Annotated in this window: 52 protein-coding genes (2 of these 52 running past the window's edge); 20 read left to right on the top strand and 32 right to left on the bottom strand. The window is 60.2% G+C overall.

The features are described 5' to 3' along the window. The 4 genes in view from QN370_RS07380 to QN370_RS07365 are tightly spaced (at most 22 nt apart) and all read right to left on the bottom strand, a layout consistent with a single transcriptional unit that may run on beyond the window. Nucleotides 1-260 carry the start of a branched-chain amino acid ABC transporter permease gene (locus QN370_RS07380; RefSeq protein WP_322129020.1) on the bottom strand. It extends 721 nt beyond the left edge of the window, so the window shows 260 of its 981 coding nt (coding positions 1-260); the start codon lies at nt 258-260; its stop codon lies off the left edge, out of view. Then, entirely contained in the window at nt 257-1000 is a 744-nt protein-coding gene (locus tag QN370_RS07375) for an ABC transporter ATP-binding protein (protein ID WP_322129021.1), read from the bottom strand. Before QN370_RS07375 ends, QN370_RS07380 begins: the two co-directional genes overlap by 4 nt. Continuing rightward, on the bottom strand, nt 997-1761 hold the full coding sequence (locus QN370_RS07370) for an ABC transporter ATP-binding protein (RefSeq protein WP_322129022.1): 765 nt from the start codon (nt 1759-1761) through the stop codon (nt 997-999). Before QN370_RS07370 ends, QN370_RS07375 begins: the two co-directional genes overlap by 4 nt. 22 nt (nt 1762-1783) lie before the next feature. Further along, a complete protein-coding gene (locus QN370_RS07365; protein WP_322129023.1) occupies nt 1784-2971 on the bottom strand; it encodes a substrate-binding domain-containing protein in 1188 nt (395 codons plus the stop codon). Nucleotides 2972-3162: 191 nt separating this feature from the next. Here QN370_RS07365 and QN370_RS07360 point away from each other — a divergent pair, with 191 nt between their 5' ends. From QN370_RS07360 to lipA, 9 genes are all read left to right on the top strand, one after another. Beyond that, nucleotides 3163-4008 carry a D-amino acid aminotransferase gene (locus QN370_RS07360; RefSeq protein WP_322129024.1) on the top strand — a complete coding sequence of 282 codons (846 nt, stop codon included), beginning with the start codon at nt 3163-3165 and terminating at the stop codon, nt 4006-4008. A 22-nt stretch (nt 4009-4030) separates the two neighbouring features. Then, the gene (locus QN370_RS07355; protein ID WP_322129025.1) at nt 4031-4309 is read left to right on the top strand and encodes a DUF493 family protein; all 279 of its coding nucleotides are present in this window, start codon (nt 4031-4033) and stop codon (nt 4307-4309) included. 371 nt (nt 4310-4680) lie between these two features. After that, nucleotides 4681-5076, top strand: a complete 396-nt coding sequence (locus tag QN370_RS07350) for a response regulator (RefSeq protein WP_322129026.1) — start codon at nt 4681-4683, stop codon at nt 5074-5076. Between the two features lie 13 nt (nt 5077-5089). Further along, complete coding sequence (locus QN370_RS07345; protein WP_322129027.1) at nt 5090-5785, top strand: sensor histidine kinase; 696 nt, start codon at nt 5090-5092, stop codon at nt 5783-5785. A gap of 178 nt (nt 5786-5963) precedes the next feature. Beyond that, on the top strand, nt 5964-6503 hold the full coding sequence (locus QN370_RS07340) for a hypothetical protein (RefSeq protein WP_322129028.1): 540 nt from the start codon (nt 5964-5966) through the stop codon (nt 6501-6503). A gap of 203 nt (nt 6504-6706) precedes the next feature. Continuing rightward, nucleotides 6707-6910, top strand: a complete 204-nt coding sequence (locus QN370_RS07335) for a hypothetical protein (RefSeq protein WP_322129029.1) — start codon at nt 6707-6709, stop codon at nt 6908-6910. A 50-nt stretch (nt 6911-6960) separates the two neighbouring features. Then, nucleotides 6961-7314 (top strand): hypothetical protein, encoded by a 354-nt coding sequence (locus QN370_RS07330; protein WP_322129030.1) that lies wholly within the window; start codon nt 6961-6963, stop codon nt 7312-7314. A 67-nt stretch (nt 7315-7381) separates the two neighbouring features. After that, entirely contained in the window at nt 7382-8041 is a 660-nt protein-coding gene (gene lipB / locus QN370_RS07325; RefSeq protein WP_322129031.1) for a lipoyl(octanoyl) transferase LipB, read from the top strand. 17 nt (nt 8042-8058) lie between these two features. Then, the gene (gene lipA, locus QN370_RS07320; protein ID WP_322129032.1) at nt 8059-9051 is read left to right on the top strand and encodes a lipoyl synthase; all 993 of its coding nucleotides are present in this window, start codon (nt 8059-8061) and stop codon (nt 9049-9051) included. Nucleotides 9052-9527: 476 nt separating this feature from the next. On the opposite strand, the gene QN370_RS07315 is transcribed toward lipA, so the two are convergent. After that, on the bottom strand, nt 9528-10055 hold the full coding sequence (locus tag QN370_RS07315; protein WP_322129033.1) for a TlpA disulfide reductase family protein: 528 nt from the start codon (nt 10053-10055) through the stop codon (nt 9528-9530). Nucleotides 10056-10310: 255 nt separating this feature from the next. Here QN370_RS07315 and QN370_RS07310 point away from each other — a divergent pair, with 255 nt between their 5' ends. The 3 genes from QN370_RS07310 to QN370_RS07300 are packed head-to-tail and all read left to right on the top strand — an operon-like array spanning nt 10311 to nt 15929. Beyond that, a complete protein-coding gene (locus QN370_RS07310) occupies nt 10311-11405 on the top strand; it encodes an efflux RND transporter periplasmic adaptor subunit (protein WP_322129034.1) in 1095 nt (364 codons plus the stop codon). Further along, on the top strand, nt 11398-14493 hold the full coding sequence (locus QN370_RS07305) for a CusA/CzcA family heavy metal efflux RND transporter (RefSeq protein ID WP_322129035.1): 3096 nt from the start codon (nt 11398-11400) through the stop codon (nt 14491-14493). The genes QN370_RS07310 and QN370_RS07305 overlap by 8 nt, the downstream gene beginning before the upstream one ends. Further along, a complete protein-coding gene (locus QN370_RS07300) occupies nt 14490-15929 on the top strand; it encodes an efflux transporter outer membrane subunit (RefSeq protein ID WP_322129036.1) in 1440 nt (479 codons plus the stop codon). Before QN370_RS07305 ends, QN370_RS07300 begins: the two co-directional genes overlap by 4 nt. Before the next feature lie 2 nt (nt 15930-15931). Here QN370_RS07300 and QN370_RS07295 read toward each other — a convergent pair whose 3' ends face one another. From QN370_RS07295 to QN370_RS07265, 7 genes are all read right to left on the bottom strand, one after another. After that, nucleotides 15932-16366: a DsrE family protein gene (locus QN370_RS07295; RefSeq protein WP_322129037.1), complete on the bottom strand. Its 435-nt coding sequence runs from the start codon at nt 16364-16366 to the stop codon at nt 15932-15934. Between the two features lie 17 nt (nt 16367-16383). Continuing rightward, on the bottom strand, nt 16384-18336 hold the full coding sequence (locus QN370_RS07290) for a M48 family metallopeptidase (RefSeq protein WP_323581699.1): 1953 nt from the start codon (nt 18334-18336) through the stop codon (nt 16384-16386). A gap of 25 nt (nt 18337-18361) precedes the next feature. After that, complete coding sequence (locus tag QN370_RS07285) at nt 18362-18952, bottom strand: LemA family protein (RefSeq protein WP_322129040.1); 591 nt, start codon at nt 18950-18952, stop codon at nt 18362-18364. Between the two features lie 82 nt (nt 18953-19034). Further along, nucleotides 19035-19691, bottom strand: a complete 657-nt coding sequence (locus tag QN370_RS07280; RefSeq protein ID WP_322129041.1) for a BON domain-containing protein — start codon at nt 19689-19691, stop codon at nt 19035-19037. Then, on the bottom strand, nt 19684-20280 hold the full coding sequence (locus tag QN370_RS07275) for a phosphoheptose isomerase (protein WP_322129042.1): 597 nt from the start codon (nt 20278-20280) through the stop codon (nt 19684-19686). Before QN370_RS07275 ends, QN370_RS07280 begins: the two co-directional genes overlap by 8 nt. Before the next feature lie 66 nt (nt 20281-20346). After that, complete coding sequence (locus QN370_RS07270) at nt 20347-20715, bottom strand: YraN family protein (protein WP_322129043.1); 369 nt, start codon at nt 20713-20715, stop codon at nt 20347-20349. A gap of 1 nt (nt 20716) precedes the next feature. Further along, a complete protein-coding gene (locus tag QN370_RS07265; RefSeq protein ID WP_322129044.1) occupies nt 20717-21967 on the bottom strand; it encodes a penicillin-binding protein activator in 1251 nt (416 codons plus the stop codon). A gap of 42 nt (nt 21968-22009) precedes the next feature. On the opposite strand from QN370_RS07265, the gene rsmI reads away from it, so the two are divergent. Continuing rightward, a complete protein-coding gene (gene rsmI / locus QN370_RS07260) occupies nt 22010-22903 on the top strand; it encodes a 16S rRNA (cytidine(1402)-2'-O)-methyltransferase (protein ID WP_322129045.1) in 894 nt (297 codons plus the stop codon). Between the two features lie 205 nt (nt 22904-23108). Then, nucleotides 23109-25988 (top strand): insulinase family protein, encoded by a 2880-nt coding sequence (locus tag QN370_RS07255; RefSeq protein WP_322129046.1) that lies wholly within the window; start codon nt 23109-23111, stop codon nt 25986-25988. 77 nt (nt 25989-26065) lie between these two features. On the opposite strand, the gene QN370_RS07250 is transcribed toward QN370_RS07255, so the two are convergent. The 5 genes from QN370_RS07250 to QN370_RS07230 form a co-directional block, all read right to left on the bottom strand. Next, nucleotides 26066-26968, bottom strand: a complete 903-nt coding sequence (locus QN370_RS07250) for an amino acid ABC transporter substrate-binding protein (RefSeq protein WP_322129047.1) — start codon at nt 26966-26968, stop codon at nt 26066-26068. Nucleotides 26969-27229: 261 nt separating this feature from the next. Next, entirely contained in the window at nt 27230-27595 is a 366-nt protein-coding gene (locus tag QN370_RS07245) for a response regulator (protein ID WP_322129048.1), read from the bottom strand. Nucleotides 27596-27619: 24 nt separating this feature from the next. Next, nucleotides 27620-28147: a hypothetical protein gene (locus tag QN370_RS07240; RefSeq protein ID WP_322129049.1), complete on the bottom strand. Its 528-nt coding sequence runs from the start codon at nt 28145-28147 to the stop codon at nt 27620-27622. Next, nucleotides 28144-28878, bottom strand: coding sequence for a methyl-accepting chemotaxis protein (locus QN370_RS07235; RefSeq protein WP_322129050.1), 735 nt, complete (start codon nt 28876-28878; stop codon nt 28144-28146). Before QN370_RS07235 ends, QN370_RS07240 begins: the two co-directional genes overlap by 4 nt. Before the next feature lie 19 nt (nt 28879-28897). Continuing rightward, nucleotides 28898-31327, bottom strand: a complete 2430-nt coding sequence (locus QN370_RS07230) for a HAMP domain-containing protein (protein ID WP_322129051.1) — start codon at nt 31325-31327, stop codon at nt 28898-28900. Nucleotides 31328-31671: 344 nt separating this feature from the next. Between QN370_RS07230 and QN370_RS07225 the strand changes: the two genes are divergently transcribed. After that, nucleotides 31672-32691: a catalase family peroxidase gene (locus QN370_RS07225; RefSeq protein ID WP_322129052.1), complete on the top strand. Its 1020-nt coding sequence runs from the start codon at nt 31672-31674 to the stop codon at nt 32689-32691. A 10-nt stretch (nt 32692-32701) separates the two neighbouring features. Here QN370_RS07225 and kdpE read toward each other — a convergent pair whose 3' ends face one another. From kdpE to QN370_RS07160, 13 genes are all read right to left on the bottom strand, one after another. Beyond that, on the bottom strand, nt 32702-33391 hold the full coding sequence (gene kdpE / locus QN370_RS07220; RefSeq protein ID WP_322129053.1) for a two-component system response regulator KdpE: 690 nt from the start codon (nt 33389-33391) through the stop codon (nt 32702-32704). Beyond that, nucleotides 33388-36084 carry a two-component system sensor histidine kinase KdpD gene (kdpD, locus tag QN370_RS07215; RefSeq protein ID WP_322129054.1) on the bottom strand — a complete coding sequence of 899 codons (2697 nt, stop codon included), beginning with the start codon at nt 36082-36084 and terminating at the stop codon, nt 33388-33390. Before kdpD ends, kdpE begins: the two co-directional genes overlap by 4 nt. Nucleotides 36085-36093: 9 nt before the next feature. Continuing rightward, nucleotides 36094-36666: a potassium-transporting ATPase subunit KdpC gene (gene kdpC / locus QN370_RS07210; protein WP_322129055.1), complete on the bottom strand. Its 573-nt coding sequence runs from the start codon at nt 36664-36666 to the stop codon at nt 36094-36096. A gap of 8 nt (nt 36667-36674) precedes the next feature. Next, nucleotides 36675-38741: a potassium-transporting ATPase subunit KdpB gene (gene kdpB, locus QN370_RS07205; protein ID WP_322129056.1), complete on the bottom strand. Its 2067-nt coding sequence runs from the start codon at nt 38739-38741 to the stop codon at nt 36675-36677. Nucleotides 38742-38795: 54 nt separating this feature from the next. Further along, nucleotides 38796-40583 carry a potassium-transporting ATPase subunit KdpA gene (gene kdpA, locus QN370_RS07200; protein WP_322129057.1) on the bottom strand — a complete coding sequence of 596 codons (1788 nt, stop codon included), beginning with the start codon at nt 40581-40583 and terminating at the stop codon, nt 38796-38798. Then, nucleotides 40584-40673 carry a potassium-transporting ATPase subunit F gene (locus tag QN370_RS07195; protein ID WP_322129058.1) on the bottom strand — a complete coding sequence of 30 codons (90 nt, stop codon included), beginning with the start codon at nt 40671-40673 and terminating at the stop codon, nt 40584-40586. Nucleotides 40674-41116: 443 nt separating this feature from the next. Next, the gene (locus tag QN370_RS07190) at nt 41117-42595 is read right to left on the bottom strand and encodes a vanadium-dependent haloperoxidase (protein ID WP_323581698.1); all 1479 of its coding nucleotides are present in this window, start codon (nt 42593-42595) and stop codon (nt 41117-41119) included. A 796-nt stretch (nt 42596-43391) separates the two neighbouring features. Next, complete coding sequence (locus QN370_RS07185; RefSeq protein ID WP_322129059.1) at nt 43392-44555, bottom strand: septal ring lytic transglycosylase RlpA family protein; 1164 nt, start codon at nt 44553-44555, stop codon at nt 43392-43394. A 9-nt stretch (nt 44556-44564) separates the two neighbouring features. Beyond that, nucleotides 44565-45671, bottom strand: coding sequence for a rod shape-determining protein RodA (gene rodA, locus QN370_RS07180; RefSeq protein WP_322129060.1), 1107 nt, complete (start codon nt 45669-45671; stop codon nt 44565-44567). After that, nucleotides 45668-47668, bottom strand: coding sequence for a penicillin-binding protein 2 (gene mrdA, locus QN370_RS07175; RefSeq protein WP_322129061.1), 2001 nt, complete (start codon nt 47666-47668; stop codon nt 45668-45670). Before mrdA ends, rodA begins: the two co-directional genes overlap by 4 nt. Nucleotides 47669-47717: 49 nt before the next feature. Beyond that, on the bottom strand, nt 47718-48230 hold the full coding sequence (gene mreD, locus QN370_RS07170; protein WP_322129062.1) for a rod shape-determining protein MreD: 513 nt from the start codon (nt 48228-48230) through the stop codon (nt 47718-47720). After that, nucleotides 48227-49201, bottom strand: a complete 975-nt coding sequence (mreC, locus tag QN370_RS07165) for a rod shape-determining protein MreC (RefSeq protein ID WP_322129063.1) — start codon at nt 49199-49201, stop codon at nt 48227-48229. Before mreC ends, mreD begins: the two co-directional genes overlap by 4 nt. Nucleotides 49202-49318: 117 nt before the next feature. Continuing rightward, nucleotides 49319-50362 carry a rod shape-determining protein gene (locus QN370_RS07160; RefSeq protein WP_322124036.1) on the bottom strand — a complete coding sequence of 348 codons (1044 nt, stop codon included), beginning with the start codon at nt 50360-50362 and terminating at the stop codon, nt 49319-49321. 263 nt (nt 50363-50625) lie between these two features. On the opposite strand from QN370_RS07160, the gene gatC reads away from it, so the two are divergent. The 4 genes from gatC to gatB are packed head-to-tail and all read left to right on the top strand — an operon-like array spanning nt 50626 to nt 54412. Beyond that, nucleotides 50626-50940 (top strand): Asp-tRNA(Asn)/Glu-tRNA(Gln) amidotransferase subunit GatC, encoded by a 315-nt coding sequence (gene gatC, locus QN370_RS07155; RefSeq protein ID WP_322129064.1) that lies wholly within the window; start codon nt 50626-50628, stop codon nt 50938-50940. A 9-nt stretch (nt 50941-50949) separates the two neighbouring features. Beyond that, nucleotides 50950-52407, top strand: coding sequence for an Asp-tRNA(Asn)/Glu-tRNA(Gln) amidotransferase subunit GatA (gene gatA, locus QN370_RS07150; RefSeq protein ID WP_322129065.1), 1458 nt, complete (start codon nt 50950-50952; stop codon nt 52405-52407). Between the two features lie 8 nt (nt 52408-52415). Further along, complete coding sequence (locus tag QN370_RS07145) at nt 52416-52922, top strand: hypothetical protein (protein ID WP_322129066.1); 507 nt, start codon at nt 52416-52418, stop codon at nt 52920-52922. A 29-nt stretch (nt 52923-52951) separates the two neighbouring features. After that, entirely contained in the window at nt 52952-54412 is a 1461-nt protein-coding gene (gene gatB / locus QN370_RS07140) for an Asp-tRNA(Asn)/Glu-tRNA(Gln) amidotransferase subunit GatB (RefSeq protein ID WP_322129067.1), read from the top strand. Nucleotides 54413-54421: 9 nt separating this feature from the next. On the opposite strand, the gene QN370_RS07135 is transcribed toward gatB, so the two are convergent. Together QN370_RS07135 and pyrE are read right to left on the bottom strand one after the other, a co-directional pair. Next, the gene (locus tag QN370_RS07135; RefSeq protein WP_322129068.1) at nt 54422-55042 is read right to left on the bottom strand and encodes a DUF4124 domain-containing protein; all 621 of its coding nucleotides are present in this window, start codon (nt 55040-55042) and stop codon (nt 54422-54424) included. A 21-nt stretch (nt 55043-55063) separates the two neighbouring features. After that, complete coding sequence (pyrE, locus tag QN370_RS07130; protein ID WP_322129069.1) at nt 55064-55729, bottom strand: orotate phosphoribosyltransferase; 666 nt, start codon at nt 55727-55729, stop codon at nt 55064-55066. 307 nt (nt 55730-56036) lie between these two features. Between pyrE and QN370_RS07125 the strand changes: the two genes are divergently transcribed. Next, a protein-coding gene (locus QN370_RS07125) for a response regulator (protein WP_322129070.1) crosses the window boundary here: on the top strand, nt 56037-57671 show its start. 1890 nt of this gene lie beyond the right edge of the window; only the first 1635 of its 3525 coding nucleotides appear in the window; it begins with the start codon at nt 56037-56039; its stop codon lies off the right edge, out of view.

The raw sequence follows: 57671 nt of genomic DNA, 5'->3' as shown, positions 1-57671 counted from the left end.
ACCCATTGCGGCATCGCTCCCAGTACCGACACGGCGACAAATGCACCGAGTGCAATGAAGACACCATGGCCAAAATTAAGCACATCCATCAAGCCGAAAATGAGCGTCAGGCCAGACGCGATGATGAAGATGATCATGCCCATCGCCAGGCCAGCGGCGGTCAGCGTGATCCAGGTCGAGGGCGAACCGACTAGCGGCAACGCCACCAGTGCCGGCACTGGCACGAGCAAGAGTGGAATCAGGTTGGGTCGGTCGATCATCGTGGTTCTCCGGTGCCGGGTGCGAGCGACAAGCCCAACAAGCGCGCCTGCAATGGGGCATCATCCGCCAGCTCCGCCATGGTCCCGCGATGGACGATGCGACCGTTGTCCATCACGGCGACGGTGTCGCCGAGTTGCTTCGCAAAGTTAAAATTCTGCTCGACCAGCAGGATGGTGGTGTCGGTCTGCTTAAGCTCGCGAAACGCCGTGATCATGTTGGCCACCATCGCCGGTGCCAGGCCTTTGCTGGGTTCGTCGATCAGGATCAGGCGACGCGGTTCGATCATCGCGCGCGCCACCGCCAGCATCTGTTTTTGCCCGCCCGACAATTTGCCGGCAGGATGCAGCCAGAAGGTTTTGATGGCCGGGAACAAATCGAAAATCCAGTCCAGCCGCGGGCGGTCGATGGCCTCGACGGTGCGGGCCGTGCGCGCCGCCAGCAGCAGGTTGTCGCGCACGCTGAGGTCGGCAAAGATGCCCATGTTTTCTGGCACGTAGGCGATGCCGAGACGGGCGATGTCGGGCGTGGCCAGCGCCGTGATCGGCTGGCCGTCAAAAGTGATGCTGCCTTGCGAGGCCTGCCACAAGCCCATGATGGTTCGCAGCGTGGTGCTCTTGCCGGCACCATTGCGACCGAGCAGCATGGTCAACCCGCCACGCGGGATGTCGAGGTCGACGCCATGCAGGATGTGGTACGCGCCGATGTGGGTATGGACGTCGGTTAGTGTCAGCAGGTTCATGCGTCCTCCCCGACCGGTGCCAGCCCGAGATACGCCTGCTGCACCACCGGCGACGCGATCACTGCATCCGGTTCGCCATCGGCTACCAGCGCGCCGTTATGCAGCACGATGATGCGGTCCGCCAGTTCGCGTACCACGTCCATCTTGTGCTCGACCAACAGGATGGTCTTGCCGGTCTGCTCCTTGAGCCGGCGGATCAGGTCGAGGATCACCGGCACTTCATCGACACTCATGCCGGCGGTCGGCTCATCGAACAGGTACACCGCCGGATCGAGCGCCATCAGCATGCCGACTTCGAGCTTGCGCTGGTCTCCATGTGGTAATGCAGCGGCGGGCTGATCGCGTCGTGCAGTCAGCGCGACGCTTTCGAGCACCTGTTCGGCGCGCTCGATGAGCGCCGTGTGATGCGACCAGACATGCCACAGGTCGAGCCCGAGACGCTGGCGCGATTGCAGCGCCAGCCGGATATTTTCAAGCACGCTGAGCGTCGGGAACAGGCTGGTCAGCTGGAACGCCCGACCGAGTCCGGCATGCGTGCGTGCCGGTGCCGACAAGGTCGACAGGTCGCGTCCGTACAGCAGCACTTGTCCGGACGAGGCTTTCAGCTGGCCGGAAATCAGGTTGAAGTAGGTGGTCTTGCCAGCGCCGTTCGGCCCGACGATGGCCGTCAGCGTACCGGGCACGAACGCGCAGGAGACGGCATTGACCGCGACGTGGCCGCCGAAGCGGATCGTCAGGTCGCGGGTTTCCAGAGAAATCATCGGGTCGGATTGAGCGTTGCTTTTAACGTTTGTTGCGGATCGGCAGCTTCATCTCGTCGATGCCGATCTCGCGCACCAGTTCCGGCACGCCCCACGGGAAGGCCGGGTCGACCTTGATCCTGAAGTGGTACATCGATTGCAACGCCTGGTGATCCTCTGCACGGAAAATCATCAGGCCTTTTGGCGTCTCGAAGCGCATGCCTTCCATGGCTGTGATGAGCTTTTCGGTGCTGGCATCACCCTTGGTTTTTTTCAGTGCTTCAACCAGTGCGATCCCCGCCGACATCCCGCCTGCCGTGAAGAAATCCGGTGGTGTCTTGTAGCGCTTGTAATGCTCGGACACCAGCCAGTTATTGACCGGATTTTTCGGAATCCCGAAGTAGTAATAGGTCGCGCCTTCCATGCCGGGGAAGTTCTTGTAGGCCGCCATCGCCGGCAGGATATTGCCACCGGTGGCGATTTCGATGCCGTAGCGTTTCGGGTCGAGATCGGCAATCTTGAACGGGTTGCCGGCACCGGCCCAGATGATGAAGATGATCTTGCGGCCGGGCTTGTCTTTCAGGGAATCAAACAGACGCTGGGCACCGGCAGTGAAGTCGGTGGTGCTGGTGGGCAGGTATTCTTCATGGGTGATTTTTGCGTTCTTCAGTGTCTCGCGAAACGCCTTGACGCCATCACGGCCAAACGCGTAATCCTGTGCCAGCGTGGCAATCGTCACACCCGGTTTGTCGAGCGCGACCGCGTTCGAGATCGCATCCTGCGACGAGTTGCGGCCCGTGCGGAAAATATAGCGATTCCATTTGTCACCGGTGATGGCGTCGGCCACGGCCGGCTCGACCAGCAGGATTTTTTTGTATTCTTCGGCGACCGGCAGCATCGCCAGCGCGACACCGGAACCGGTCGGTCCGACCGCGATATCAGCATTGTCGTCGGCATAGGCCGCCGCGAGCTGGGACTTGGCGACATCGGGTTTGCCCTGCGTGTCTTTTTCGATTAGCACCAGCTTGTTGCCGTTGACGGTCATGGTGCCGCCGGTGGCGTAATCGAGCCCCATCTGCAAGCCGATCTGGGTCTGTTTGGCGTAGGCTTCGAGCGCGCCGGTTTTGTCGTAGACGTGAGCGATGCGGATGTCTTTGGCGCAGACCGCGGTGGCGGATAAAGCGAAGACAGTGGACAACAGGGTGGCAATGGCAAGCAGATGGGGTCTCATGTTTTCAATCCTCTGATGGGTGAATGCCTTGAAGACTAACCGATGTCTGCACTTTGTCAAACTGGTAAAAATACCATCGCTCGTCCTGCTGCAACGCATCATGGTTGCCCTGACCCGATGCTGATTTTGCATGGAGAGAAGGCGCTCATCGTGCCAGAATGTCGGCTCACCGTTTCAACCGAAAGTCTGCAATGCACGATCCTCTGGTTTATCTGAATGGCGTCATGACGCCGCTGTCCGAAGCAAAAATTCCGGTCCTCGACCGTGGCTTCATTTTTGGTGATGGCATCTACGAAGTGATCCCGATTTACCAGCGCAAGCTGTTCCGCGCCGAACACCATATGGCACGGCTGTTCCGCAGTCTGGCGGCGATCGGCATCACCAATCCGCATACCAGGGACGAATGGATGGTGCTGATCGACCAGGTCGTCAGCGCCCATCCGGCCGATGACCAGATGGTCTACCTGCACATCACGCGCGGTGTCGCCAAGCGTGCGCATGCCTTCCCGAAAGACATCACGCCGACGGTGTTCATCATGACCAATCCGATCGTCTTGCCGTCTGCGGCAGTGCGGCAAACCGGCGTGGCGTGCGTGTCGATGGAAGACAAGCGCTGGCTGCGTTGCGAGATCAAATCGATTTCGCTGCTGGGTAATGTGCTGGCCGCACAGCATGCCGCCGAGCAGGATGCGGTCGAATCAATTCAGTTCCGGGATGGCTTTCTGACGGAAGCCTCGTCGTCGAACGTCTGGATCGTCAAGGATGGCGAAGTCATGGGCCCACCGAAAGACAATCTGATTCTCGAAGGCATTCGCTACGGGTTGATCGAAGAACTGTGCGCCGCCGCCGGCATCACGCTCAGTGCGCGCCGCATCACGCGCGACGAAGTCTTTGCCGCTGACGAAGTGCTGCTGACGTCGGCCACCAAGGAAGTACTGCCCGTCAGTCACATCGACGGTCTGCCGGTTGGAAAAGGCGTGCCCGGCCCCATTTATGCGAAACTGTACGCCGCCTACCAGATCGCCAAGGCGGCCTGACCTTTTTATCGAGAGCCACACCATGAGTACAACGCCGGAAACCCCCGCCAGCCTGATCGAGTATCCGAGTGATTTCCCGATCAAGGTGATGGGCCCGATGCATGACACCTTTGCCGCGACCATCGTCGAGGTGGTCATGCAGTTCGATCCGGAGTTCGGTCATCACAAGCTGGAACAGCGGCCGTCATCGAAGGGCAATTACCTCGGTCTGACGGTGACGGTACGCGCCACCAGCCGCGAGCAACTTGATGACCTGTACCGGGCACTGAGTTCGCATCCGATGGTCAAGATGGTGCTTTGAGGCAGAAGCTGCGCGCGCTTCTGACCGGCACTCGGCAGTATTGCCATGGCCATTCTGCCAGGCCCGCCGCTGTTTTTTTTCATGTTTTCCTACACCGGTTTCAGTCGCTGTCTTATAGGTCGCGCGGGTGACGACTGCTACGCTTCCTGACATTATTCAATGGATGGACGCATCGGATGCATCATGGGCAAATACTTACTCGGCTGGCTACTCGGCGTTCCCGCCATCGTATTGCTGGTGATTTATCTGTTCATGCGTTAATTGCATAGCCAGGGTGCGACGTCGATCGCTTTGTTGTCATTAGCTCCCCCGATGCCGGACGACGGTATCATCCTTGCCGGTTGCCAGATTCAACAATAAAGGACCCAACGATGATATCAAGCACTCCTCCTCGACAGAGCTTTCGGATCCTGCTGATCGACGATAACGACGACGCCAACGAATCGATGGCAGCGCTGCTGGAGTTAATGGGCTACGACGTGCGCACCGCCACCAATAGCGCGACGGCACTCACCCTCACCGCACAATTCGAGCCGCAACTCATCCTTTCCGATATTGGCTTGCCCGACATGAATGGCTACGAGCTGGCCCCGGCGTTACGTCAGATCACCGGTGCGCGCAAAGTGATCCTGGTCGCCGCAACCGGCTACGGCAATGCCGATGACAAGCAGCGTTCGCACGTCGCCGGCTTCGACCATCATCTGGTCAAACCACTCGATGCCGACATGCTGCTCGAATTTGTGGCCACTCAGGCCGCCGCGTATTGATGCACAGGCTGGCATGACATCCTCCGATCCCGTCGCCGACCTGCAGCGCCAATTGGCCGACCTGCAGGAACTGCTCGCCTGGCTCGACACCCAACAGCAACAACAGCACGATGTGCTGGCAGCCGAAGTGCACGATCAGCTCGGCTCTTCGCTGACGGCGCTGGCCATGCGGCTGGCACTGATCGAACGGCAAACCTTAGCCGGCAACGATGCGCGACTGGCCGGACAGTGGCTCAAGAGTAACGCTGTGCTGAGGGGAATCACCCAAACGTCGCGCCGTATCCAGCACCAGCTGCATCCGGTCACGCTGACGTCGCTCGGCCTGCACGCCATCCTGACCGATTTCCTCGATGCATTCAGTTCGCGTACCGGGACGCCGTGCACACTCGCCCTCAGCGGGCCAGAACCGGAGTTGTCACCCGAGGCGGTGCAGGGCTTGTTCCATCTGCTGCAAGAAAGCTTCACCAATATTGAACGCCATGCGGGACCTTGCCAGGTACGGGTTACGTTGAGCAACGACAATCAGCAATGTCATCTCGCCATCGAAGACACCGGCCGCGGCTTCGATCTGGCCGGGTTGGACTGGCAATGCAGTCATGGCTTGCGTCTCATGCGTGAACGCGCCGCCCGGCTGCCGGCAAGGCTCGATCTGCACAGCCAGGTGCAGTCAGGTTGCCGCGTCAACGTCGCGCTGACCTTACCGGCATAAGACCTCCGCCACGATTCCGGCGGCTTGCCTTGCTTCTGCCAGCGGCGCCTCCGATGGTAAAACGGCACATCGGTGTCTATACTGGGGTGACGGCCTTCCTCGGCACCGGGAATTTTTTCCCCTCATCCGCTTTACTATTGGGTGTGCTACCTGTAGCCCCCGACGAAAGGAATCCCCCATGACTCTGAACAACGACAAGCAATCCTCGCGCATCGTCACCGGCCTGTTCCATGACCGTGACAGCGCAGAACACGCCTACACGACGGTAGCCGAACGCGGTTACCACCGCGACGACGTCAATGTGGTGATGTCGGACGATACCCGCCTGCGCCACTTCCCGGACGACAGCACACTGGTTACCGAACTAGGCAGCAAGGCCGCCGAAGGGGCCGGCATCGGCGGTGCCATCGGTGGAACGCTAGGCGCGATTGCCGCTGCCATCGCCGCCATCGGCACCACGCTGGTACTGCCCGGACTGGGACTGGTCGTCGCAGGTCCGATCGCGGCCGCCATCGCCGGCGCCGGTGCCGGCAGCGTCACCGGTGGGCTGGTCGGCGCGCTGATCGGCTGGGGCCTCCCCGAAGAACGGGTCAAGCATTACGAAGCCGGTATCCGCGACGGCGGCATCCTGATGGGAGTCACTGCTCGCAACGAAGAAGACGCACGGCATTTCGAGCAGGAATGGAAGGCCAAAAATGGCGAGCACGTGTATTTGTAAAGACCGACGGGACGGCAAAAAGAGTGACTCTTCTTCGCCTCTTCCTACAGCCCGATCAGTCACTGTCCTATAGTTTGATGTTTATCAAAATGCTACGATGATGCTTCAGTTCTGCTTGAGCACTTCGATCCTATCGACAGTTCCGCAATGGTCATCGATACACCCGCGTGGTGAAAGCAGACGGGCCAACCGGAGCACACATCATGTCACACCGAACACTCGCGATCACATTGGGACTAATCGGCTGGGGCCTCACCTATCTGATCGCCAAATCCCGCAAGGACGCGGTGCGGCGCGAGGCCCGGCTAAGCAGAAAACAGCTGACTACATGGGAAGGCGAAGGTGGTAACTTGACACCCCCGCCCTCCCCCGCCGTTACGTCAGCAACCCGAGCCGATCTGCACTGAGTCCGGCTTTCATTGCACGGGTTTAATTTTATTTACTCAAGGATAAAAACATGAATTCCAACGACAACATCAAAACCACCATCGCCAACAATGGCGCGACTGCCGACAGCAGCATCGACAAGGCCAGCAACGCCGCGCAAGAAGCGATCACCAAGGCCGCCGAAATTGCCCATCCTGCCGTCGAGCGGTTCACTGCCGGTGCCCATCAGGCAGTCGAAAAGATGATGAGCGTCGCCAGCTCGACAGCCGAAACCGTCGCGCATCGCAGCGAACAGCTGATGGATGCGCAAGAGCGCCTGGTCGAAGATTGCCGCACCTATGTGCGCCAAAAACCGGTCACCGCCCTGGCCATCGCCGCCGGCGTCGGCTACCTGCTGAGCCATCTGCTAAGCAAACGCAACTGACCATACCGCTCTGAGGAAAGCACCCCCGGCGAAATCCGGCGGTGCTTTTTTTCGTTACACTGATGCGATGCCAACCCCTCTTATCATCCAGCGTGGTCACGAAGACTACAACACCACCTTGCAGGCAATGCGTGCCTACACCGATAGCCGCACCGCCGACAGTGCCGACCAGCTCTGGCTGGTCACGCACGATCCGGTCTACACGCTGGGACTGGGTGCCGATCCCTCCCATGTGCTCGATGCGCACGGCATCGCCGTGGTGCAAACCGATCGCGGCGGCGAAGTCACCTATCACGCGCCGGGGCAGGTCATCGTCTACCTGCTGATCGACCTGCGCCGCCAGCGCAGCGACCGCCGCTTGCTGGCGCGCGAATTCGTGCATGGCATCGAGCAAGCGGTCATCGACACGCTGGCCGCGTATAATCTGCACGGCCAACGCCAGACCGGCGCACCCGGCATTTACCTTGCTGACGGCCCGTTTGAAGGGGCAAAAATTGCAGCGCTAGGCTTGAAAGTCCGGGTCAATGGCTGCACTTATCATGGCGTGTCGCTGAACGTGGCCATGGATCTGACGCCGTTTTCGTGGATCAACCCGTGCGGATATGCAGGACTGCAAACCATCGACATGCGCAGCCTCGGCAGTGACGCGACGGTCGAACAACTCCAGGTGACGCTGACTGGACAACTGATACAACAACTGAAAGGACACGCTCCTGCAGCGGCTTGACGCAGGAGTCAGACACCATGGCAAACGATCCGACCGAACTGGCGACACCGCTTTACTACAATCCGCTCGACAAGCAAAAAGGTGCCGGCAAGACGGCGCGTATCCCGATCAAGATCGTGCAGGCCGAGCGCTTGCCGAAACCCGACTGGATTCGCGTCAAGTCGGCGCTGCCATCGAGCCGTTTCTTTGAGATCAAGGACATCCTGCGCGCCAACAAGCTCGTCACGGTTTGCGAAGAAGCCAGCTGCCCGAACATCGGTGAGTGTTTCGGCAAGGGCACCGCGACCTTCATGATCATGGGCGACAAATGCACCCGGCGCTGCCCGTTCTGCGATGTCGGCCACGGTCGTCCCGACCCGCTCGACCCGGACGAGCCAGAAAACCTGGCCAAGACCATCGCCGCATTGCGCCTCAATTACGTCGTCATCACCTCGGTCGACCGCGACGACTTGCGCGATGGCGGTGCCGGCCATTTCGCCGAATGCATCCGTCGCATCCGCGAACTGTCCCCATCGACCCGCATCGAAATCCTGGTACCGGACTTCCGTGGTCGCATGGACCGGGCCCTGGAAATTCTCAATCTGGCACCGCCGGACGTGATGAACCACAATCTCGAAACCGCGCCACGCCTGTACAAGGAAGCCCGTCCGGGTTCCGACTATGCGTACTCGCTGAACCTGCTCAAGCGCTTCAAGGCGTTGCACCCGGCGACGCCCACCAAGTCCGGCATCATGGTTGGCCTCGGTGAAACCGACGAAGAAATCCTGCAGGTCATGCGTGACCTGCGCGAGCACAACGTCGACATGCTCACCATCGGCCAGTACCTGTCACCGAGCGGCGACCACTTGCCGGTCCGCCGCTACGTGCATCCGGATGTCTTCAAGATGTTCGAGGCCGAAGCCTACAAGATGGGTTTCGTGCACGCGGCGGTCGGCGCGATGGTGCGCAGTTCGTATCATGCTGATGAGCAGGCGCTGGGGGCGGGTGTGACGATGAATGCCCGGACTTGAGAACGTGAACGCCGGTGCAATGCCCTTCGGTTATTGCACCCTACGATTGAGTGGTGGTCGTAGGGGTTGATGTTGATGTTGATGTTGATGTTGATGTTGATGTTGATGTTGATGTTGACTTGGCAGTTGACTTTGACCTGTTCCGCATTGAAGCAGCTGCCAAAAACGGTAGTCAGGCAAGGGATCAGAGGGGCGCATGTCTGAGCGAAGCGAGTTTGCGACCCTCCCCTTGACTGACTACCGTTTTTGGGAACCCGAAGGGCAGCCGCTTCGCGGTCGCCTTTTTCTTGGTTACTTCTTTTTGGCGAAGCAAAAAGAAGGGACCGCATGCCGGTCCGGCTGCCGGGCCGCCCCCGGCTTGGTCGTGGCGGAGCGCATACAGAATCAGCAACCGCAGTCAGTGCATTCGGTGCAATGCCCTCCGGTCAGGTCCGTTCGTAACGCTAAATAGCGACCTCAGCCGAACCACACGTAACCTACCCCGCCAGCGCCGTTTCCAGTAACTGATGCAACGCCGCAAAATCCGGCTCGCCCACATAGCGCTTGATGATCTTGCCTTCCTTGTCGATCAGGAAGGTCGTCGGCGTCAGCTTGACATCACCGAACGCCTTGGCCAGTTGATCCTGCGGATCAAGCGCGACCGTGAACGGCAACTTGCGGGTCTCGGTGAAATTGAGCACGTAGTTGGGTGGATCGTAACTCATCGCGACGGCGACGAAGTCCAGACCGCGCGCGTTGTAGCGCTCATAAGTCTCGACCATTTGCGGCATTTCCTTGACGCAGGTGGTGCAGCTGGTGGCCCAGAAATTGACCATCACGACCTTGCCGCGCAGGCTAGATAACGGGATTTGCTTGCCCTGCAAATCGGTGAAGGTGACGTCCGGTGCGGACTTGCTCGACGACATCGACAAGGTACCAACGACGCCAAGAATGATCACCGCGGCAAGGCCCAGCAGTTTCAGATACAGACTTTTGCGCGAGGTGGAAGGGGTGGGTGCTTGCATGGCAGACCTGCCTATCGTAGTGAACTCGAAGCCTCATTATAGGCATGCCTGCCATGGCGCTTATTTTTACGGCATTTTTACTTGACCGACATCTTTCTCGAGCGCAAGATTCGGCCGGTCACCTCGCCTGTGACCAACCCCTCCAGCATTGATGTCACAGCCTTGTCAGATCGTGGCTGCATAGTGCCGGCAACTCAGATCTAGCCCGACATCACCCTGGCTACTCTCAAAAAATTATCCTGCCGGGAGTAGTTCATGTCGCTCAACCGACGCCATCACCATCGCTGCATCATTGCCGCTGCACTGGCATTGCTAGTGACCTTTTCCCTGACCGCGGCACCGCTGCTGGAACGCAAGGGCGAACAGATCAGCGTGCCCGCCGGCTCATCGCTGCGCGCCCGCCTGCTTGTCAGCCCGGTCGGCAGCGCATCAACCGCACGCCAGCTAGCGTTGCCAGCGATAGTCGAGGCGGACCCGGCACTGACCGTCAACATTCTGCCGCCGCTCAGTGGACGACTCGGTACGGTCTCGGTGCGCCTCGGTGACGTGGTGCGCCAGGGCCAGTTGCTCGCGCTGCTGCAGGCACCAGATATGACACAGGCAGCCGCCGATCTCGACAAGGCCACCGATGCCCGCGTACTGACCCGGCGCGCCCTCGAACGTGCCGACGCCGTCAATGCCGCCGGTGGCAACGCCGGCAAAGATACCGAACAGGCCCGCAGCAACGACATGCAGGCCCAGGCCGAAATGCAGCGCGCCAGCGCCCGTCTTGCTGCGCTGGGCAGCACCGACGGCCACCGCGCACTGCGAATTACCGCGCCCATCGCCGGGGCCGTGACCGTCGTCGGCACCGCCGCCGGAGCCTACATCAATGACACCACCGCCAGCCTGATGACCATCGCCAATCTCGAACGCGTGCTGGTCACGGCCTACGTGCCAGAAAACCAGATCGGCGCGATCAGCCGCGGCCAGACGGCCGATATCCGCTTGCCGGCCTTTCCGGGGCTGGCCTTGCGCGGCGTCATCAGCTATGTCAGCGCAGTGGTCGAGCCCGATACCCGCCGCATCAAGGTACGCATCACGCTACCCAACCCGGACGGCAAGCTCAAACCCAACATGTTCGCCAGCGTGCAGGTCAGCAGCGCGTCCTCGCCCCGTCTGGTCCTGCCGACGTCGGCACTGCTCATGAATAACGATAGCGTGAGCGTCTTTGTCGAGACCGCGTCATGGACCTTCGTGCGTCGCCCGGTAACGCTGGGTAGCGAAGACGGCGAGACCGTCCAGATCCTCTCCGGCGTGCGTGCTGGAGAACGTGTCGTGGTGCGTGGCGGGGTACTGCTCAATGATTGACCAGCTCATTGCGCTGTGCTTTCGCCGTCGCCGGCTGGTCTGGGTCGTGGCGCTGCTGGTGACGCTGTTCGGTTATGTCTCGTGGACCCGCATGGCGGTCGAAGCCTATCCCGATATCAGCGATGTGACCGTACAGATTTCCACGCAGGTACCAGGACTGGCTGCCGAGGAAATCGAACAGCAGATCACCACGCCGCTTGAGCGCGCGCTGGGCAATACGCCCGGCGTGGTCACGATGCGCTCAAGCAGTACCTTTGCGCTGTCGCTGATCACGCTGGTATTTCAGGACGGCACCGAGGATTATTTTGCGCGCCAGCGCGTCATCGAGCGCATCGGGCAAGTCACGCTACCGACCGGTATTCAGGCCACGCTTGGCCCGGTCTCCAGTCCGAACGGTGAAATTTACCGCTACACACTGGAGTCCGACAGCAAGAATCTGGCCGAACTGTCCGAGCTTCAGAAGTGGGTTGTGATCCCTGCCTTCAAGCAGGTTGCCGGGATTGCCGACGTCAACAGCTTTGGCGGCTACACGCGCGAGTTCCAGCTCGAACTCGACCCGGCACAATTGCAGCGTTACGGCCTGGCACTAAGCGATGTCGTCACGGCGATCAACAACAACAGCGCCAATGCCGGCGGTGGCCGCGTCGCCCGCGGCGAGCAAAGCTACGTGGTACGCGGCATCGGGCAAATCCATACGCTGACCGATCTCGGCGCCATCGCTGTCACCCAGGCGGCTGGCGTGCCGGTCTTCCTGCGCGAGCTCGGCAAGCTGCAATTCGGCCATCAGGAGCGCGAAGGCATTCTCGGCAAGGACAGCAATCCCGACACCATCGAAGGCATCGCGCTGATGCTGAAATACGAAAACCCTTCGCGCGTGCTCGAGGGCGTGCATGCCAAGGTCGATCAGCTCCAGAAAAAACTGGCCCTGCTGGACGTGCGCATCGTGCCGTACATCGATCGCGACGACCTCGTCAAGCTGACGGTCCACAAGGTGACCCACACGGTACTCGAAGGAATCGCGCTGGTCTGTCTGGTGCTGATCCTGTTTCTGGGCAGTCCGCGCAGCGCCATCGTTGCGGCGGTGGCCATCCCGATGGCGCTGGTGACGGTGTTCATCATCATGAGTACGACGCGCATGCCGGCTAACCTGTTCTCGTTGGGCGCGATCGATTTCGGCATCATCGTCGATGGCGCGATCGTCGTGATGGAAGCGATCCTGCGCCGGCGCGAGGAAGCACCCGAGCGCGAACTCACCGAGCTCGACATTCTCGATACCACCCGGCAGGTGGCGCGACCGATTTTCTTTGCCACGCTGATTATCGTGGCGGCCTACTTGCCGCTGTTCGCGTTCCAGCGCGCCGAAGGCAAGCTATTCACGCCGATGGCCTATACCGTCTCGTATGCGTTGCTCGGCGCGCTGCTGTGCGCGCTGATGCTCATCCCCGGCCTGGCGTACGTGGCGCTGCGCAAACCGCGCAAGATTTTCCATAACCGGCCGCTGGTCTGGCTGACCGCCCGCTATCGCGTACTGCTGGCCGATTTACTGGAACGGCCATGGATCGCGTATGGCGTGAGCCTCGCTTCGCTGGTCGCCGTGCTGATGCTCGGTGCCAGTGCCGGACGCGAATTTTTGCCGGAACTCGATGAAGGCGCGCTGTGGCTGCAGGTGCAATTGCCGGCCGGGATGTCGCTGGAAAAGTCCAGCGAGATGGCGAGCGAACTGCGCCGTACGCTGCGTGAATTCCCCGAGATCTCCTACGTCGTGACCCAGCTCGGTCGCAACGACGACGGTACCGACCCGTGGACGCCGTCGCATATCGAGGTGCCGGTCGGTCTGAAACCCTACGATCAGTGGCCCGCTGGCGTGACCAAGGCAGCACTGGTCGAGCGCCTCAATGCGCGCTTCGCTACCATGCCGGGCTTCACCATCGGTGTCAGCCAGCCCATCATCGACGGCGTCAATGATGCCATCGGCGGCGCCCACAGCCCGCTGGTGCTGCGCGTCTACGGCAAGGATCTGCATGAGAGCCGGCGCATCGGCAACCAGATCGTCGCGCTGCTAGGCACCGTGCGTGGCACCGCCTCGGCCAGCTTGTTTCAGGAGCCACCGATACCGCAAATGGTGGTGCAGGTCGACCGCGAAGCCGCCGCCCGCTATGGCATCAATGCCGCCGATATCGCGGCATTGATCCAGACCGGTATCGGCGGCGCACCGATCATGCCGGTGTATGTCGGCGACCGGGTCTACAACCTCACGGTGCGCTTTCCGAAGGACAGCAAGGGCAGTCCGCAGACGCTGGGCAATCTGTTTCTTAATAGCGCATCGGGTGCCAGGATCGCGCTGTCGCAAGTGGCCAGCATCACCTTGCATAGCGGCGAAAGTACCATTTCGCATGAAGCCAGCGAACGGCAGATTACGGTGCGCATCGACAACCGCGGCCGCGACCTGACCTCGTATCTGGATGAAGCACAACGACGCATCGATGCCGAGGTGACATTCGACAAAAAGACCGTGCGCCTCGAATGGGCTGGTCAATTTGAAAACCAGCAGCGCGCGCAAGACCGTCTGGTCGTCATTCTCGGCGTGGTGCTGTTGCTGATGGCGCTGCTGCTGTTTTTCCAGTTTGGCCAGCTGCGACTGGTGCTGCTCATTCTCGGCGTGGTGCCGCTGGCCACGCTGGGCGGATTGATTGCAGTCCATGTGACGGGCGAAACCCTCAATGTCGCCACCGCAGTGGGATTCATCGCGCTGTTCGGGGTATCGGTCCAGAACGGCATCATCATGGTCGCCAACATCCGTCGCGTGCGTGACACCGGTGCGAGCCTGATCGAGAGCGTGACCGGTGGTGCCACCGAGCGCTTGCGACCGGTACTGATGACCGCCACCGTCGCATCGTTCGGCATGCTGCCGGCTGCGCTGGCCACCGGCGTGGGGACCGACGTGCAGCGCGGTCTGGCTACCGTGGTCGTTGGTGGACTGGTGATCTCGACCCTGCTGACGCTCTTCATTTTGCCGACGCTGTATTTTGTGATGGAACGCTTTGTTGATCGCACAGCGTGGGGCCGACCAGCCGGGAGCGAGGCATGAAACGGATGAAGCCGATGAAGCGGCTGATGGTGGCGCTGCTCGCAGCACTCGGCGGATGCGCGGTCGGACCGGACTATGTGCGCCCGGACAACGCCCTGCCGCTCTCCTATCTGCCCGCCGGCGAAGCGCTGGCAGACACGTTCGACCGGCACGGCAGTACCCTGCCGGCGCAATGGTGGACGCTGTTTCGCTCGGCACCGCTCGATGCGTTGATCAGCGCCAGCCTGCAGCACAATCCGAGCGTCGAAGCGGCGCAGGCAGCGCTGCGACTCGCGCAAGAAAATGTCGCCGCCCAGCAAGGGGCGGCGCTGCCGATGGTCGATCTCGGGTTCACCCCCACGCGGCAAAAAATTGCCGGCACGCTGGCGAGCCCGGCGGCATCGGCCGCCTCCATCTATAGCCTGCACACCGCGCAAGTGACCGTGTCGTACACACCGGACCTGTTCGGCAGCAACCGCCGTCAGGTCGAATCGCTGCAGGCGCAAGCCAGCCAGCAACGCTTCCTGCTGGACGCGACCTACCTGGCGCTCACTGCCAATGTCGCCAACGCGGCCATCCAGGAAGCCGCGCTGCGCGGCCAGCTGGCCGCCACCCGCGAGATCATTGCCAGCCAGACGCGTGTGACGGCAATGGTGCTGCGCCAGGTGCAACTCGGTCAGCTTGGACGCGCTGATGCAGCCGCGCAGGAAGCGCTTCTGGCCGTCGCCGAAGCAAGCTTGCCGCCACTCGAAAAGCAGCTCGCCCTGCAACGCACTCTGCTCACGATGCTGGCCGGACGCTTTGCCAGCGATGTGGTTGTCGAGCAATTCGACCTGGCCAGCTTGCAGCTACCGGAGCGCCTGCCGCTGACGCTGCCATCGACGTTGGTCGAGCACCGGCCCGATGTGCGCGCGGCCGAAGAACAGCTGCATGCGGCCAGCGCTGCCGTTGGTGTGGCCATCGCCAACCGCTTGCCAAACATCACGCTGGGGGTCAATGCTTACGGCTCGTCGGCCAACCGGCTGAGCGATCTGTTCAAGGCCGGGACGGGCTTCTGGTCCCTCGCAGGCAACATCACGCAACCGCTGTTCGATGCCGGCATGCTGCAACACCGGCAGGCAGCGGCGCAGGCGGCCTATGAACAGGCGGCAGCGCAATACCGCTCCAGCGTCCTCAATGCGTTCCAGAATGTCGCCGATGCGTTGCAGGCGATTCGCTACGATGACGTCGCCGAACGTGCGGCTGACCGCGCCGAACAAGCCACGGCACGCAGCCTGGCCATCCTGCGCAACCAGCTGGCGCTCGGGGATGTCAGCGCACTGTCGATACTGATCAGCGAACAGGCGTACCAGCAAGCGAAGCTGACCCAGGTGCAGGCCCGCGCCAACCGGCTGGCCGATGTAGTCGCGCTCTGCCAGGCGCTGGGTGGCGGCTGGTCACCCGGTACGCCGCACTGAACTCAGGGCCGCAAGTACGCATAGCCTTCGCGCGACTGCAACCGGGCGATTTCGGCGACACCGGACGGCACCACGGTCGCGGCGGCGATGACCTGCGTTGGCGCGATGTCATACGTGGCCAGCGTGTTGCCGCAAATGCGAAATTGCACGCCTTGCTGCACCAGCGCTTCCACCGCCGGTTCAAAACGCGTCCCGGCGGGATCGGCCGCGTCTTTGAGCAACAGCTTGATGCCATCGGCAAGCGCCACCACCACGATGCGGGTATCCGGCGCAGCGCGCAGATGGTTGCGAATATTGGCCAGCGCTCGGGCGGCCTGAGCCGAGCCATCGCTGAGGTGATAGACGACCTTGACCGGTTCGTCCGCCAAAGCCGGTGCGGCGATACCGGCCAACAAGATGCCGCCAATGACAACAGCTTTCAAAAAACGACGTCGCATAAAATATCCTTGAACAATCAGAAAGGGTTGACGTGAAAACCCGGATAGCTGGCCGCCACCGCCGGCGGCAACGGCGCATCGATGGCGCTGCATACTGCGCGCAGCAAATCGGCAACGTTCGCCGGCAAGGGACCGGCATCGGTCTCGCTCGCCACCGCGACCAATGCCTTGAGCAAAGCCGGTTTGGCCAGCGGTGCCAGTTGCAACAGGTGCCCCAGTGCATCGCGGACCTGATCGAAGTCGATACGCTCGACGGACCGGAAATCGCTGGCCGCCAGCGCCAGCTCGGGGCAGCGTTGTGTGCCGCGCAAAAATCCATCGATTGGTGCGGCACTGCCGCTGACAGCATGATGGGCCAGCAACGATAACAGCAAGGCGACCTCGCCGCGCAGCATGCCGAGCTGGTCGAACCGGACCGGTACTGACCGACCCGCGTGCGGATGGAGACGGCGCACCAGAATCGTCTGCAGCACGAACTCCGCCAGCGTCACACGCTGGTCGGCTGCAATCAGTGCGCCGACGGTGACCAGCAACTGCGCACGTTCGGGCGGTGACAACTGCTTGAGCGCCGGCATCGCCAAATCCAGCAACGGCAGTCGCGCAATCGCCGGCAGGACCGCGATCTGTTGTGCCAGATGGATCGCCAGTGCGGTTTGCGGTGACGGGCAGGCGTCGAGGATCGCCTGCTGGACGGTGTGCTGTGCGCCCTCATCGAGCAGCAGCGCGAACACCAGCGCACGCGCTGCATGCGGATCGCGCACCGCCCTGTCGAGATCAGCGCTAGCCCAAGGCAGCGCCGGGCTGCCCGACGACGGCGGCAATGCAGCGGTTGCCGAGGACACGGTGAGCGTAACGCCGTCCATGGCAGCGGCCAGGCTGACCGGCGCGAAGGCCAGATCAGGCAGGCGCGCGGTGACCACCTCTGCAAGCGGCAATGGCGGCGCATCGAGCATGCCAACCTGCCGGCCAAAAATACGATGCAATCGCTCGGCAATCGTCGGATGCGTGGCAAACAGGCCTGCCACCAGGCTGGGTCGGACGGCACCCAGAAACAGATGCGACAGTTGCTCTGCATTCGGACTGGAAATCTGCGAACCGGGCGCGTCATCGCGCGACAATCCGCCGATTTTTCGCAATGCGCCACCGATACCATCCGGATTGCGGGTGAACTGCACCGCGCTGGCATCGGCCAGAAATTCGCGCTGGCGCGACACGGCCGACTTGATCAGCCGGCCAAAAAAAATACCGATGTAGCCAATCACGAACAGCACCAGGCCAGCCGTGAACACGACCACTTGCAATGACGAGCCTTTTTCATCACGGCCGGACCGGCCCCAGACCCGCCCGCCAAATTCCATCAATTGCTGACCAAAACCAGCCAGCATCTGGATCCCGAACAGGACACCGATCAAGCGCACATTCATGCGCATGTCGCCGTTGAGGATATGACTGAATTCATGCGCGATCACCCCCTGCAATTCATCGCGCGTCAGCCGCGTCAGGGTGCCGCGCGTGACTGCCACCACGGCCTCGTTCGGGTTATAGCCGGCGGCAAAGGCATTGATCGACTCTTCACGATCAAGCAGGTAGACCTTCGGGCAGGCCACGGCCGATGCGAGTGCCACTTCTTCGACCACATTGAGCAAGCGTCGCTCCTGCGGATCGCTGGTGGCGCGCGATACCAGCCGTCCGCCCACCCTCTGCGCAACGGCATCACCGCCCTCGCGCAGATTGAACAATTCGATCAGTGTGCCGCCACCGATCAGGCCCAGCGTCAGCGCGGTATTGGTGAAAAAAAAGGCAGCCGGATAGACGTGCGGAGCGGAAAATTTACCGCCTTGGTACGCAATCCACAGCAACGCAGCAGCCACGTTCACGCTCAGCACGATGGCACTCACGGCAAGAAGGAACAGGATCAGCAGCGTGCGGGTTTGCCGTCGCGCCTGTTCCTGCTGCTCGAAAAAGTCCATGTGCTCGGCTTCGCCGTGAGCAGGATCAGAACGCCACCTTGACTACTTTGCGCTCGACCGGCGACTCGGTGGCCTGCAACAGTTCGCCGCGCTTGAATGCACCCATCGTTGCGACGAGCGATCCGGGGAATTGCTCCAGCGCGGTGTTGAAGTGCATCACCGCGTCGTTAAACGCCTGGCGCGAAAAGGCGATACGGTTTTCGGTGCTGGTCAGCTCCTCGGTCAGCTGCATCATGTTCTCATTGGCCTTGAGATCCGGATACGCCTCCGACAACGCAAACAATTTTCCCAGCGACGTACCGAGTGCGCCCTCGGCACTGGCCATTTGCTGCATGGCGATAGCACTGGCCGGATCAGCGACCGCCTGCGCGTTGGCAGCAACCGCCTGGTTGCGCGCCAGAATGACGGCTTCCAGCGTCTGGCTCTCGTGCTTCATGTAGGCCTTGGTGGTTTCCACCAGATTGGGAATCAGGTCGTAGCGGCGCTTGAGTTGCACATCAATTTGCGAAAAGGCGTTGCTCGACTGGTTGCGCAGGCTAACCAGCCGGTTATACGCACCGACTGCCCAGAACAGCACCAGTAACATCACACCCGACAAGACGAGGAAGGCGGTCATATTTTCTCCGAGAAAAAAGCCGCCGGTCCGGGGAGGACTGGAGGCTTACAGCGGGAAGGCCAAAAAAACCGGTTGAGTCTGCTTATTTGTCGGCGGCCGTGCCCTGGGTCGTGGTCAGCCGACGCAATTCTTCGTCATCGATGAGTTCAAATACCTTGACGACTTTTCGTACTCCGTTGACACCGCGTGCCACTTCGGTTGCGAGGTTGCCTTCCCGTTGCGTGACGCGCCCCATCAAGTACACCACGTTGCGCTCGGTCACGACCTTGATCGAGTTGGCGTACAGGTCCCTGGTATCGACAAACGAGGCCTTGACCTTGCTGGTCACCAGCGTGTCATTGGCACGGTCACTGAAACTGGACGGTGCTGCGATGACCAGTTCATTGACGACCGACTTGACGGCCTGAATCGCCGTGACTTCCCGTTCGACCTCTGCCTTGGTTTTTTCGTCACGCACTTCACCCGTCAGCAGCACACGCCGGTTAAAGCTGTTCGTGTTGACGTGTGCGGTGTCGCCGAACAGTTGCGGCAGACGGGCTTCGGCCTTGACGGCGATAGCCTTGTCTTCGGTCTGTGCACCTAGCGTACGGCGGTCCGTGGCGGCGATGGTGCCCATCACGGCCGTACCGATGGCCATTTCAATACAGCCCTGCAAGCTGGTAACAACCACACCGCATAGCAGGATGGTCGCCAGCGGGCGGCTGGCGCGCGGCCAGGTCCGATGTGCCCAATCAATCATTTGCATCTCCTCCGAAAAGTGCGACGTCGATGCCGTCGCACAAACAATGAATCGTTAATAAATGCACTTCCTGAATCCGTGCAGTCCGGTCATGCGGCACGCAGATGTGGACGTCGGCGTCGGTGAGCATGTCGCTGACCGCACCGCCACCCTTGCCGGTCAACGCAACGATGCGCATGTCGCGATCCAGCGCGACATCAATAGCAGCCAGCACGTTGGCCGAGTTACCCGAAGTCGTCAGTGCCAGCAGCACGTCACCCGACTGGCCGAAGGCCTGAATCTGCTTGCTGAAAATTTCATTGAAGTTGTAGTCATTGCCGACTGCCGTGATGATCGACGTGTCGGTGGTCAAGGCCAGCGCCGGCAGTGGCAAGCGCTCACGCTCGAAACGACCCACCAGTTCGGCGGCAAAGTGCTGGCAATCTGCCGCCGATCCGCCATTGCCGCAGGCCAGAATCTTGTTGCCATTGGACAGCGCCGTGAACATCAGTTCTACCGCTTGCGAAATAGGCAGTGCGAGTTCTTCGGCCGCCTGCATTTTCAGGTCGGCACTTTCGCGAAAATGGTCGAGGATGCGTTGGTTCATCATGGTGTGGGCTTGTGGTGAATGTCAGGGCTCGTCGCAAAACAGGTCAGCGGGACGGCACGGGAATGGTCAGGAGTCGAATGCATTTTGCAACCATGTTATCACCGCGCCGTCGATTGCCACCACATCGAAACGGCACGGCGGCATATTGCCACGGTAGCGTTGCAAATAGCATTGCGCCGCAACGACCAGCCGGCGCTGCTTGCTGACGGTGATACTGGCCGCCGCGCCACCGAAACCTGCCGTCGCGCGCCGGCGTACCTCGACGAATACCAGCACGGCACCGGCCTGCATGATCAGATCAAGTTCGCCACCCTTGCACGAAAAATTACGCTCGATTAGCACCAGGCCCTGTTGCTGCAAATAAGCCAGCGCCAGGTCTTCGCCGGTGTCGCCGCTGCGCTGTTGATCGGTGTGACTGGCACGGAATAAGCCCATGTCAGCGGGCCGGCACCAGCGGCGACACGAACCCGTCACGGTAGATCGCCTGCAGCGGGATGCGCCGGAAACTGGTCGTGCCATCACCGAATTTGACTGCCAGCTTGCCGCTGACGCCATCGAGCGTGAAGTCGGTGTGACGTGCACCGATCTCGGTGGCGATGCGCGATGCATCAATACCGAGTGCATACAGGCGCTCCAGATTGGCATTGCGCGGCTGGTCCGGCGACGGCAGCACACGCGGATAAATCATCACGGCCGGATGGCTCGGTTCGATCATCCATGGCAAATCAAGCAAGCGCGTGCTGTCGAGGTCCGGCCACGCTGTGCTGCTGGTGCGCCCCTGCAGCACGAACGGATTGAGCTGGGAAATCCCGTACAGCGGCAACTCGCTGCCGACCACTGCACGCACCTGACGCGCCTGTGCCGCATCAAGCGCCAGAAATGCCAGCGCCGGCTTGTCGGTTTGCAGCGCCTTTTTCAGGGTGGCGAGGCTGGCGGCGTCGAAATGGGAACCGGTATTGGGTAGTTCCAGAACCTGTGATTCCAGCCCCAATTGCTGCCACTGGGCGACATAGGCCTTGGCGGTACGGCGCTGCCAGGCAGCGCTGCCTGAGAGGACGAGCGCACGCGCGTCCGTCTTGCCGGTGCCGGCCCAAGTGGCGACCTGACGGGCTTCTTCTTCAAGCGACAGGCCGATGACCAGTAACTGGCTTGGCAATGCGCCGTCGCCCTCGGGCGGACTCAGGGCGATGGTGGGCCGACGGACGGCGTCGGCCTGAATCAGGGCAGTCACGTCGGTACGCGATAGCGGTCCAACCACAATGTCATTGGCCAGCACGGCCTCGGCATAGGTCGACAGCACCTCGGCAGTGCTGCCGTCGGCGCTGTCGCCAGTGCTGTAAAGCGTCAGTACGGCACCGTTGCGGTCGCGCTCGAAGCCCGCCACGAAACCCGCACGTACCGCTTCGGCGGCCTGGCCCAGCGCTTCGGAACGCAAGGGCAGCATCAGGGCAATCCGCGAGGCTGGTGGTGCTGGTGGTGTTGGTGGCGCTGGTGATGTTGGTGATGTTAGTGATGTTGGTGACATTGGTGGCGCTGGCAGTGTTTGCTGCGACGCGGTCGGCACCACCAATTCCACAGCGGCAAGTGACGGATCGGACAAGCCCGCCGCGCCGGTTGTGTTTGCGCCCGCAGTCGCGCACAATCCGACCAGCACGGCCCTCCCCATCCACGGTGTCAGCCAAGCCATTCGCCATTCTTGTATCCACTTCCTTGCCATGATCCCTCCCCGATGACTGCACCCGTTACTTTCCCCTTGCTCGAAGAAGTGTCGCAGCAGATGTATCCGCTGTCCACTTTGTACGTGGTCGCCACGCCAATCGGCAACATCGGCGATATCAGCGTGCGTGCGCTGCACCTGCTCGGACTGGCCGACGCCGTGGCCTGCGAGGATACCCGCAACACCGCCCAACTGATGACCCGCTACGGCCTGTCAAAAACCCTGATCGCGGCGCACCAGCACAACGAGCGCGAAGTCGCCGACAAGCTGATCGCCCGCCTGCAGGCCGGCCAGCGTATCGCACTCGTATCGGACGCCGGCACCCCGGCGATCTCGGACCCCGGTGCCCGCATCGTCGAGGCAGTCCGCGCCGCCGGCTTGCGCGTGTTGCCGCTGCCGGGTCCGTCGGCGGTAATCACGGCGCTCTCGGCCAGCGGCTTGCAGGATGCGCAATTCTATTTTGTCGGCTTTCTGCCGGCCAAGGGCAAGCAGCGCGATACCGTGCTCGGCACGCTGCGCGGGATCGCCGCCACGCTGGTGTTTTACGAAGCACCGCACCGCATTGTCGATGCAGTCGATGCGCTCGTCGCTGCGTTTGAACCGACCCGGCAAATTGTCTTTGCGCGGGAACTGACCAAACTGTTTGAAGAAATCCATCGCTGTGACCTGTCGGAGGCTGCAGCCTGGCTAAAAGCCGATGCGCACCGTGAAAAAGGCGAATACGTGGTGCTGCTCGACGGCGCACCGAGTGCGATTGCCGCCGATGAAGTCGAAGCCGACCGGGTCCTGCGCATTCTGCTGGCCGACTGCTCGGTCAAGCAGGCGGCAGCTCTGGCAGCGCAACTGACCGGACAAAAGAAAAATGCGTTGTATGAACGGGCGCTTGTGATCAAGGGTGAGGCGTAATCCGCATTTAATCCACACTTGATCCGCACCCTATTCAGGGACAGAAAACCCGAGCGACCGATGCGGGCGAGGTGCTTTCACGACATCTGCCGTCAGCCCCAAAGTATTTTTTCCTTATGGCAGGTAAGATGGCCCATTACCAGAACGCATCAGCCAGGCAGTGACACCGGGCGACACGCACCGCACCGCCCACCAGGAAAAATCCATGACCCAATTTGTAAAACTGAGCAGCCACACCATTCCCGTCCTGCAAGCGACCGTCGAGCAATACATCGAACCCGACTCCGGCGTCCTGCATATTCACCTCGAGACCGATCAACCTGAACTGGTTTTTCTGGTCGCCTTCCCGACCGTCCCGCAGATCAGTGATGGCCGCGCCCACATCCTCGAACATCTGGCCCTGTGCGGCTCGGCCCGCTATCCGGTTCGTAATCCGTTTTTCTCGATGCTGCGCCGCTCCACCGCGACGTTCATGAATGCGATGACCTATCCCGACCGCACCGTGTACCCGTTCGCCAGCACCGACAAGAAAGACTTTTTCAATCTGCTCGATGTCTATCTCGATGCGGCATTTTTCCCGAATCTCGATTACCTCAACTTTTTGCAGGAAGGCTGGCGCTTCGGCCTCGATGGCGAAGGCGACAAGACCGCGCTGACGTATCAGGGCGTCGTCTTCAATGAAATGAAAGGGGCGTTCAACAGCCCGATGCGTGCGCTCGATGCCGGCATTGCCGGAACGCTGTTCAAGGGCACCACCTATGAGGTTGAATCCGGCGGCGATCCGCTGGTCATTCCCGAGCTGACGCACGCGATGCTCAAGGAATTTCACGCCACGCATTACCATCCGTCGCAAGCGATTTTCATGACGACCGGCCGCATTGATGCCGCTGAAATCCAGCAGCAGATCAGCGAGCGCGTGCTGTCAAAACTGACCGAAGGCGGCACCCCGCGTCGCTTGCCGGAACTGGCCCCGGCCTGGAGTGCCCCGCAGGAAAACATCGTTCGCATTCCGTCGCAGGAAGCGCGCGCCGACGAGTTCGGTATCCAGTTCGCCTGGCGCATGGGCGAGGCGATTGATCCGCAAGCGTATTACCACCTGCACCTGCTGTCGGCCGGTTTGCTGGGTGACTCGTCAGCCCCGCTGACCAAGGCGATGGAATCGGCAGGCTACGGCCGGCCCTCGAGCATGAACGGCCGTGATGCCGGTGCACGCCAGATGGTGTTCCATCTCGGCATGGAAGGCTTGACCGAAGCGCAGGTGGAACTGGCGCGTGACCGGATCTGGGCCGCGCTCGAAAAGACCGCTGTCGACGGCATCCCGACGTCCGTCCTGCAAGCGACACTGCGCGACATCAAATACAGCCAGCGCAAGATCAGCAGCGGCCATACGCCACACGGTCTGTCGCGTCTGCTGCAGGTACTGCCGATGGCAATGTACGGCGGCGATGTGCTCAATGCCCTCGACAACGAGGCGATCCTCACCACCCTCGAACAACAAATTCAAGACCCGGCCTTCTTCAAGGGACTGGTGCAAGCACTGATCGATTCGCCGACCCGCCTGACCACCCGCGTGGTCCCCGACGCCGACTTTTTCATTGCCCGCAAGGCGACCGAAGATGCGCGTCTGGCAGCACGCCTGGTCACGCTGACCGATGACGAACGCACGCGCATCCGCGCCGATTCGGCCGCACTCGAAAAACACCAGCAGTTGCCGACCAACTCCGAACTGCTGCCGCGCATTTTGCCCGGCGATGTCAGCGCCATGCCGCGTCCGGCATTGCCGATCCCGGCGGCAGTGAACGGCGCGATCAGTTTCTCGATCGCCTCCAACGGCATCAGCTATGCCAATGTGCTGTATGACGTTTCAGCACTGTCCGACAGCAACTGGGCCTGGCTGCAACTTTATACCGATGTGGTCAGCGAACTGGGAGTGGGCGAGCGCGATTTCGAGGAAACCAGCGCATGGCGTCAACGGCTGGTGCCGTCGTTCCACGCCAGCCTCGAAGCGATCCCGCAAGACGATGGCAAACTGCACGTCGAGTTATCGTTCTCTGCCAGCGGCTTGCGCGAAGAACAGGCCGCGATTGCCACCGTGCTGTCCGAATCAATCAGCCATCCGCGCTTTGATGAAGCCGAACGGATGGCCTTCCTGATCGAAAGCCTGGTGCAGGACAAGCTGACCAGCCTCGCCGAAGCCGGCAGCCACTACGCCTCTCTGGCCGCCACCGCGCCGTTGTCGGCCCTGCGCCGCTTTGCCGACCTGACCGGCGGTGCTTCCGCATTACCGTTTTACCGGACGCTGCAACAGCTCGCGAAGACACCGCAAGGTCTGGACGAGATCGCCACGCGCTTGAGCGCTTTGCATCAGCGCATCATTGCCGGCAAGGCAACCATCCTGTGCGCCGGCATCGAGCAAGACGGTGCGGCGCTGGCGGCGTTGGTGAAGTTGCCGGTCGCCGAGGCCATCAGCACACCCGATCTGGCCAGCCTGACCACGCCATCGGTGGGCAATGTGGCTTTGCACGCCACCAGTCAGATCAACCATTGCGTGATCGCCTGGAACGCCCCGCGTGTTGGCCACGCTGACGCCGCCGCATTGGCCGTGGCATCCGAACTGCTGTCGCACCAGATCCTGCATCAGGCCTTGCGCGAACAGGGCGGCGCGTATGGCGGTTATGCCAGCTATGGCGCCAATTCCGGCGTGTTCACGATGAGTTCGTACCGCGATCCGCGCCTGGCCGGCACCTATGCCGATTTCACCAGCGCGGTGGATCAATTGCTGGCCAGCGATTACTCGCAAGAGACCATCGAAGAAGCCATCATCTGCGTGATCAAGGGACTCGACAAACCGCATACGCCGTATGCCGAAGCCCTGACTGCCTGGAACCTGCAACAACGTGGCGTCACCCCGGCGATCCGCCAGCAGTTCCGTACCGGCGTACTCACCTGTACCGCCGCGCAGGTCAAACAGGCAGTCCAGCACTGGCTGAAAGATGGCATCCCGAACCGGGCTGCCTTTGCCGGTAATACGACACAGGAACTGGCCGGACTAACCGTCGTCGACCTGGCGGCGCTGGCGGCCTGACGGTCATCGCACGGTCGGGCCAACTGCCGCTGGCTGCCAATTCGCCGGCCAGCGGCGGCGCAGCAGTCCAGTTCCGGCTAATCACCCACGCTGTCGGAGGGATACTGCAAGGCGGTGCGCAACAGGTAATGCATCGGCATCATCATGTTGATCCCGCCGGGTGGAATGGGCATTTCAAACCATTTTTTATATAACGCGTTGAGTTCTCCGTCATTGATCAGGCGCGCCATTTCGAGATCCACCACACGCTTGAACTTTGGCTCATCCTTGCGCAGCATGATGGCGTAGGGTTCGGCAGATAACGTGGTTCCCGTGATCACGAATTTTTCCGGCGTTCTGGCACTTGCCCGCAACCCGTACAGCAAGGCGTCATCCATGGTGAAGGCTTCCGCCGTGCCGTCTTCCACCATCGCAAACGATGCCGCGTGATCGGCTCCTTCGACGATTTTCAGGTCCAGCGCACGCACCTTGTCGCGATCCTTGAGCAACTTGATGGTGGTCGTGCCCTTCGTGGTGACGACCGTCTTGCCACGCAGGTCAACCCAATTCTTGATGCCCGAGTCCGCCCGGACCAGCATGCGTACTGTCGCGACAAAGTGGGGGATCGTGAAGGCGACCTGTTTTCTGCGCTCGGCATTGTTCGTCGTCGAACCACATTCGAGATCCGCCTTGCCGTCCACAATTGCCGGAATGCGATTGGCCGACGTCACAGGCACATACACGATCTGAAGAGTAGGTAACTTCAGTTCCCGCTGCACCGCGCTGGCGATTTTTTTGCACAGGTCAACTGCATAGCCGACTGGGACACGGTTTTCGTTCAGGTATGAAAAAGGAAGTGAGGATTCGCGATGGGCGATGTGGATCGTGCGGGTTCGACGAATGGTGTCGAGCGTATCGGCTCCGTGCGCCATGATCGGGAGTCCGCCCCACCCACCCCATATCGACGCCAGCAGGGCAAATCGCAAAGTCTGTGTTCGCATCGAAGGACTCCTTTATAACGGCAGCGGTCGGTCAGCGGCAGTGCGATAACATGCCGGAAAACCTGACTTTGTTTGGAAATGCCGAAGAAATCAATACTTTTGGTATGCGCAGGATGCGCAACTTTGCAACCAGCAGGCAAAGGCCCGGTTGCACACAGCCAGAGTGTTGCTAAAAGAGATTTTTAATGACGTGTCACTGACCGATTGCCAGCGCTTTCAACCATCCGTCAGTGACACACAATCCCGGACATCAAGCCCTGATCACATGGCCAGCTTCTTGAACGTTTCCAGAACAGCCTCGCCCTTGAAAGGCTTCACTATCCAGCCTTTTACCCCGGCCGCTTTGCCGCGCTCTTTCATGGCCGGGCTGCTCTCGGTGGTCAGCATGATCACGTTGATCATCTTGTTACCCAGTTCGCCGCGCACCTTTTCGACCATGGTCAGCCCATCCATATTGGGCATGTTGACATCACACACCACCAGTCGTAACGACGGATCGGCCTTGATTTTTTCCAGCCCATCCTTGCCATCGACGGCGGTGGCAACATCAAGCCCACTCTTTTTAAGGAAGCCCGCCACCTCATCGCGTACGGTACTGGAATCATCTACAACAAGAATTTTTGCCATGCACCTGCCCCTTTAAAACAATCATCAGAATAATTCCAGTTCGCCGGTTACTTCTTCCGCAGCACCTGGCTCGTAGACAAAATCGATAGGCGCGTAGGCGCACCAGCAGAGCACGGCGCCAATGCGCAAGGAAGAATTGACCGTAATGACATAGCGGGTCAGCGAAGCCGGTCCCAGTGCATCCAGATAAGCCGCACAGTGACCGTGCAGCGTGTTCGGGGTCGACATGCCCAGATCGGGAAAATGGTTCAGCAATTCCGTGTTGATTGCGCCGCAACAGAGATTGACGAGCTCGTAGAACTGCTCGTTACCATGCGGTCCCGCCACGTCCTCCGGGGCAGTGTCGGATTGCTCGATGTGCAGGATCACCAACAGACGAAACAGCAGCGAGGAAATCGTCAGCACCACGATGTCACGCTCCGGCACATTGCCAGCATGATGGCTGTCGAGTTGGGTGATCTCGAAGGACTCGCTGGCATCGCCGCCAAGACGGGATCGGGCTGCTTTCAGAAAAATCTGATGCAGGCTTTCGCGCGCGCGATCACTGATCATGGCGATGACGCCGCGAGCTGATTTTTCAGTGTGAGCGACAGCGCATCAATGCCGCTCAGCGATGCCATCAACATCTTGCCGCCGGCCTGAATATCCTGAAACGTTGCAGTGGTGGTCAGGTCGTTACGAAACAGGCACTTCGAATAATCCTTTGACAGCCCCTCGGTACGCAATGCCAGCGAACGCACTTCGCTGGCCACTACCGCAAAGCCGCGTCCGGCGTCACCGGCACGCGCCGCTTCGATCGATGCATTGAGCGAGACGATCACGATATGTCGGGCGATCGAGGACAGCTCGTCGTTTTGCGCATGCATTTCGCGGTTTTGCGTCACCAGCGAATTCATCTGGTGATGCCAGCGCTCGAAGGTGGCGCCCAGTGCTTTCAGTCGATTTGTTTCTTCAGAGATGTCCGTCGCGTCGCGCAGCCATTTCAGGCGGTCGCTCGCATCCGCTTTCAGGATGTCGTCGAACTCGACCATCCGCTGCGCCTCGTTGGCAGCCCTGTCGTGCAAGCCATCGTTGTCGGCTTTCAGTTGCTGCAACAACTCCTCGTGTTCACGCAGTTGTTGATCAGACTGCGATCGCAGTGTCACGAGCAATGCCGCCTGCGCATCCAGTTCAGCCGACAGCGACGCAATCATGCGTCGCGCGCGAACTGTTTGCGTGAAATACACGATCGCGGCACACAGAGCGGCGACCGTCAGCGCGGCAAGAAAATACAGCAAGGTCACTTCGATTCTCCACGGTTCATTACAGGACAGCTTTCAGTAATTCGGTATCCGCTTTCCGTGATGCTGCGTCGATGACCAGCGCGTTTTTTTTGATGTCTTCGGCTGGGTCGACTGGCCCGGACCACCCGCTTTTCACCGCAAAACTGTCGGGCAGAGAGACGGTCATGTTGAATCGGCGGTAGTCAGCACCTTCGAGATCATCGGTAAAGACGATATCGATGCGGCCCTGTTCGCGGCTGATAAAGTTCATCACCGCATCCATGCCAACTCCACGGCCCGACACTTCCGTGACGTGCGTGGAGGTCGAAAAGCCCGGCTCGAAAATCAGCCTGGCGATGGCTTCGTCGTCATGCTGTCCATTGGCGGTGATCAGTCCCTTTTGTTGCGCGATGCTGCGTATCCGGTCAAGCCCGAGACCACGGCCGTCGTCACTCAACGCAATGCGCAGCATGCCACTGTCGACGTCCATCACAAGACGGATCGTGCCATGTGCCGGTTTTCCTTCGAGCTGACGTACTTCTGCCGTCTCGATTCCGTGATCGACCGCGTTGCGCAACAAGTGCATGAAGACGTTTTTCAATACCGTTCCGGCCTGCGTGCGCAAGCGCCAGCCCTGGTCGTCCACGATGACGGACGGCGCTGGCTTGTCGAGTTCCTGCGCCAGCGATGGCAGCGAGTCGAGAACACCCGACAGCATTTCTGCCAGGCTCTCCGTGCCGAACAGACGCAGCGTCTGGCGCACTTCATCGTGTGCAGCCTGTAGCGCATGCAGATTGCCGGGATTGATGGTCTCCAGCAGATGCAACGCATGCCGGATGTGGTCCTTTTCGACCAGCAAATAGCGTTCTACACTGCCGCGCCGGCCTGGTCCCGTACGACCAAGCGTTGCCTCATTGATGTCGGCATACAGGCCGACCGCCGCGCGCACTTCTGCCAACTGGCTCAGCAGGGCCGACTGGTCCCATGCGATATCAGGACGCGGTTGACGCAGTGCTTCGTAGGTCTGCTCCGCTTCGTGCACGACATTGGTCAGATGGCGCAAGCCATAGGTGCGCGCATTGCCCTTGATCGTGTGCATGTTCCGGAACAGTTCGTTCATCGCCTCCGGTAATGCTGCTGAATTCTGCCGAATGATGACTTCGTTCTCGCTGACAAACTTGACGCTACCGACGATAAACTCGTGGAATTTTTCCTGTGTGACGGCGAGGATCTCGCCAATGATTTCCAGCTTGCGCTTCTGCTCACCCGCTTCGGCAGCAAGGTGGCGCAATTCGGTCACGTCGCGCACGCACAGCATCAGACTGACCACCAGGTCCGACTCATCGACAATCGGCGACCAGTTCAGATCGAGTATTTTTTCTCGCCCGTCCGGCATGGTCTTGCGAATTTCGCCAGCCAGAAGATGGGAATTGAAGTTGAAGTTCATCGCATCCTCGCCGACACACGCCCGGATCGTGGCATCAATTTGCGACAAGGCGTCCGAACCCAGATCGGTCTGGGCAAACACCAGGGACATCAACTCTTTGCCGGCAATCTCGGTAGTTTCAAAGATCGTCTCGAGGTACGCCGAATATTCCGAATGGATGCGAAACCCTTCACCCACGGTCAGAATCCCCTGCGGCATGTTTTGCAACATCGCGTTCATATCGGCAGTGCGTTGTGCCAGCAGCGACGAATTGACCTCGATTTTTTCAATCATTCCATTGAAGGCCACAATCGACTGGCCGATCTCGTCGTTGGAGTCGACCGGAACGCGTTGCGTGAAATCCTGGTTGGTCGCAATTTCACTCATCATTGCCTGCATCCGGCTAATCGGACCCGTAATGCGGCGATACAGCAGAACGCCAATGGCCGTCAACAGGATGATGGTCACGATGGTCACTGAGGCGATGGTGATCGTGGTCGTTTTCAGGTTGCTGCTCAAGACCGCGATGGCACCTTCCTTGGTGCGGTTTTTTTCGACGCGCAAGGTGTCAACGATTTGCTGCAACTCGCTTTGATACGGTTCGACATTGCCAAACAGGTTCGCCTGCGCCAGTTCATTATTCCCGGCACGCTTGAATTTGACCGTGTCATTGATCGATGCAAAGTAGCTGTCCAGACTATCGGAAGCCTGCTCCACCAGCGCCAGTTGCGTCTTGTCAGACGTACTCTGCCCCTGCAGCTTGATCGACTCCCGCAGCAATATCTGTTTTGCGGCCAGACTTTCCGCGGCTTGCTGTGCGATCGCGTCGTCTGGCGCATTCGTGATGACGAGCGTGGCGATCTGCACGTCTTTCAGCCTCGCCACCAGATCGGCCGAGGCCAGGACACTCGGGAACACGCCTTCCGTTACCCCGTTGACCTGCTCGGTACTACGGATCGACTGGACAATGGCGTAACCGCCAATCAAGGAAATCGCAATGAACATCAAGGCGATGAGCAAGGTGATGCGGAGTCGTATTGTCATTGGGAAGTGGCCTGAAATATTTTGGGCATGCAGAGAAGTTACACGCCAATTATTCCTACTTGGTAGTAGGCGGGCGTACTGTATCCGCAAAATATGTCAACCTGATGAAGTGGTGTTTTTTATACGCAACTATTTAATCGCCTGTCAGCGCACGACAAGCGATCGCTGGTGCGCGACACTTGCATGCCATCGTGACGGCACCCTGCGAGAAAGTCAGGTCCAGACCGGCGAGCCTCTTCGCCATCAATCACCCGCTCCAACCAGCATCTTCAAACTGTGACAAGATGCGCGTACGCAATTTAATTGCACACAACTGACCCACAAGAATTTCACCGGAGAATTCCTTGATACCCACCTTCCTGCGTTTGCCAACAATCAGACCACCACTCCTTGCCCTGCTTGCCGGCAGCTTTGCCTTTGCCTCACCCGCCCAGGCTGCCGATGAAAAAAACGTGCACGAGAAAATCGTCGATACGATGACCGTGCTGGCCAAGGGTCCGTATGCGGGCTATCGCGCCAATCACGCCAAGGGAATTGTCCTGACCGGCACCTTCACACCCAGTGCCGACGCGCCGTCGCTGAGCAAGGCAGTCCATTTTGCGCAGGCCGTGCCGGTCACCGTGCGCTTCTCGAATCCGACGGGTATCCCGACCTTGCCGGATGCGTCACCGAATGCCAGCCCGCACGGCATCGCGATCCGTTTCCAGTTGCCTGAGGGCGGATTGACCGACATCGTCAGCATCTCGCACAACGGCTTTCCGGTCGCCACGCCAGAAGATTTCCTGAGCTTCCTGAATTCGGTTGCCGCGACCAAGCCGGATTCGCCAAAGCCGACTCCGGTCGAGCAATTCCTCGCCACGCATCCGGCCGCCATGAAATTCGTCAAGACACCGAAACCGGCTCCCGTGAGCTTTGCCACGCTGGCGTTTTATGGCGTCAATGCATTCCAGTTCACCAATGCCAAAGGCGAGTCGCAGTACGCCCGCTATCAGATCATTCCGCTGGCCGGCATGCAGGCACTGACCGATGCCGATGCCGTCAAGGCCGCACCGAATTACCTGATGGACGAACTGCCACAGCGCATTGCCACCGGCCCGGTGCAGTTCCGCATCAGCGCCCAGCTCGCCGGCAAGGATGATCCGATCAACGATGGCACCAAGGTCTGGTCGGACAGCAATCCCCAAATCGAACTGGGTATCCTGAGCCTGGACAAGATGTCGCCGGACAGCGCCGCTGCCGAAAAAACGCTGGCATTCAATCCGTTGCTGCTGACCGATGGCATTGTGCCGTCGGCCGATCCGGTACTGCTATCGCGTCCGATTGCCTACAGCGTGAGCGTGGTGCGCCGCCTGAGCGGGAAGTAATCGTCCGCAGTCAAGCCAGCACCCGATAACCAACGCCGGTTTCGGTCATCAAGAACTGCGGCCGAGCCGGATCGTCTTCCAGCTTTTGCCGCAAGTGTCCCATGTAGATCCGCAGGTAATGCGGCCGTTCGACATGGGACGGTCCCCACACCGCCTTGAGAATTTGCTGGTGCGTCAGCACCTTGCCGGCATGGGCCAGCAGATGCGCGAGCAAACGGTATTCGATCGGTGTCAGGTGGATCGGCACACCGGCCTTGCTGATACTGCGCAAGCCCAGGTCCACCACCACATTCCCGAAACACACAACCGGTTCGGCTTCGGCCCCGCGTGTGCCGCGTCGCAAGGCGACCCGTACCCGTGCCAGTAATTCGCCAACACCAAACGGCTTGGTCAGGTAATCGTCGGCACCGGCGTCTAGCGCAGCGATTTTTTGCAGCTCGTCGGTGCGCGCCGACAGCACGATCACCGGGATGACCGACCAGCTGCGCAGTTCACGGATGAGCGTCGTGCCGTCGCCGTCGGGTAAACCGAGGTCGAGGATGACCAGGTCCGGCTTGCGGCTGGCGATCTCGATCAGGCCGCGCTGCAGCGTGTCAGCCTCGAACACGACATGCTCTTCAGCTTCCAGTGCAATGCGTACGAAGCGACGGATTTGCGGATCGTCCTCGACCACGACGACATGACGTTGTGCTGGGTTCATGGCTGACTTTCAGGTTCGACAGAGGGCGGCACACCCGCCGGCAACGTGATGATGAAGCTGGCACCGCCGTCGGCATTGGAAGTGCCGTCAATGCTGCCGCCGTGCGCTTCGATAATGGCGCGGCAAATCGCCAGACCGAGACCAACGCCAGGGATCGCCGACTCATTGACACCGCGTGCAAATTTATCAAACAAGGTCCCGACCTGCCCGGCTGGCAATCCCGGTCCGTCATCGGCAACCGTCAGGCAAACTTTTTTACCTGACGGTATTGCAGATATCCGAATGGTAGAACCCGGTGGCGTGTACTTGAGCGCATTTTCGATCAGATTGCACAGGACCCGCTCGATGAGTACCGCATCGAACTGCACCAGCGGCAAGTCCGCCGGCATGTCAGTGACGATGTGGTGCTGCGCCAGCGAATGACCGCAGGCCGCCAGTGCGGTACCGACCACTTCTTCCAGCCCTTGCCATTCCAGTCGCAGCTGCACGGCCCCGGCTTCCAGTCGCGCCATGTCGAGCAGATTGACCACCAGCGTGCTCATGCGCAGACTCTCGCGATGCAGCGCCGTCGCCAGTACGGCAGGCTCCGGTGCCAGCGGCGGCTCGGCCCGCACCAGCGCTTCGGCCAATCCGACCAGCGCTGTTAGCGGCGTGCGCAAATCATGCGACAACGCCGACAGCAGCGAATTGCGCAAGCGTTCGGATTCCATTTGTACCAGCGCGCTGCGGGCGACATCGGCGTAATGCACGCGCTCCAGCGCAATCGCGATCAGCGAGGCGAAGGTGTCGAGCTGGCGGCGCTGTTCCGGCACCATCAGCCAGCGCGGCACTTTCGGCAGGATGGCCAGCACGCCACGACAGCGCATCGGTGCTTTCAGCGGCAGGTACAGGCGTGCACTCGACGGCAGCGTATCGGTTCCTGCGCCAGCCGGCTGAGCATGGTCGTAAGCCCATTGCGCGATCGCCACGTCGAGTACCGCCAGCCGCTGCGCTTCCGGTTCGGCCGACAGGAGCAGGCGCTCGTGCTGATCCGGCAGGAGCAAAGTGGTCGCGGCATTGAAGCCGGCAGTCAGGCTCCGGTTGGACAACGCAATGACCTGATCGGTAGTGAGCGCACCGGACAGGTCGCGCGCCATTTCGTAGAGCGCACGGGCGCGACTTTCGCGCTGCTCGGTGACGCGCAACTGGTAACGCAGGCGCGCCGTCAGCTGGCCGGTAATCAGGCCGACGGCCAGCATCACGGCAAAAGTCAGCAGGTATTGGGCATCCGAGACTGCAAACGAAAAGCGCGGCTGGACAAAGAAAAAATCGAACACCAGCACGTTGACCACCGCCGCCAGCGCCGCCGGACCGCGACCGCAATATAGCGCCACGCCCATCACCGACAACAGGAACACCATGACGATATTGGCCAGCTCAAAATACGGAAACAGCAACGCCGCCAGTCCGGTCGTGGCAACGCTGGCCAGTAGTGCCCAGACATACGGCCACGGCCGCACCGGATCGTCGGCCAGCGCCCGCCCATCCGCTGCCCATGCCTTGCTGCCCAGCGGCGCATCGGAGCCATCGCGGGCGACCTGAATCACGTCCAGGTCGAACGCCTGCCGTGCCAGCCGCTGCGCGACCGAGGGTTGCCACCAGCGCTGCCCGCCGGCGCGCCCAATTACGACACGCGAAATATTGTGCGTGCGGGCATAGTCGAGCAGCGCGGCGGCCACGTCCTCGCCGGCAATCGTGGTGGCCTGAGCCCCGAGCTCCTGTGCCAGCGCCAGCACTTTCAGGATGCGCTGCCGTTCGCTCTCGCGCAGGCGCTGCAACTGGTGCGTTTCGACGTAGACCGCATGCCAGTCGGCATTGAGGCGTTCGGCCAGACGGGCTGCGGCACGGACAATTTTTTCGGCACCGGGACGCGGACCGATGCACACCAGCAGCGTGTCGCGGGTTTCCCAGACGCGCTGGATCGACTGCGCATCGCGGTAGGCACGCACGTCGGCATCGACGCGGTCGGCGGTACGGCGCAAGGCCAGTTCGCGCAGCGCGATCAGGTTGCCTTTGCGGAAAAAACTCTGCGCGGCGCGCTCGGCCTGCGCCGGCAAATACACCTTGCCCTGCTTGAGCCGACGCAGCAATTCGTCGGGCGGCAAATCGACCAGCACCACTTCATCGGCCTGATCGAACACGGTGTCGGGTACGGTCTCGGCGACCCGCACGCCGGTGATGCCGCCGACCACATCATTGAGACTTTCCAGATGCTGGACATTGACCGTCGTATAAACATCGATACCGGCGGCAAGCAATTCGTCGATGTCCTGCCAGCGCCGTGGATGGCGCGAACCCGGCGCGTTGGCGTGCGCCAGTTCATCGACCAGGATTAGCGCAGGATGGCGTGCCAGTGCCGCATCGAGGTCGAATTCCAGCAGGTTGCGTTCGCGGTAGGACAGCGTTTTCAGAGGCAACTGCGGCAAGCCGTCGAGCAAGGCCAGCGTCTCGCGCCGGCCGTGCGTTTCGACCAGCCCGACCAGCACATCGATACCATTGCGCTGCGCTTCCTGTGCCGCCAGCAGCATCGCGTAAGTCTTGCCAACACCGGCCGAGGCACCGAAAAAAATCTTCAGCTTGCCGCGCCGGGCGACGTGTTCGTCCTGCTGAAGTTGGCGCAGTAATGCATCGGGATCGGGGCGGTCGAGAGTCATGCCGGCATCTTACCGTGCCGCGTCGAGCGCCATATTGAGCGCCAGCACATTGACGCGCGGTTCACCCAGAAAGCCGCCGACCCGACCGGCACTGTGCCGCTCGATCAGCGCTTGCACGGTGGCGTCCGACAGCTTGCGCTCACGCGCAATACGCGGCAACTGGTAGACCGCTGCGGCCAGGCTGATCTCGGGATCAAGCCCGCTGGCCGATGCCGTCACGAGGTCGACCGGAACCGCTTGCGTATTACCGGGATCGGCTGCCTGCAGGGCGGCGATGCGCGCCTTCACGGCATCAAGCAGCGCCGGATTATTCGGCCCCTGATTCGACCCACCGGACGCCAGGCCGTTATTGGCAAACGGGGCGGTGGCCGATGGCCGGCCCCAGAAATAGTTTGGCGACGTGAAAGCCTGGCCGATCAGCGACGAGCCCACCGGTTCGCCGTCACGCAGCACGATGCTGCCGGCGACCTGCGCAGGAAAAACGGCGCGGCCCAGGCCGGTGACAGCCGCCGGATACAGCACGCAGCACAGCACGGTGAGCAACGCAAACAGAACCAGCGCGGGGCGAAGAATGGCTTTCATGATGACTCCTAAATAATCGACAAAGCGGACAGCACGAGATCAATCAGCTTGATCCCGGCGAACGGCACGATGATGCCGCCCAGTCCGTAAATGAGCAGGTTGCGACGCAGCAGCAGGGCCGCACCGACCGCGCGGTATTTGACACCCTTGAGCGCCAGCGGAATGAGCACGACGATGATCAGCGCATTGAAAATCACCGCCGACAGAATGGCCGAGGACGGACTGCTCAGGTGCATCACATCGAGTGCCTTGAGTTGCGGATACGTGCCCACGAACGCGGCCGGGATGATCGCAAAATACTTGGCGATATCGTTTGAAATCGAGAACGTCGACAGCGCGCCGCGCGTCATCAGCATCTGTTTGCCGATCTCGACGATCTCCAGCAACTTGGTCGGATTGGAATCGAGATCGACCATGTTGCCGGCCTCTTTCGCGGCCTGCGTACCGGAGTTCATCGCCACCGCAACATCGGCTTGCGCCAGTGCCGGCGCATCATTGGTGCCGTCGCCGGTCATCGCTACCAGCCGGCCTTCGTTCTGGTAATCGCGGATCAGCTTGAGCTTGTCTTCGGGCGTGGCTTCCGCCAGGAAATCATCGACACCGGCTTCGGCCGCAATCGCCGCCGCAGTCAACTGGTTATCGCCGGTGATCATCACGGTCTTGATACCCATGCGGCGCAGTTCGGCGAAGCGTTCCTTGATGCCACCTTTCACAATATCCTTCAGCTCAACCACACCCATTACGCGTCCGCCATCGACGACCACCAGCGGCGTACTGCCGCGCCGCGAGACCGTGTCGACGTCGCGTGCGACCTCGGCCGGAAAGACCTTGCCGAGCGACGCGACATATTTTTTCATGGCGTCGACCGCGCCCTTGCGCAGCGCGCGTGGTCCGATGTCGATGCCGCTCATGCGGGTTTGTGCGGTGAACGGCACGGCGCTGCCAGCTAGTGCGGCGAGGTCGCGTTCGGCAAAACCGAAGTGCTGGCGCGCCAGCGTGACGATGCTGCGGCCTTCGGGAGTTTCATCGGCCAGCGACGCCAGTTGTGCGGCATCGGCCAGCTGTTCTTCGCTCACGCCCGGCGCAGCAAAAAATGCCGAGGCCTGGCGATTGCCGAGCGTAATCGTGCCGGTCTTGTCGAGTAACAGCACGTCGACATCGCCCGCCGCTTCGACCGCACGGCCGGACGTGGCGATCACGTTGGCCTGCATCATGCGGCTCATGCCGGCCACGCCGATGGCCGACAGCAAACCGCCGATCGTGGTCGGGATCAGACAGACCAGCAAGGCGATCAGGACCGTGATCGTTACCGGCGTGCCGGCATTGGCGGCACCGACACTGAACAGCGAGAACGGCAACAGTGTCACCGTCACCATCAGGAACACGATGGTCAGCGCCACCAGCAAAATGGTCAGCGCGATTTCGTTCGGTGTCTTCTGGCGCTTGGCACCTTCGACCATCGCAATCATGCGGTCGATGAACGCTTCGCCGGGGTTCACCGCGACGCGCACCACCAGCCAGTCGGACAGCACGCGGGTGCCGCCGGTGACGGCAGAAAAATCACCGCCCGATTCGCGGATCACCGGAGCCGATTCGCCGGTGATGGCGCTCTCGTCAACCGAGGCCACGCCTTCGACGGCTTCGCCGTCAACCGGCACGATATCGCCGGCTTCGACCAGTACGATGTCACCCTTGCGCAGGATGCTGGCGTTGACTTCGCTCCAGCTGCTGCCGTATTTGGCCGCAGTCATTTTCTTGGCCGGCACGGTTTGCTTGAGTGCGCGCAGCGAGGCAGCTTGCGCCTTGCTGCGGCCTTCGGCGAGTGCTTCGGCAAAGTTCGCGAACAGTACCGTGAACCACAACCACAAGGCGATGGCGCCGATGAATCCGGCCGGTGCTTCGCCGGTGCCGATGAGTGCCTGCACCCACAACAGCGTGGTGATGGCGCTACCGACAAAGACCACGAACATGACCGGGCTGCGCCACTGCACGCGCGGGTCGAGCTTCATGAAGGCGTCCAGTACGGCGGGGCCGAACAGGGCGCGATCGAACAGGGTCAGGCTGGTGCGTGACATGATTTTTCCTTGAAAATGGAATGAGGGTGTGCGGGCTGCGTGCCCCGGAAAATTTCAACGAAACTGGACATGTTCGACCACCGGTCCGAGCGCCAGCGCCGGGACATAGTTGAGTACGCCGATCAGCACCACGACGCCGACCAGCAGCGCCACGAACAACGGACCGTGCGTGGGCATCGTGCCGCTGGTGACATCGAGCCGCTTCTTGGCTGCCAGCGATCCGGCGATGGCCAGAATCGGCACGATCATCCCGAAGCGTCCGCCCCACATCGCGACGGCCAGCATGAAGTTGTAGAACGGCGTGTTGGCCGACAAACCGGCGAAGGCACTACCGTTGTTATTGGCCGCCGATGTGAAGGCGTACAGGATTTCGGAAAAACCATGTGCGCCGGGGTTGGCGATGCCGGCCCGGCCGGGTTCCAACATCACTGCAATCGCGGTGCCGCCGAGTACCAGCAATGGCGTCACGAGGATGGTCAGCGCAGTCATTTTCATTTCGTAGGCCTGGATTTTCTTGCCGAGATATTCGGGCGTGCGGCCTATCATCAGACCGGCAATGAAGACCGCCATGATGGCGAACACAAGCATCCCGTACAGACCGGTGCCGACGCCGCCAAACACGACTTCGCCAAGCTGCATGAAGGCCAGCGGCACCAGTCCGCCGAGTGCGGTGAACGAGTCATGCATCGCGTTGACGGCACCGCATGAGGCGGCGGTGGTGATGGCTGCAAACAGCGCCGAGGCACTGATGCCGAAGCGGGTTTCCTTGCCTTCCATGTTGCCGCCGGATTGGAGCGCGCCGAGGCTCTGGTCGATGTGCAGCGCTTGCAAACCCGGATGGATTTGCTGCTCGGCGTAGAGCACGACGCAGGTCAGCGCGACGAAGATCACCGTCATCGCGGCCAGCACGGCCCAGCCCTGGCGCATGTCGCCGACCAGTCGGCCGAACGCAAAGCAGAATGCGGCCGGGATCAGGAACATCGCCAACATTTGCAGCAGGTTGGAGACTGGTGTCGGGTTTTCATACGGATGGGCGGAGTTGGCATTGAAGAAGCCGCCGCCATTGGTGCCGATCATCTTGATCGCTTCCTGCGAGGCGACCGGACCCATCGGCAAGGTCTGGCTATGCGCCACCAGGGTCTGCGTCAGCGCGACGCCCTGTGTGTCCTTGATCGGTTGCCCATCAGTGCCGACCTGCGCCTCGGAGTAAGTCAGCGGATCGAGCAGCGTGACCGTTTTGTTCGCCGAAAAATCCTGGATCACGCCCTGTCCCATCAGTGCTACCGCCAGCAGCAACGACAACGGCAATAGCACGTACAGTACCGAGCGCGTGAGATCGACCCAGAAGTTACCGATCGATTGCGCCGAGCGTTGCGTGAAGCCGCGAATCAAGGCAAAGGCCACCGCCATGCCGGTCGCGGCAGAGAAAAAATTCTGCCCGGTCAGCGCGATCATCTGGGCGAAATTGCTCATTGTTGATTCACCGGCATAGCCTTGCCAGTTGGTGTTGGTGACGAAGCTCACGGCGGTGTTGAAGGCCGAATCGGGCGTCACATTGGCGAGTGCTTGCGGATTCAGTGGCAGCATGCTTTGCAAGCGCTGTACCGCATAGACGAACAGCGTGCCAAGAGCATTGAACGCCAGCAGCGCCAGTGCATACGTTTTCCATCCCATGCCGGTCGCAGGACCGGTCCCGGCAAAGCGGTAGACGAGGGATTCAAGGCGCGCCAACCAGAGCCGCGTGCCATCGCCAACCCGTGCCAGATACAACCCGAGCGGATACGACAGCACCAGCAATGTCAGCAGAAACACCAGCAGCAAGGTGAGGGATTGCGTGGACATTTACAGATCCTCCGCGTTGAGCAATGCGTAGACCAGCATCGCCAGCAGGACTGCGGCGGCGATCGCGCCGATCCAGTAAAACGGGTTCACGAGCGTGCTCCGAGCCGGGCGCAACCGGCAGCAGCCGCCGCGGTGACCAGCCACAATGCCAAGATGGCGGCGAGACAGACGATGTCCATACGATGTTCCTTGAGTAAATTCGACAAGAAACAGCGTAGGCGTGACAGCCTAAAAACGTTGTAAAGAGTGCCGCGAGCCGTGTAAAAATTGCATAAAAACCGCAAGCAAACGCAGCGCAGCGGACGGCTCCTCGCGGAGGGTGCAATAACCGAAGGGCATTGCACCGAATGAACCGGCTACGGTAGCTGATTCTGTCTGCGCTTCGTCATCATTCAGGTCAGAAAGGCATTGAGTGGCTAGGCGTTATCAACGCTTCACTGGGATTGGCAAAGAGCCGGCAAAGAGCCGGCAAAAAACCGGCAGAGAGCCGAAGTGCACCAATTCCACAGGCGGCTAAAAAAGTGTGATCGCTTTTAAGCTTTGCCTAGCCAATAAGACTGCGCCTTCGCAAACACCTGTGCTCCTACTTTACGGCCGATCTCACGACCGGCGAGATCTCCATTGCTGAAATGAATTCCGCCGTATAACCGCGACATGCCGGCTTCTTCCGCTGCGGCCGTGAACGTTGCCCATTCCAGCTTGACATCTTGTGCCGGCGTTGTCGGATCCAGCTTCAAAGTGCGAGCTGCCTGGGTGTACGAACTACCGAACACATCGCTGCCGGTGAATTGCTTCAGTACTTCTGCCCCCGCAGAGCTAAATGCGCTATGGCCTGAAGTATGTTCCGCGAACGGCGGGGTCGGGAATGTCGTCGGTTGGTAGGGACGCCAGGCTTCACCATTAATAGTAACCAGACCACCGGGAACACCATTGACACCGTAGCCTTTGATGGTTTGTCCGCTAAAAAAAAAACGAATTGCGGTGATGGGGCGCACATAATCGTAATAACGTTTTGCTTCCCAACTCGCGATGCCGGCATCAAGCATGGCGTTTGTGATCGCAAAAAACAGCTTTACGTCCTTGTCGTTATCGTGATTGTCGCGGCCTGAAACAAATTGAGCAAACAGGCAAAAGTGCCCCGGTGGCAGCTCGGAAGCGGGACCATCTGCCCAATATTCCGCAATCACCTTTTGCTTATCCGTTAGATTCAGCAACAGATTCATCAAATCTTCCGCCTGTGTTTTGAACACAGGACTGTCAAAAGCTGCCGGTGCTGGTGGACGGAACTGAAAAGCACTGGTCAGGGAAAACGGTGTCACGTTTCTCCAATGAGGCGCGATAAAAGATGGCGTTTTCGTGACGCCCGCAGCATCGATATACGTTAGCGGCTGCCAATGTGCAGGTGCAGGTATATCGCTTAACGGCGTAGGGCCACTAAAAACGGTTGCGGGATTGGAGGGGCGATAGTCGGTGTAGTCGGCAAATGCCACGCCTGATGCCGTCATATTTCCAAGCTGATTGGAGCCATCGGCATGACGCGCCGTCAAAATAATTTTTGCCACGATATTGCCAACACCTTCAGGCGTTGTGGCGTCAGAGTTATTCGATAAGGCGAACCCGTAAGTCGCCATGAGCGCGTCAAAACGCGGACGCTCGGTCGGGTATTGATCGAGTAACACATTGTAGGCAGCGTAACTCATCGCTTTTGCCTTGTTGGTAGCGGTACGATCCACCTCCGGACGGCGCAAAGTACCTCCGGTCACCGTCGCCAACGCGGTCGCATCATACGCTGCCCAAGCGTCATACATTGCAGTGTGCAAGATAGCCAAAGTGCGTGACAACATCGGTGGACCAGGCTTTACCACGCGAATGGCAGCAAGCAAGGCATCATTCCAGCCCACGACAACTTTAGGTGTTGCATCTGCAGGCGCTATTGTTTCGTTATTACCACCGCCACAGGCAGCCAGAAACGCTGCCGAAGCAGATGAAATCAGGAAACTTCTACGTTTCATAAATTCTCCGGGCTAATCAGAAAAGATGATTTCAAGAAACGAATTCTTGTTGGGTAGGCTTGCCGCAATAAAGGTAAATCATACTTATTCATTGTTTCGCGAAATAATATAATGCTTACCTGAAATTTTGAACTTTATTTAGTTAAATAATTCATAAATTAAATTATTGTTTTTTTTACTTCATTTTTTATCAAAATTACATCTGGAAGCGGGTCGCGCGGCTCGACTGATGCGCGCGTTGACCTGTCCATGAGTTGTCGTGCTTTCGCCCTGCCGGATGACCAGACACGTCGACTGATCGTGCAACTCGCGCCAGTGCAGGGAGCGCGTTCAGTGGGCGCACGTGGCTATCGCTCATTTGTTTGGGTGGGTATTCGGATCGGTCGCGATAGGGACGTCAGTTACCTGACGCCATCTGCAGCGATGTGTAATTGCAGAATTACGGCATATGGCTTCCGCCAAGGATCTTGGTGAAACATCCTTCGGACGGGAGCGGGTGAACTACCTGGCATGGCGGCAAGTGTTGATTGATCAACCGGCTGAACCGTGACCATGGCAATCTGTGCCGCTGACTTCTTTGCAACAGCGTGTGTCGCCAGGCGGACTTATTACCGTACGCGGAGTGCCTATTGGTTCGGCATCCGACGACCGTGGCAGGCAGGGGTATTGACTGCCTCAACCAGTACATTTGGTGCAATGCCCTGCGGTTATTGCACCCTACGGCTGAGGAGTAGTTACTGCGATTAAAGTTAAAACCGGCAGGTGCAATAACCGAAGGGCATTGCACCCCACCTGCTTACCGCTGCACGATGAACGGCTTGGCGCCGCCCGCATCCTGGATTTTTTGTGCGGCGGTGGCGGCATCCGCGCGACTCGAAAACGGTCCGCTGTAGAGCCGGTACACCGCGCCGGTTTGCACGACTTCGGTCGATGACGACGTGTCCGGTGCAGTGCGCTGGATACGTACACGTGCCGCTTCGGCGTTCGGTGCTTGCGAATACGCGCCCAGCTGCAAATAGTAGCCGGCGCTGCTGACAGGAGCGCTTGCGCTTGACGCGGCCGGAGCCGGCAGCGCCAACGGTACGATCGTTTCCGATGGTCGCGGTGCCGGCATGTCGATGGTCAATGCGCTGCCCGAAGTCATCGCCGGCGGAATCACCGCACCTTCGTCGGAGGCGGGACCGGCGACGAAGGTCCTGACCGGCATCGACTTCACATCCAGCGCAGCGAGCACCTGCACCGGCGCACGCGCCGCAACCGGCTCGTCGAGCGATAACGCGCGCTCGCCCAGCCGGTCTTTTTCCATGCGGGCTATTTCATCCGGCATCAGTCGTTCGATCTCGATTTCGCTGCTGCCGTGACCCAGATAACCGAGCTTCAACGCTGCGGTATAGGACAGATCCATGATGCGACTCGAATGGAATGGACCACGATCATTGATGCGCACGATGATCTTCCTGCCATTGGACAAATTGGTGACGCGCACATAGGACGGCAATGGCAGAGTCGGATGCGCACCGGTCATCTTGTACATGTCGTAGAGTTCGCCCGACGAGGTTTTCTGACCGTGGAATTTTTTGCCGTACCAGCTGGCGATACCGCGTTGCTTGAACGGCGCATCGACCGGCATCGGTGTGTAGTTTTCACCAAACACGACATAGGGCCGGTTGTTGCGGGCGAAGTTAGCTTCGATTTTCGGCTCGGCATCCGGGATGGCCAGCAGGTTGTCCGGCGGATTATCGCCAGGACCGTCATCGAGGTAATAGCCACCGCGTCCGGAACCGGCGGCCGGCATCGCCGGTGCACGTTTGACCTTGGGCGCTGTTGCGTCACTATTTGCAGTGGGTGCTGCGGGTGCGGCCGGCGGTGCCAGCGGCACGCTGCCGCACGCTGCCAGCAACAACGCGGCGACGCCTGCCAGCAGGCGTCCCAGGATGGGAAATCGGAGTTGATCTTGCATGGAGTTTCCTTAACTTTGGACCAGCGTGCGATGCCGCTGGATGCTCATCAGGATGCCAGCGCCAAGACCGAGCGTGACCAGTGCGGTGCCGCCGTAACTCATGAAGGGCAGCGGTACACCGACCACGGGCAGGATACCACTGACCATTCCCATGTTGACGAACGCGTAGGTGAAGAAAATCATCGTGATGGCACCCGCCAGCAAGCGGGTGAAAACGGTCGGGGCATTCGCCGCGATGACCAGCCCGCGACCAATGAGCAGCAGGTAGAGAGTCAGCAGGACAAGATTGCCGACCAACCCGAACTCTTCGGAATAGACAGCAAAAATAAAATCGGTGGTGCGTTCCGGGATGAATTCCAGATGCGCTTGCGTGCCCTTGAGCCAGCCCTTGCCGAACAGCCCGCCAGAGCCAACCGCAATGGTCGACTGGATGATGTGGAAACCCTTGCCGAGCGGGTCCGAGGTCGGATCGATCAGCATCATCACGCGCTGTCGCTGGTAATCGTGCAGAAATGTCCAGAGTATCGGCAGGCTCGCGGCAACCGTGATGAACAGGCCGGCGATGACTTTCCATGACAACCCGGCCAGAAAGATCACGTAGAACCCGGCGGCCAGCACCAGCAGCGCGGTGCCAAGATCAGGCTGGCGCGCGATCAGCGCCACCGGGATCACCAGCAAGATGGCGGCCATCAGGAACTCGGTCCAGCGCAGCATGCCTTCGCGCTTCTGGAAAAACCAGGCCAGCATCAGCGGCATGGCGATCTTCATGATTTCGGACGGCTGGATCACGATGCCGAGGTTGATCCAGCGTCGTGCGCCTTTCTTGATCAGACCGAACATGGCCACCGCGATGAGCAGCGCAATCCCGAAACTGTAGATCGGCACGGCAAAACGCATCAGCGTTTGCGGCGGAATCGTGGCTGCGATCCACATCACGACGAAGGCGATCAGGATGTTGCGCAACTGGTCTTCGACCCGGCCGGGGAAATCGATGCCCGCCGAATACAGGGTGACTAACCCGACCGAGACGATCAGGAAAATAATCAGGGCAAGTGCACCGTCGAACACCGTCAGAAACGGTTTGATGCGCGGCCACAGCGGGCGTCTTTCGATCATTGGGCTTGTCCTCGATCCTTGTTGCCGTTATCACTGTCCTTGACGGCACCGGCTTGCGGACCACCACTGGATTTGGCAGCCGTCTTCAAGGTCACCACGGCCTCGGGTGACAGCGGCGCGGCTGGCTTGTCCTTGTCGACTGGACGTTTTCCGAGCAAATAATAATCGAGCGCCTTCTTGACGATCGGCGCTGCCGTTTCGGCACCGAAGCCGCCATTCTCGACGATGATCGCGATCGCAATGCGTGGCTTGTCGGCGGGTGCAAACGCGGTGTAGAGCGAGTGATCGTGATGCCGCTCGTCGAGCTTCGAGGCATCGTACTTTTCATTTTTCTTGATCGCGATGACCTGCGCCGTGCCGGTCTTGCCGGCCGAAATGTATTCGGCCTTGGCGAATGTCCGGTATCCGGTGCCGCCCTGCTCGGTGGTGACGCCGACCATGGCATCCTTGATGATGTTGATATTGGCCTGGTCGAGCGGAATCCGGTAGCTTTCCTTGGGCACGGTGACGGTGCGTTCGCGTGTCGTGCCGTTTTCGATGATCTTCACCAGATGCGGCTTCATGACGACGCCATTGTTGGCCAGCGTCGACACCGCATGCGCCAGTTGCAAAGGCGTGAACGCGTTGTAACCCTGACCGATACCCAGCGAAATCGTTTCGCCGGCATACCATCGCTGCTGCTCACGCTTGCGGTAAGCGCTGCGCTTCCAGGCCGTCGAAGGGAGCAAGCCGGTGCGCTCGTTCTCCAGATCGATCCCGGTCAGCTGGCCGAAACCGAACGGTTTCATGAAGTCATGCATCGCATCGACACCCAGATCATTGGCCAGCTGGTAGTAATAGGTGTCGCAGGAGGCGACGATGGAACGGCGCATGTCGACCATGCCGTGGCCGCCTTCCTTGTCATCCCGGAAGCGGTGGTTACCGAGCACGAAAAATCCGGGATCGGCAATCGTGTCGCCTGGCTTGCGCTTGCCCAGTTCGAGTGCGGCCAGCGCCATGAACGGCTTGTAGGTCGAGCCCGGCGGATAGGCTCCCGACAACGGCCGGTTGAACAGCGGGCGGTCCTGCGAGGTATTGAGCTGGTCCCAGCTTTGCTGGTCGATACCCTCGACAAACAGGTTCGGATCGAACGTCGGCATCGACACGTAAGCGAGGATGTCGCCCGTCGCCGGTTCGATGGCCACCAGCGCACCACGGTGATCACCGAAGGCTTCTTCGACCACCTTCTGCAATTCGATATCGATCGACAGGATCAGGTTATTGCCAGGGCTGGCCGGCGTGCGCGACAGCGTTCGCACCGCACGGCCGCCGGCCGACACTTCGACTTCTTCGTAGCCGGTAATGCCGTGCAATTGCTGTTCGTAACTTTTCTCCAGGCCTTCCTTGCCGATGTGGTCGGAACCGCTGTAATTGGCGCTGTCATCGCGCTCTTCAATCGCGGCAACGTCGCGCGAACTGATACGGCCAATGTAGCCGGTGACATGGGAAGCCGTCGCGCCAAGCGGGTACTGGCGAAACAGTCTGGCCTGGATTTCGACACCGGGAAAACGGTAGCGCTGTACCGTGAAGCGCGCCACTTCTTCATCGGTCAGACGGGTACGGATGGGCGAGCTTTCAAAGTTGCGGTTGTCTTCGAGCAGCTTGCGAAAACGCTTGCGGTCTTTGGTCGTGATCTCGACGAGTTCAGCTAACTGGTCAATGGTTTCATCGAGGTCGATCTTGAGTTTGGACGGCGTGATTTCAAGCGTGTAGGCAGAAAAATTACGCGCCAGCACCACGCCATTGCGGTCCAGGATCAAGCCCCGGTTCGGCACCACCGGCACTACCGAAATCCGGTTGTCTTCGGCCTGGGCCGCGTAGTGATCGTGCCGGTAAACCTGCAACCAGACAAAGCGGGCCGCCAGCAAACTGAAACAGAAAAACGCAAACAGTCCCGCGACCACGACCCGGATCCGGAAGAAATGCAGTTCGCGTTCGGTATTCTTGAATTCAGTCATGCCCGCTCAGGAGGTAGGAACGCGGTGAAATGGAAAAGGGAAATAGCAATCAGATCGGACGCGTATCATCGCGGTTGACCGCACGGCGTTGTGGTGCCAGCAGCAACCAGGTCACCAGCGGCCATAGCGCCACCGAGACCAGTGACTCCGTAAAAAACAGCCAGCCCGGATATTTGCCGGACGCCCACAAACGGATCACCAGCTGCACGACCTGCGTGATCAGCAGTAGCGGCAGAATATGCAGTGCCTGGGTGCGCACCGGAAACCACAGCACGCGCCGATGGATCATGATGGCCAGATAGGACAGCAGCGTGTAGACCAGTGCGTTCTCGCCCAGCAGCGAAGCATTGTGCACATCCATCAGCAAGCCCAGACAAAACGCCAGACCAATACCAACTTTACGCGGCTGATGGATGCTCCAGAATACCACCACCAGCGCGACAAAATCGGGCACGCCAACCATGCCGCCCCAGGGCAGCAGGTTCAACAGGAAAGCACCGATCAGGCTGGCTGCGATGAACAGCGGACTGGCCGGCAACAGGATGTAATGCGGCTGGCTCATTGCAGTGCTCTCCGGATGGTCGTGGCAGGCAGCGGCGTCAGTGGTGCCGGCAATTCCTTGACCGGACCGGACAAACGCGTCCTGCCGGTGGCATTCTTCTTGACGCCCGGATTGTCAGGCGGCGGTCGCGGTGCAGACATCGGCTGCGCCAGCAGGATCAGCAGTTGCTTGTGGCGATCGATGCCTGCCGACGGCTGGCAGACGATCGTCGCGAACGTGCCGCCGGACTTGTTTTCAACCTCGACGACTGTTGCCACCGACAAGCCGCCCGGGTACACCCCGTCGATGCCCGAAGTGACCAGGATGTCGCCCTTGCGGATGTCGGCATTGGACGGCATGAAGCGCAAATCGAGCAAGCCACTCTGACCACGCCCGTAAGCCACGCTACGCAAGCCGTTACGCACGACCTGCACCGGAATCGCCTCGTCCTTGTCGGTCAGCAGTGTGGCTTCGGACGTCAGCGGAAAAACCCGCGTGATTTGCCCGACCACGCCGGTATCGTCGATGACCGGCTGGCCGAGCGCAACATCGTGGCGCGAGCCACGGTCCAGCACGATCTTGCGCGTGAAAACATCGCGGGCGTCATAGAGGATTTCACTCATCACGGATTTGACGGGCAACTGCTCGCTGGTGCCGAGCAGCCTGCGCAATTGGGCATTCTCGGAGAACAGTTGCTGGGCGCGTTGCAGCGTTTGCGCGTTGGTCGCTTGCTCGCGACGCAGTGCTTTGTTCTCGCGTTCAAGCGACGCCAACGACGTGAAATAGTCGCCCGCGCCATAGAGCGCGTCGCGCGGCAACAATGCCGCCATCTGTAGCGGGTACAGCGCGGTGCCCACCACTTGACGGATCAAAGCCAGTGACTGCATGTGCGAATCGACCACCAGCAAGATGATCGCAATCAGCGAGAAAAACACCACTTTGACGCGTGCTGAAGCACCTTGCTTGAACAGTGGCGGGGGGCTGTATTCCATTTAATGCTTGTCAGGTGTCCTGGCTGCTTGCGGTGAGTGGCACCGGCGCCGGTGACGGCGACGGGAAAAACATGGCGTGACGAAGGCGGGCTGACTTTGCCAGCCTGCTTCGCCAGCTTACTCGTACGAGAAAATTGACCCCAGCTTGTCCATCCGTTCGAGCGCCATGCCGGAACCACGCACGACGCAGGTCAGCGGGTCTTCGGCGACGATCACCGGCAAGCCGGTTTCTTCCATCAGCAAGCGATCGAGGTCGCGCAGCAATGCGCCACCGCCAGTGAGCATCATGCCTTTTTCGGCAATGTCGGCACCGAGTTCCGGCGGAGTCTGCTCGAGCGCGTTCTTGACGGCCGAGACGATGTTGTTGAGCGGATCGGTCAGCGCTTCGAGGATTTCATTGCTCGAAATCGTGAACGAGCGCGGAATGCCTTCGGACAGGTTGCGACCCTTGACTTCCATTTCGCGCACTTCCGAACCCGGAAAGGCCGAACCGATTTCTTTCTTGATCGCTTCGGCGGTTTGCTCGCCGATCAGCATGCCGTAGTTGCGGCGGATGTAGTTGACGATGGCTTCGTCGAATTTGTCGCCACCGACCCGCACCGACCCCTTGTAGACCATGCCGCCGAGCGAAATGATACCGACTTCAGTAGTCCCGCCGCCGATGTCGACGACCATCGAACCGGTTGCTTCCGACACCGGCAGACCGGCACCGATGGCAGCAGCCATCGGCTCTTCGATCAGGAATACTTGCGACGCGCCCGCGCCAAGCGCCGACTCGCGAATTGCGCGGCGCTCGACCTGCGTCGAGCCGCACGGCACGCAAATGATGATGCGCGGCGACGGCTTGAACAGCTTGGAGTCATGCACCATGCGAATGAATTGCTTGAGCATTTGCTCGGTGACGGTGAAGTCGGCGATGACGCCGTCTTTCATCGGCCGGATGGCTTCGATGTTGCCCGGCACTTTGCCGAGCATCTGCTTGGCTTCGCGGCCGACGGCCTGAATTGTTTTCTTGCCGTTCGGACCGCCTTGCTGACGGATGGCGACGACCGATGGTTCGTCGAGCACGATGCCCTGACCGCGTACATAAATCAGCGTATTGGCAGTGCCCAGGTCGATCGCCAGGTCATTGGAAAAGTAACTACGGAGAAATCCAAACATGTATTGTCCTGATGCGCAACGAATGTGCGCGGTTTCGATATGGGGTTGAGTGATGTTTAATCGCGACCCGAGGCAGCCTGAGATTCGGCGCCATCCAGAAGGACGCACCGCATTCTACCTTATAATTCAAGCAAATTTGCCTCTATAAACCCGCCAAAATGCTGTCCTGATGCGGTTTTTCCAGCCGCAACGACCGGCCCTTTGATTGTGTTTTGGTGCTTTCCGATTCATTTTCCGGCGCGCTCGCTGCGCGACTTACTGCCATGTCGCTTACTCTCTCGAACGTTACTGTCCTGGCCAATCTGGCCCATCTTGAACTGACCGACGCGCAAGCAAAAAAATCGCTTGCCAAGCTCAATGAAATCTTCGCGCTGGTCGAGCAGATGCAGGCTGTCGACACCACTGGCGTGGAACCGCTGAGCCATCCGATTTTTGCGCTGCACAGCGCGACGCCGGACGACCTGTCGCTACGTCTGCGCGACGATGTCGTCACCGAAACCAACCACCGCGAGGCGTATCAACAACCCGCACCGGCCACCCAGGACGGCTTGTACCTGGTGCCCAAAGTCCTCGATTAAAGAGTCTCCATGCATACCAAATCACTCAAGCAATTGTCGGCACTGCTGCAATCCAGGCAGGTCTCGGCCACCGAACTGGCACAGCACTTTCTGGCGCGCATCGACACCAGCGACCTCAACGCGTTCCTGCATGTCGACCCGGAACTGACGCTGCAACAGGCGGCCGTCGCCGACCAGCGACTGGCCTGCGAAGACCATACCGCGCTGACCGGCATTCCGATTGCGCACAAGGATATCTTTGTCACGCGCGACTGGCGTGCCACCGCCGGCTCGAGAATGCTGGCCAATTACACCAGCCCGTTCGATGCCACCGTAGTCGAACGACTCGGCAAGGCTGGCATGGTCACGCTGGGCAAACTCAACTGCGATGAATTTGCGATGGGCTCATCGAACCAGAATTCGTTCTTTGGTCCGGTACGCAATCCGTGGGACAAGAACGCCATTCCGGGTGGGTCATCCGGCGGCTCGGCAGCGGCGGTCGCGGCGCGACTGGCACCGGCTGTCACCGGCACCGATACCGGTGGCTCGATCCGCCAGCCAGCGGCGATGTGCGGCATCACCGGCATCAAGCCGACCTACGGACGCGTCTCGCGCTTCGGCATGATCGCGTTTGCGTCGTCGCTCGATCAAGGCGGACCAATGGCGCAAAGCGCCGAAGATTGTGCGCTGCTGCTGTCGGCCATGGCCGGTTTCGATGAACGTGATTCGACCAGTCTGCAACGTCCCGATGAAGATTTTTCACGCGACCTCAACAACGACCTGCGCGGCTTGCGCATCGGCGTGCCGCGGGAATATTTCGGTCCGGGATTAGCCGCCGATGTCGAGCTGGCCGTGCGCGCTGCGCTGGCCGACTACGAAAAGCTGGGTGCCACGCTGGTCGATATTTCGCTGCCTAACACCGAGCTGTCGATCCCGGCGTATTACGTGATCGCACCCGCCGAAGCCTCGTCGAACCTGAGTCGTTTCGATGGCGTGCGTTACGGCCATCGCGCCGAGAAATACAGCGATCTGACCGAGATGTACAAGCGCACCCGTGCCGAAGGATTTGGCGAGGAAGTCAAGCTGCGCATTCTGGTTGGTGCCTATGTGCTGTCGCATGGCTACTTCGATGCGTACTACCTGAAGGCCCAAAAAATCCGTCGCCTGATTGCGCAGGATTTCCAGCAGGCGTTCACGCAGTGCGATGTCATCATGGGACCGGTCTCGCCAACGGTGGCCTGGAACCTTGGTGAAAAAGCCGATGATCCGGTAGCCAACTATCTGGCTGATATTTACACGTTGTCGACCAGCCTGGCCGGCTTGCCGGGCATGTCGGTGCCGTGCGGATTCGGGCAGGGCGACATCAATGGCAAACGGCCGGTCGGCCTGCAATTGATCGGCAATTATTTCGAGGAAGCGAAGTTGCTCAATATCGCTCACCAGTACCAGCAAGCGACCAGCTGGCACCTGATGCAACCGGCCGACTGAGACGCACGATGCGCTACGTCCTCGCCACCATTGCAACCACGCTCCTGCTGTTTTTTTGTGCAGCGACCGCCGGCGCGCAGACGCTGTCGACGCGCTTCGCCTGCAGTCTGGCGAGCGATGATGGCGGCGATCCGATCACGTATGCGGACACCGGCGAGATCGATCTCGATGGCACGACCGTGAAGACGTTTCGCTGGGAATCGGCAATTTTTCGCTCGACGCACGGCTACGATTGCAACATCGATGACGACGATGGCTTGCGGGCGGAAGTCCGCGGCGAAGGTTCGACTGCGGCATGGCGGGTGGCTTTGAAGGACGGCGGCGCGGCACGCCTCAAGCGAGGCTACAACTTCGAGCGCGGACTCAATTGCACGATCCGGCTTGAGCGCGACGGCAACACGGTCCAGGTCAAACCGACCTGCCCGGCGCTGTGTGGCTCGCGGATCAATTTTTCGGAGATCGTGATCGATCTGGACAGCGGCACCTGCCGCTACGATCAGGCTGGCAAACAGTAATCAGCAGCACATAAAAACAAGGAATCATCATGCAATGGGAAGTCGTCATCGGGTTGGAAACGCATACACAGCTGACCACCCAGTCCAAAATTTTCAGTGGCTCGGCGATTCGTTTCGGAGCCGAGCCGAACACGCAGGCGTCGCTGGTAGACCTGGCGTTGCCGGGTGCGCTGCCGGTGATGAACAAGCGCGCAGTAGAACGGGCCATCCAGTTCGGTCTGGCGGTCGATGCCGTGATCGCGCCCAGCTCGGTGTTCGCGCGTAAAAACTACTTTTATCCGGACCTGCCCAAGGGTTACCAGATCAGCCAGTTCGAGATCCCGGTGGTACAGGGCGGTCGCGTGTCGTTTGTTTTCGAGCGCGACGGCAAGACCGAACTGCGCACCGTGCAACTGACGCGCGCGCATCTCGAAGAAGACGCCGGCAAGTCGCTGCATGAAGATTATCAGGGCATGACCGGCATCGACCTGAACCGGGCCGGTACACCGCTGCTTGAAATCGTCACCGAGCCGGACATGCGCAGCGCAGCCGAAGCCGTCGCCTATGCGAAGGCGCTGCATTCGCTGGTGATGTGGCTCGACATTTGCGACGGCAACATGCAGGAAGGCTCGTTTCGCTGCGACGCCAATGTCTCGGTGCGGCCGGTCGGCCAGGAACAGTACGGTACCCGTTGCGAAGTCAAGAACCTGAACTCGTTCCGCTTTCTTGAAGAGGCGATCAATTTCGAGGTACGGCGCCAGATCGATCTGATCGAAGACGGCGGCCGCGTGGTGCAGGAAACCCGGCTGTACGATCCGGACCGCAAGGAAACCCGCTCGATGCGCAGCAAGGAAGACGCGCAGGATTACCGCTATTTTCCGGACCCCGATTTGCCGCCGCTTGTCATCAGTGCCGACTGGATTGCGCAGGTCAAGGCAGCGATGCCGGAACTGCCGGGCGCGATGCGGGCCCGCTTCATCGGCGACTTCGGCCTGACCGATTACGATGCGGCCGTGCTCACGCAATCGAAGGCAATGGCACTGTATTTCGAAGCGGTCGCGACACTCGTTGGCAAGGATCAGGCCAAGCAGGCAGCTAACTGGCTGATGGGCGATCTGGCATCGGCGGTCAATCGCGATGGCATCGATCCGGGCCAGGCACCGGTGAGTCCGGCCCAGCTCGCGCTGCTGTTGCAGCGCATCGGCGATGGCACCATCTCGAACAAGATTGCCAAGGAAATTTTTGCGGCAATGTGGGAAGCCAGGTCGGTCGAACCGTTGCTGGCCGACCAGCTGATCGAGTCGATGGGGCTCAAGCAAATTTCGGATAGCGGGGCGCTGGAGGCCATCATCGACGAGGTGCTGGCTGCCAATCCGAAGTCGGTCGAAGAATTTCGTGCCGGCAAAGAAAAGGCTTTCAATGCCTTGATTGGACAAGCCATGAAAGCCTCGCGCGGCAAAGCCAATCCGGCCCAGTTGACCGAACTGCTGAAACAAAAACTGGCCAGCTGACCGACCCGGCTAGCGCGGCGTCGCGCTGCCTGTCAGTTCGCGGTAGCGCTTGAGCGTATCGTCAAACCAGGCGTTCACCCTGAGCAATTCGAGCTGGTGCGATTGCATCAGGTTCTGCTCTGAAGTGACGGCACTCTGCGCCTGCTCGACCTTGCGTGCCAAGGGTGGCGGGACGATATTTTTCTTCGTCGCCTGCGCGGCCTGGGCCAGGGTTTCTTTTAAATGCTGGTCGGCCAGCGTCGATATGTAGCGTTGCTGACGGATTTTTTCATTCACGTCGGCGACCGCCCGCTTGCGTGCTGCCTCGATTTCCAACTCGCTACGAAAGCGCTCGAGGATGGCGGTATCACGCCGGCGCAACTCCAGTGCGGCATCGGCATCGGCCTGCAGCCGGGCGTTGTCAATCTGTTGCTGGTTGCGTTGCGCCGCTGTCAACGGCGCAGGGATCTCGCGCAGCACGACACCATTGCTTCCCAGCTCACGCATCGCGCGCGACGCACATTCCGGAATTGGTCGGTCCGCAGTGATGGTCCGCCCATTCACATCCTTGCACACATAAATTTCCGCCAGCCCCCATCCTGGCATCCCGGTCAGGAACAACATCAGCAGGGCTAGCGTGATGGTGCGCATCGCGTCGTCGCGTAGTTGGGCTTAGGCCACACCGTAGCGTTCGCGGTAAGCGCTGATCGCTGGCCGGTGTCGCTGCAATTCGGCGTGGCCATCGGCACGTCCGAGATATTCCAGCAGGTCCGCCAGGTTACCGATCGAGATGACCGGGATACCATAAAGTTGGCTCACTTCCTGCACCGCTGATCCGGCCGACAGGGCACCATCCTTGCCCGAACGCTCCATCCGGTCCAGCGCAATCAGGACCGCGCAAGGCACCGCACCGGCCGCGCGGATCAGGTCGACTGATTCGCGCACAGAGGTGCCGGCAGAAATGACATCGTCGATGATGACGACACGGCCCTGCAAGGCAGCACCGACGATCGTGCCGCCTTCGCCATGGTCCTTGGCTTCTTTCCGGTTAAAGGCAAACGGTACGTTGCGCTCCTTGCCGGCCAGCGCCACGGCAGTCGCTGAGGCCAGCGTGATGCCCTTGTAGGCCGGACCGAACAACATATCGAATTCAATCCCGGCGTCGAGCAGCGACTGCGCATAGAACTGCGCCAGCGTGCCGAGCGTGGCCCCATCGTTGAACGCTCCCGCATTAAAAAAATACGGTGACAACCGCCCTGCCTTGGTGACGAATTCGCCGAAGCGCAAGACGCCGCTGTCAACAGCGAACGCGATGAATTGCTGACGTAAATTGTTCATTTTTTCCCTTTGAGACAGGCCGCACTGGGTAGTGCTGACCGATTTTGGTCAGTATGAGGTGGTGCCCCGCCATTTTAATGCGATCTCCGCCAGATTCGTTGAACGGCAGCAAGAGTTATGCCCGGAAATCCGAAGTTATGACCTAAAAATTTCAGCAAACATCACAGACAGGACGGCGATGAGGGAAACCTGTGCAATGATGTCGACATGCAACCATCTATTGCTTTTTTCTTTATACCATCCGGCAACCTCATGCTTGCGTCTTTCTTCTGTAAATAGGTGTTCCATTGACACTCCGCCTGATCCGGTGACGATTAACGTCATTCCTGCTCCGCACCGTCATCGCCCGCGCTGGTCAGTGCGCTCGTTGTTGCTGTTGCTGGTGCTCACAGTCCTGCTACCCGGGATCATCGGGGTAACCACGCTGATCTATCGCCAGTACCGTCAGGAACAACAGGAGCTGGAGCGGGAAGCAAGCCGCATAGCAAAAAGCCTGGCACTGGCGATTGACAATGAATTACTTGATGCGCGCAAGGTTGCCGAGGCACTGGCCACATCCGGTCATTTCACGCGAAGCGATTTCCCCGCGCTGCATCGCCAGTTGACCGAGGTATTACAAAAATCCGACCTCGGTTCGCAGGTAGTTCTCAGCGACGGTAATGGTCAGCAACTGCTCAATACGCAGAGGCCCTATGGTACTGCGCTGCCAATGCATGCCAACCCGGAGCTGGTACGACAAGTCTTTGCCAGCGGCCGACCTGTCGTTTCAGGCGTTTATGTGGGCGCACTTGCTCGCCGCACCCTCACCAGTGTCGATGTGCCTGTATTCATCGATGGCAAAGTTACCTACAGCCTCGGTATCAGCATCTTCACCGACAAGTTCGATGCCTTTCTGAGAAGCCAATCGCGGCCATCGGATTGGGAAGTGGGCGTTTTCGATCGTCAGGGCAGAATCGTTGCTCGGACCTTTGGCAATCAGCCGGCCGGAAGTGCTGCCAGCCCGTCACTCTGGCGTGCCATGCAAGATCACCACAGCGACCTGTTCGACGTAACGACGCAAGACGGTACGGTGATGCGCAGCGTGCTCAGTCGTGCTCCCGCCTCGGGCTGGTATGTGGCGATCGGGGTGCCGCGCTCCATCCTCGAAGACGACTTGCAGCAACGCATTTCGCTCTTCGGACTGGTCTTGCTGCTGATGTTTGGTACCGGTGGCGGATTAGCCTGGTTCATGGGCAACCGGATCGCCCGTTCGGTCAATGCATTGACGGCACCGGCACGGGCGCTGGAAGCCGGAGAACCCATGCAGATTTCGCCGGTGTACTTTCGCGAAGCCGATGACGTCGCCCTAGCCATGGCTGGCACCGCCCGGCTGCTGGCGAAGCGCCAGCGCGTGCTGCGCGAACGCGATATCGAACTCTTGACGGCACAGCGCTTGAGCCGCATGGGTAGCTGGAACTGGACGATGGGCAGCGAGGTAGTCGAGGCATCAGCCGAGATCTGCAGAATGTTTGGCCGCACGACGATTCCCGTCCTTAGCGGACAAAAAGACACCATGTTCGCGCTCGCGGACTGGAACATCCTCGAACGGGCACTGCGCCGGACCGCCACCACCGGCCAGGCGTGTGAGCTCGAAATACAAGCACGTCGACTCACTGGCGAGACCTTCTGGGCACACTACTGTAGCGAAGCGATCCGCGATTCACGCGACAGGATCGTCGGATTGCGCGGCACCGTCCAGGACATCACCGAACGCATGCGGGCGCAAAACGAGCTCGACCGGTACCGCAATGATCTTGAAGCACTGGTCAGTTCGCGTACCCTCGAACTCGAACAAGCCCGGGATGCCGCCGAATCGGCCAACCGGGCCAAGAGTGATTTCCTCGCCACCATGAGCCACGAACTGCGCACGCCGATCAATGCCGTCATCGGACTGACGCGACTG

This window comes from Actimicrobium sp. CCI2.3 (assembly GCF_035019065.1).
In the GTDB taxonomy this organism is placed as follows: Bacteria; Pseudomonadota; Gammaproteobacteria; order Burkholderiales; family Burkholderiaceae_D; genus Actimicrobium.
This window is presented reverse-complemented; position numbering and strand designations above follow the sequence as displayed.

What these genes read in the sequence shown, in the direction of transcription:
- QN370_RS07335 (WP_322129029.1), top strand. Translation starts at nt 6,707, where the DNA reads ATGTCACACCGAACACTCGCGATCACATTGGGACTAATCGGCTGGGGC.
- QN370_RS07185 (WP_322129059.1), bottom strand. Translation starts at nt 44,555, where the DNA reads ATGCAAGATCAACTCCGATTTCCCATCCTGGGACGCCTGCTGGCAGGC.
- QN370_RS07135 (WP_322129068.1), bottom strand. Translation starts at nt 55,042, where the DNA reads ATGCGCACCATCACGCTAGCCCTGCTGATGTTGTTCCTGACCGGGATG.
- QN370_RS07240 (WP_322129049.1), bottom strand. Translation starts at nt 28,147, where the DNA reads ATGATCAGTGATCGCGCGCGCGAAAGCCTGCATCAGATTTTTCTGAAA.
- QN370_RS07245 (WP_322129048.1), bottom strand. Translation starts at nt 27,595, where the DNA reads ATGGCAAAAATTCTTGTTGTAGATGATTCCAGTACCGTACGCGATGAG.
- QN370_RS07265 (WP_322129044.1), bottom strand. Translation starts at nt 21,967, where the DNA reads ATGGCTTGGCTGACACCGTGGATGGGGAGGGCCGTGCTGGTCGGATTG.
- QN370_RS07295 (WP_322129037.1), bottom strand. Translation starts at nt 16,366, where the DNA reads ATGCGACGTCGTTTTTTGAAAGCTGTTGTCATTGGCGGCATCTTGTTG.
- QN370_RS07290 (WP_323581699.1), bottom strand. Translation starts at nt 18,336, where the DNA reads ATGGACTTTTTCGAGCAGCAGGAACAGGCGCGACGGCAAACCCGCACG.
- lipB (WP_322129031.1), top strand. Translation starts at nt 7,382, where the DNA reads ATGCCAACCCCTCTTATCATCCAGCGTGGTCACGAAGACTACAACACC.
- mreD (WP_322129062.1), bottom strand. Translation starts at nt 48,230, where the DNA reads ATGAGCCAGCCGCATTACATCCTGTTGCCGGCCAGTCCGCTGTTCATC.
- gatA (WP_322129065.1), top strand. Translation starts at nt 50,950, where the DNA reads ATGCATACCAAATCACTCAAGCAATTGTCGGCACTGCTGCAATCCAGG.
- QN370_RS07230 (WP_322129051.1), bottom strand. Translation starts at nt 31,327, where the DNA reads ATGACAATACGACTCCGCATCACCTTGCTCATCGCCTTGATGTTCATT.
- QN370_RS07250 (WP_322129047.1), bottom strand. Translation starts at nt 26,968, where the DNA reads ATGCGAACACAGACTTTGCGATTTGCCCTGCTGGCGTCGATATGGGGT.
- QN370_RS07255 (WP_322129046.1), top strand. Translation starts at nt 23,109, where the DNA reads ATGACCCAATTTGTAAAACTGAGCAGCCACACCATTCCCGTCCTGCAA.
- QN370_RS07345 (WP_322129027.1), top strand. Translation starts at nt 5,090, where the DNA reads ATGACATCCTCCGATCCCGTCGCCGACCTGCAGCGCCAATTGGCCGAC.
- QN370_RS07190 (WP_323581698.1), bottom strand. Translation starts at nt 42,595, where the DNA reads ATGAAACGTAGAAGTTTCCTGATTTCATCTGCTTCGGCAGCGTTTCTG.
- mrdA (WP_322129061.1), bottom strand. Translation starts at nt 47,668, where the DNA reads ATGACTGAATTCAAGAATACCGAACGCGAACTGCATTTCTTCCGGATC.
- QN370_RS07370 (WP_322129022.1), bottom strand. Translation starts at nt 1,761, where the DNA reads ATGATTTCTCTGGAAACCCGCGACCTGACGATCCGCTTCGGCGGCCAC.
- QN370_RS07300 (WP_322129036.1), top strand. Translation starts at nt 14,490, where the DNA reads ATGAAACGGATGAAGCCGATGAAGCGGCTGATGGTGGCGCTGCTCGCA.
- gatC (WP_322129064.1), top strand. Translation starts at nt 50,626, where the DNA reads ATGTCGCTTACTCTCTCGAACGTTACTGTCCTGGCCAATCTGGCCCAT.
- QN370_RS07270 (WP_322129043.1), bottom strand. Translation starts at nt 20,715, where the DNA reads ATGGGCTTATTCCGTGCCAGTCACACCGATCAACAGCGCAGCGGCGAC.
- QN370_RS07340 (WP_322129028.1), top strand. Translation starts at nt 5,964, where the DNA reads ATGACTCTGAACAACGACAAGCAATCCTCGCGCATCGTCACCGGCCTG.
- QN370_RS07285 (WP_322129040.1), bottom strand. Translation starts at nt 18,952, where the DNA reads ATGACCGCCTTCCTCGTCTTGTCGGGTGTGATGTTACTGGTGCTGTTC.
- kdpA (WP_322129057.1), bottom strand. Translation starts at nt 40,583, where the DNA reads ATGTCCACGCAATCCCTCACCTTGCTGCTGGTGTTTCTGCTGACATTG.
- QN370_RS07310 (WP_322129034.1), top strand. Translation starts at nt 10,311, where the DNA reads ATGTCGCTCAACCGACGCCATCACCATCGCTGCATCATTGCCGCTGCA.
- QN370_RS07305 (WP_322129035.1), top strand. Translation starts at nt 11,398, where the DNA reads ATGATTGACCAGCTCATTGCGCTGTGCTTTCGCCGTCGCCGGCTGGTC.
- gatB (WP_322129067.1), top strand. Translation starts at nt 52,952, where the DNA reads ATGCAATGGGAAGTCGTCATCGGGTTGGAAACGCATACACAGCTGACC.
- QN370_RS07280 (WP_322129041.1), bottom strand. Translation starts at nt 19,691, where the DNA reads ATGATTGATTGGGCACATCGGACCTGGCCGCGCGCCAGCCGCCCGCTG.
- QN370_RS07330 (WP_322129030.1), top strand. Translation starts at nt 6,961, where the DNA reads ATGAATTCCAACGACAACATCAAAACCACCATCGCCAACAATGGCGCG.
- mreC (WP_322129063.1), bottom strand. Translation starts at nt 49,201, where the DNA reads ATGGAATACAGCCCCCCGCCACTGTTCAAGCAAGGTGCTTCAGCACGC.
- QN370_RS07275 (WP_322129042.1), bottom strand. Translation starts at nt 20,280, where the DNA reads ATGATGAACCAACGCATCCTCGACCATTTTCGCGAAAGTGCCGACCTG.
- QN370_RS07315 (WP_322129033.1), bottom strand. Translation starts at nt 10,055, where the DNA reads ATGCAAGCACCCACCCCTTCCACCTCGCGCAAAAGTCTGTATCTGAAA.
- pyrE (WP_322129069.1), bottom strand. Translation starts at nt 55,729, where the DNA reads ATGAACAATTTACGTCAGCAATTCATCGCGTTCGCTGTTGACAGCGGC.
- QN370_RS07160 (WP_322124036.1), bottom strand. Translation starts at nt 50,362, where the DNA reads ATGTTTGGATTTCTCCGTAGTTACTTTTCCAATGACCTGGCGATCGAC.
- kdpE (WP_322129053.1), bottom strand. Translation starts at nt 33,391, where the DNA reads ATGAACCCAGCACAACGTCATGTCGTCGTGGTCGAGGACGATCCGCAA.
- kdpB (WP_322129056.1), bottom strand. Translation starts at nt 38,741, where the DNA reads ATGTCACGCACCAGCCTGACCCTGTTCGATCGCGCCCTGTTCGGCCCC.
- QN370_RS07365 (WP_322129023.1), bottom strand. Translation starts at nt 2,971, where the DNA reads ATGAGACCCCATCTGCTTGCCATTGCCACCCTGTTGTCCACTGTCTTC.
- QN370_RS07360 (WP_322129024.1), top strand. Translation starts at nt 3,163, where the DNA reads ATGCACGATCCTCTGGTTTATCTGAATGGCGTCATGACGCCGCTGTCC.
- QN370_RS07375 (WP_322129021.1), bottom strand. Translation starts at nt 1,000, where the DNA reads ATGAACCTGCTGACACTAACCGACGTCCATACCCACATCGGCGCGTAC.
- QN370_RS07145 (WP_322129066.1), top strand. Translation starts at nt 52,416, where the DNA reads ATGCGCTACGTCCTCGCCACCATTGCAACCACGCTCCTGCTGTTTTTT.
- QN370_RS07355 (WP_322129025.1), top strand. Translation starts at nt 4,031, where the DNA reads ATGAGTACAACGCCGGAAACCCCCGCCAGCCTGATCGAGTATCCGAGT.
- lipA (WP_322129032.1), top strand. Translation starts at nt 8,059, where the DNA reads ATGGCAAACGATCCGACCGAACTGGCGACACCGCTTTACTACAATCCG.
- kdpC (WP_322129055.1), bottom strand. Translation starts at nt 36,666, where the DNA reads ATGAAAGCCATTCTTCGCCCCGCGCTGGTTCTGTTTGCGTTGCTCACC.
- QN370_RS07350 (WP_322129026.1), top strand. Translation starts at nt 4,681, where the DNA reads ATGATATCAAGCACTCCTCCTCGACAGAGCTTTCGGATCCTGCTGATC.
- rodA (WP_322129060.1), bottom strand. Translation starts at nt 45,671, where the DNA reads ATGATCGAAAGACGCCCGCTGTGGCCGCGCATCAAACCGTTTCTGACG.
- rsmI (WP_322129045.1), top strand. Translation starts at nt 22,010, where the DNA reads ATGACTGCACCCGTTACTTTCCCCTTGCTCGAAGAAGTGTCGCAGCAG.
- kdpD (WP_322129054.1), bottom strand. Translation starts at nt 36,084, where the DNA reads ATGACTCTCGACCGCCCCGATCCCGATGCATTACTGCGCCAACTTCAG.